The sequence below is a fragment of the Candidatus Pelagibacter sp. HIMB1493 genome (genome assembly GCF_052047995.1).
Taxonomy (GTDB): domain Bacteria; phylum Pseudomonadota; class Alphaproteobacteria; order Pelagibacterales; family Pelagibacteraceae; genus Pelagibacter.
This window is the reverse complement of record NZ_JBNAIP010000001.1, coordinates 1-57,671: the sequence shown is the minus strand read 5'-3', so window position 1 is coordinate 57,671 and position 57,671 is coordinate 1. Positions and strand designations below refer to the sequence as shown.

At 29.8% G+C, this 57,671-nt stretch carries 63 protein-coding genes, 2 tRNA genes, 1 rRNA gene and 1 other RNA gene (1 of these 67 running past the window's edge); 21 read left to right on the top strand and 46 right to left on the bottom strand.

All coding sequences use genetic code 11. The annotated features are described in order from the left end of the window. The 8 genes in view from ilvC to hflK are tightly spaced (at most 52 nt apart) and all read right to left on the bottom strand, a layout consistent with a single transcriptional unit that may run on beyond the window. Nucleotides 1-588, bottom strand: partial view of a ketol-acid reductoisomerase gene (gene ilvC / locus ACTTBK_RS00335; RefSeq protein ID WP_075506263.1) — the 5' portion only. The gene continues 435 nt to the left of window position 1, outside the view; 588 of the gene's 1,023 nt are visible here — the first part of the coding sequence; the start codon lies at nt 586-588; the stop codon falls past the left edge of the window. A 17-nt stretch (nt 589-605) separates the two neighbouring features. After that, nucleotides 606-1,154, bottom strand: coding sequence for an acetolactate synthase small subunit (gene ilvN, locus ACTTBK_RS00330; protein WP_440614023.1), 549 nt, complete (start codon nt 1,152-1,154; stop codon nt 606-608). A 5-nt stretch (nt 1,155-1,159) separates the two neighbouring features. Next, nucleotides 1,160-2,926: an acetolactate synthase 3 large subunit gene (locus ACTTBK_RS00325; RefSeq protein WP_440618091.1), complete on the bottom strand. Its 1,767-nt coding sequence runs from the start codon at nt 2,924-2,926 to the stop codon at nt 1,160-1,162. 52 nt (nt 2,927-2,978) lie between these two features. Further along, the gene (gene miaA / locus ACTTBK_RS00320) at nt 2,979-3,887 is read right to left on the bottom strand and encodes a tRNA (adenosine(37)-N6)-dimethylallyltransferase MiaA (RefSeq protein ID WP_440618090.1); all 909 of its coding nucleotides are present in this window, start codon (nt 3,885-3,887) and stop codon (nt 2,979-2,981) included. 2 nt (nt 3,888-3,889) lie between these two features. Further along, on the bottom strand, nt 3,890-5,305 hold the full coding sequence (locus ACTTBK_RS00315; RefSeq protein WP_440618089.1) for a Do family serine endopeptidase: 1,416 nt from the start codon (nt 5,303-5,305) through the stop codon (nt 3,890-3,892). A gap of 1 nt (nt 5,306) precedes the next feature. After that, a complete protein-coding gene (locus ACTTBK_RS00310; RefSeq protein WP_075506268.1) occupies nt 5,307-5,492 on the bottom strand; it encodes a DUF2065 domain-containing protein in 186 nt (61 codons plus the stop codon). Nucleotides 5,493-5,499: 7 nt separating this feature from the next. Next, the gene (hflC, locus tag ACTTBK_RS00305) at nt 5,500-6,372 is read right to left on the bottom strand and encodes a protease modulator HflC (protein WP_262590310.1); all 873 of its coding nucleotides are present in this window, start codon (nt 6,370-6,372) and stop codon (nt 5,500-5,502) included. Further along, the gene (gene hflK, locus ACTTBK_RS00300) at nt 6,373-7,479 is read right to left on the bottom strand and encodes an FtsH protease activity modulator HflK (RefSeq protein WP_440618088.1); all 1,107 of its coding nucleotides are present in this window, start codon (nt 7,477-7,479) and stop codon (nt 6,373-6,375) included. A 51-nt stretch (nt 7,480-7,530) separates the two neighbouring features. Here hflK and ACTTBK_RS00295 point away from each other — a divergent pair, with 51 nt between their 5' ends. Beyond that, entirely contained in the window at nt 7,531-8,355 is an 825-nt protein-coding gene (locus tag ACTTBK_RS00295; protein WP_440618087.1) for an Mrp/NBP35 family ATP-binding protein, read from the top strand. Here the strand turns inward: ACTTBK_RS00295 and thyX are convergent. Then, the gene (thyX, locus tag ACTTBK_RS00290; protein WP_440618086.1) at nt 8,336-9,283 is read right to left on the bottom strand and encodes an FAD-dependent thymidylate synthase; all 948 of its coding nucleotides are present in this window, start codon (nt 9,281-9,283) and stop codon (nt 8,336-8,338) included. The genes ACTTBK_RS00295 and thyX overlap by 20 nt on opposite strands. 4 nt (nt 9,284-9,287) lie before the next feature. Between thyX and ssrA the strand changes: the two genes are divergently transcribed. Beyond that, nucleotides 9,288-9,586, top strand: a transfer-messenger RNA (tmRNA) gene (gene ssrA, locus ACTTBK_RS00285). Here the strand turns inward: ssrA and ACTTBK_RS00280 are convergent. From ACTTBK_RS00280 to ACTTBK_RS00260, 5 genes are read right to left on the bottom strand one after another with little or no spacing between them, the layout of a single operon-like run. Continuing rightward, nucleotides 9,587-9,793, bottom strand: coding sequence for a DUF1737 domain-containing protein (locus ACTTBK_RS00280; RefSeq protein WP_075506272.1), 207 nt, complete (start codon nt 9,791-9,793; stop codon nt 9,587-9,589). Between the two features lie 13 nt (nt 9,794-9,806). After that, entirely contained in the window at nt 9,807-12,464 is a 2,658-nt protein-coding gene (gene ppdK, locus ACTTBK_RS00275; protein WP_440618085.1) for a pyruvate, phosphate dikinase, read from the bottom strand. After that, nucleotides 12,464-14,530, bottom strand: coding sequence for a glycine--tRNA ligase subunit beta (glyS, locus tag ACTTBK_RS00270; protein ID WP_440618084.1), 2,067 nt, complete (start codon nt 14,528-14,530; stop codon nt 12,464-12,466). Before glyS ends, ppdK begins: the two co-directional genes overlap by 1 nt. Further along, nucleotides 14,530-15,426, bottom strand: a complete 897-nt coding sequence (locus ACTTBK_RS00265) for a glycine--tRNA ligase subunit alpha (protein WP_440618083.1) — start codon at nt 15,424-15,426, stop codon at nt 14,530-14,532. The genes glyS and ACTTBK_RS00265 overlap by 1 nt, the downstream gene beginning before the upstream one ends. Beyond that, nucleotides 15,392-16,195: a S49 family peptidase gene (locus ACTTBK_RS00260; RefSeq protein WP_440618082.1), complete on the bottom strand. Its 804-nt coding sequence runs from the start codon at nt 16,193-16,195 to the stop codon at nt 15,392-15,394. The genes ACTTBK_RS00265 and ACTTBK_RS00260 overlap by 35 nt, the downstream gene beginning before the upstream one ends. 114 nt (nt 16,196-16,309) lie before the next feature. Here ACTTBK_RS00260 and ACTTBK_RS00255 point away from each other — a divergent pair, with 114 nt between their 5' ends. Beyond that, nucleotides 16,310-17,323 (top strand): polyprenyl synthetase family protein, encoded by a 1,014-nt coding sequence (locus ACTTBK_RS00255; RefSeq protein ID WP_262590301.1) that lies wholly within the window; start codon nt 16,310-16,312, stop codon nt 17,321-17,323. Here ACTTBK_RS00255 and pdxH read toward each other — a convergent pair. Further along, on the bottom strand, nt 17,320-17,946 hold the full coding sequence (gene pdxH, locus ACTTBK_RS00250) for a pyridoxamine 5'-phosphate oxidase (protein WP_440618081.1): 627 nt from the start codon (nt 17,944-17,946) through the stop codon (nt 17,320-17,322). The genes ACTTBK_RS00255 and pdxH overlap by 4 nt on opposite strands. 33 nt (nt 17,947-17,979) lie before the next feature. Here pdxH and aroC point away from each other — a divergent pair, with 33 nt between their 5' ends. Further along, entirely contained in the window at nt 17,980-19,062 is a 1,083-nt protein-coding gene (gene aroC, locus ACTTBK_RS00245; RefSeq protein ID WP_440618080.1) for a chorismate synthase, read from the top strand. 4 nt (nt 19,063-19,066) lie between these two features. On the opposite strand, the gene dxs is transcribed toward aroC, so the two are convergent. From dxs to ACTTBK_RS00230, 3 genes are read right to left on the bottom strand one after another with little or no spacing between them, the layout of a single operon-like run. Further along, nucleotides 19,067-20,983 (bottom strand): 1-deoxy-D-xylulose-5-phosphate synthase, encoded by a 1,917-nt coding sequence (dxs, locus tag ACTTBK_RS00240; RefSeq protein ID WP_440618079.1) that lies wholly within the window; start codon nt 20,981-20,983, stop codon nt 19,067-19,069. Further along, nucleotides 20,980-21,852: a polyprenyl synthetase family protein gene (locus ACTTBK_RS00235; protein WP_440618078.1), complete on the bottom strand. Its 873-nt coding sequence runs from the start codon at nt 21,850-21,852 to the stop codon at nt 20,980-20,982. The genes dxs and ACTTBK_RS00235 overlap by 4 nt, the downstream gene beginning before the upstream one ends. Beyond that, complete coding sequence (locus ACTTBK_RS00230; protein WP_262590296.1) at nt 21,849-22,085, bottom strand: exonuclease VII small subunit; 237 nt, start codon at nt 22,083-22,085, stop codon at nt 21,849-21,851. The genes ACTTBK_RS00235 and ACTTBK_RS00230 overlap by 4 nt, the downstream gene beginning before the upstream one ends. Before the next feature lie 20 nt (nt 22,086-22,105). On the opposite strand from ACTTBK_RS00230, the gene ACTTBK_RS00225 reads away from it, so the two are divergent. The 3 genes from ACTTBK_RS00225 to ACTTBK_RS00215 are packed head-to-tail and all read left to right on the top strand — an operon-like array spanning nt 22,106 to nt 24,554. Then, on the top strand, nt 22,106-23,041 hold the full coding sequence (locus ACTTBK_RS00225; RefSeq protein ID WP_440618077.1) for an L-threonylcarbamoyladenylate synthase: 936 nt from the start codon (nt 22,106-22,108) through the stop codon (nt 23,039-23,041). Beyond that, nucleotides 23,038-23,766, top strand: a complete 729-nt coding sequence (locus ACTTBK_RS00220; protein ID WP_440618076.1) for an ABC transporter ATP-binding protein — start codon at nt 23,038-23,040, stop codon at nt 23,764-23,766. Before ACTTBK_RS00225 ends, ACTTBK_RS00220 begins: the two co-directional genes overlap by 4 nt. Next, nucleotides 23,763-24,554 (top strand): ABC transporter permease, encoded by a 792-nt coding sequence (locus tag ACTTBK_RS00215; protein ID WP_262590293.1) that lies wholly within the window; start codon nt 23,763-23,765, stop codon nt 24,552-24,554. The genes ACTTBK_RS00220 and ACTTBK_RS00215 overlap by 4 nt, the downstream gene beginning before the upstream one ends. A gap of 1 nt (nt 24,555) precedes the next feature. Here ACTTBK_RS00215 and ACTTBK_RS00210 read toward each other — a convergent pair. Then, nucleotides 24,556-24,632: transfer RNA gene (locus ACTTBK_RS00210), tRNA-Arg, on the bottom strand. A gap of 23 nt (nt 24,633-24,655) precedes the next feature. On the opposite strand from ACTTBK_RS00210, the gene ACTTBK_RS00205 reads away from it, so the two are divergent. Beyond that, nucleotides 24,656-25,636 carry an RluA family pseudouridine synthase gene (locus ACTTBK_RS00205; protein ID WP_440618075.1) on the top strand — a complete coding sequence of 327 codons (981 nt, stop codon included), beginning with the start codon at nt 24,656-24,658 and terminating at the stop codon, nt 25,634-25,636. Nucleotides 25,637-25,677: 41 nt separating this feature from the next. After that, nucleotides 25,678-26,571, top strand: a complete 894-nt coding sequence (gene rpoH / locus ACTTBK_RS00200; RefSeq protein WP_440618074.1) for an RNA polymerase sigma factor RpoH — start codon at nt 25,678-25,680, stop codon at nt 26,569-26,571. Here rpoH and ACTTBK_RS00195 read toward each other — a convergent pair. The 18 genes from ACTTBK_RS00195 to ACTTBK_RS00110 form a co-directional block, all read right to left on the bottom strand. After that, entirely contained in the window at nt 26,568-27,860 is a 1,293-nt protein-coding gene (locus tag ACTTBK_RS00195; RefSeq protein ID WP_440618073.1) for an adenylosuccinate synthase, read from the bottom strand. The two genes, rpoH and ACTTBK_RS00195, sit on opposite strands and share 4 nt — an antisense overlap. Beyond that, a complete protein-coding gene (thiD, locus tag ACTTBK_RS00190; RefSeq protein ID WP_440618072.1) occupies nt 27,860-28,672 on the bottom strand; it encodes a bifunctional hydroxymethylpyrimidine kinase/phosphomethylpyrimidine kinase in 813 nt (270 codons plus the stop codon). The genes ACTTBK_RS00195 and thiD overlap by 1 nt, the downstream gene beginning before the upstream one ends. 1 nt (nt 28,673) lies before the next feature. Beyond that, nucleotides 28,674-30,005 carry a phosphoglucosamine mutase gene (gene glmM, locus ACTTBK_RS00185; RefSeq protein ID WP_440618071.1) on the bottom strand — a complete coding sequence of 444 codons (1,332 nt, stop codon included), beginning with the start codon at nt 30,003-30,005 and terminating at the stop codon, nt 28,674-28,676. After that, complete coding sequence (gene folP, locus ACTTBK_RS00180; protein ID WP_440613999.1) at nt 30,005-31,057, bottom strand: dihydropteroate synthase; 1,053 nt, start codon at nt 31,055-31,057, stop codon at nt 30,005-30,007. The genes glmM and folP overlap by 1 nt, the downstream gene beginning before the upstream one ends. Before the next feature lie 6 nt (nt 31,058-31,063). Next, nucleotides 31,064-32,971 (bottom strand): ATP-dependent zinc metalloprotease FtsH, encoded by a 1,908-nt coding sequence (gene ftsH / locus ACTTBK_RS00175; RefSeq protein ID WP_262590286.1) that lies wholly within the window; start codon nt 32,969-32,971, stop codon nt 31,064-31,066. Between the two features lie 63 nt (nt 32,972-33,034). Continuing rightward, nucleotides 33,035-34,057 (bottom strand): tRNA lysidine(34) synthetase TilS, encoded by a 1,023-nt coding sequence (tilS, locus tag ACTTBK_RS00170; RefSeq protein WP_440618070.1) that lies wholly within the window; start codon nt 34,055-34,057, stop codon nt 33,035-33,037. Further along, complete coding sequence (gene ybgF / locus ACTTBK_RS00165) at nt 34,017-35,021, bottom strand: tol-pal system protein YbgF (protein ID WP_440618069.1); 1,005 nt, start codon at nt 35,019-35,021, stop codon at nt 34,017-34,019. The genes tilS and ybgF overlap by 41 nt, the downstream gene beginning before the upstream one ends. A 79-nt stretch (nt 35,022-35,100) precedes the next feature. Beyond that, complete coding sequence (pal, locus tag ACTTBK_RS00160; protein WP_440614677.1) at nt 35,101-35,640, bottom strand: peptidoglycan-associated lipoprotein Pal; 540 nt, start codon at nt 35,638-35,640, stop codon at nt 35,101-35,103. Nucleotides 35,641-35,746: 106 nt separating this feature from the next. Continuing rightward, a complete protein-coding gene (tolB, locus tag ACTTBK_RS00155; RefSeq protein WP_075506060.1) occupies nt 35,747-37,087 on the bottom strand; it encodes a Tol-Pal system beta propeller repeat protein TolB in 1,341 nt (446 codons plus the stop codon). Between the two features lie 12 nt (nt 37,088-37,099). Beyond that, nucleotides 37,100-37,963: an energy transducer TonB gene (locus ACTTBK_RS00150; protein WP_075506059.1), complete on the bottom strand. Its 864-nt coding sequence runs from the start codon at nt 37,961-37,963 to the stop codon at nt 37,100-37,102. Between the two features lie 5 nt (nt 37,964-37,968). Continuing rightward, nucleotides 37,969-38,385, bottom strand: a complete 417-nt coding sequence (gene tolR, locus ACTTBK_RS00145; RefSeq protein WP_075506058.1) for a protein TolR — start codon at nt 38,383-38,385, stop codon at nt 37,969-37,971. Then, a complete protein-coding gene (gene tolQ, locus ACTTBK_RS00140; RefSeq protein WP_075506057.1) occupies nt 38,386-39,060 on the bottom strand; it encodes a protein TolQ in 675 nt (224 codons plus the stop codon). It abuts the gene before it with no gap. Nucleotides 39,061-39,113: 53 nt separating this feature from the next. Then, entirely contained in the window at nt 39,114-39,605 is a 492-nt protein-coding gene (locus ACTTBK_RS00135) for a crossover junction endodeoxyribonuclease (protein WP_440618068.1), read from the bottom strand. After that, the gene (locus ACTTBK_RS00130) at nt 39,605-40,330 is read right to left on the bottom strand and encodes a YebC/PmpR family DNA-binding transcriptional regulator (RefSeq protein ID WP_440618067.1); all 726 of its coding nucleotides are present in this window, start codon (nt 40,328-40,330) and stop codon (nt 39,605-39,607) included. The genes ACTTBK_RS00135 and ACTTBK_RS00130 overlap by 1 nt, the downstream gene beginning before the upstream one ends. A 7-nt stretch (nt 40,331-40,337) precedes the next feature. Further along, a complete protein-coding gene (locus ACTTBK_RS00125) occupies nt 40,338-41,141 on the bottom strand; it encodes a TIGR00282 family metallophosphoesterase (protein WP_440618066.1) in 804 nt (267 codons plus the stop codon). Next, nucleotides 41,138-41,683, bottom strand: coding sequence for a 5-formyltetrahydrofolate cyclo-ligase (locus tag ACTTBK_RS00120; RefSeq protein ID WP_440618065.1), 546 nt, complete (start codon nt 41,681-41,683; stop codon nt 41,138-41,140). The genes ACTTBK_RS00125 and ACTTBK_RS00120 overlap by 4 nt, the downstream gene beginning before the upstream one ends. 4 nt (nt 41,684-41,687) lie before the next feature. Beyond that, the gene (locus tag ACTTBK_RS00115; protein WP_440618064.1) at nt 41,688-42,134 is read right to left on the bottom strand and encodes a cell division protein ZapA; all 447 of its coding nucleotides are present in this window, start codon (nt 42,132-42,134) and stop codon (nt 41,688-41,690) included. Beyond that, the gene (locus ACTTBK_RS00110; RefSeq protein WP_440618063.1) at nt 42,122-42,445 is read right to left on the bottom strand and encodes a 5-formyltetrahydrofolate cyclo-ligase; all 324 of its coding nucleotides are present in this window, start codon (nt 42,443-42,445) and stop codon (nt 42,122-42,124) included. The genes ACTTBK_RS00115 and ACTTBK_RS00110 overlap by 13 nt, the downstream gene beginning before the upstream one ends. Nucleotides 42,446-42,498: 53 nt before the next feature. On the opposite strand from ACTTBK_RS00110, the gene tkt reads away from it, so the two are divergent. The 11 genes from tkt to ACTTBK_RS00055 all read left to right on the top strand — a co-directional run bounded on the left by tkt (nt 42,499) and on the right by ACTTBK_RS00055 (nt 50,743). Beyond that, nucleotides 42,499-44,457 (top strand): transketolase, encoded by a 1,959-nt coding sequence (gene tkt, locus ACTTBK_RS00105; RefSeq protein ID WP_440618062.1) that lies wholly within the window; start codon nt 42,499-42,501, stop codon nt 44,455-44,457. Between the two features lie 2 nt (nt 44,458-44,459). After that, entirely contained in the window at nt 44,460-45,467 is a 1,008-nt protein-coding gene (gap, locus tag ACTTBK_RS00100; RefSeq protein WP_440618061.1) for a type I glyceraldehyde-3-phosphate dehydrogenase, read from the top strand. After that, nucleotides 45,467-46,642: a phosphoglycerate kinase gene (locus ACTTBK_RS00095; RefSeq protein WP_440618060.1), complete on the top strand. Its 1,176-nt coding sequence runs from the start codon at nt 45,467-45,469 to the stop codon at nt 46,640-46,642. Before gap ends, ACTTBK_RS00095 begins: the two co-directional genes overlap by 1 nt. A 1-nt stretch (nt 46,643) precedes the next feature. After that, a complete protein-coding gene (locus tag ACTTBK_RS00090) occupies nt 46,644-47,654 on the top strand; it encodes a class I fructose-bisphosphate aldolase (protein WP_440618059.1) in 1,011 nt (336 codons plus the stop codon). Then, nucleotides 47,641-48,255 carry a thiamine phosphate synthase gene (gene thiE / locus ACTTBK_RS00085; RefSeq protein WP_440618058.1) on the top strand — a complete coding sequence of 205 codons (615 nt, stop codon included), beginning with the start codon at nt 47,641-47,643 and terminating at the stop codon, nt 48,253-48,255. The genes ACTTBK_RS00090 and thiE overlap by 14 nt, the downstream gene beginning before the upstream one ends. Then, nucleotides 48,252-48,812 carry an elongation factor P gene (gene efp, locus ACTTBK_RS00080; RefSeq protein ID WP_440618057.1) on the top strand — a complete coding sequence of 187 codons (561 nt, stop codon included), beginning with the start codon at nt 48,252-48,254 and terminating at the stop codon, nt 48,810-48,812. The genes thiE and efp overlap by 4 nt, the downstream gene beginning before the upstream one ends. Before the next feature lies 1 nt (nt 48,813). Beyond that, a complete protein-coding gene (locus ACTTBK_RS00075) occupies nt 48,814-49,554 on the top strand; it encodes an inositol monophosphatase family protein (protein WP_440618056.1) in 741 nt (246 codons plus the stop codon). Nucleotides 49,555-49,589: 35 nt separating this feature from the next. Further along, entirely contained in the window at nt 49,590-49,820 is a 231-nt protein-coding gene (gene rpmE, locus ACTTBK_RS00070) for a 50S ribosomal protein L31 (RefSeq protein WP_440618055.1), read from the top strand. After that, nucleotides 49,821-50,402: a cell cycle transcriptional regulator TrcR gene (locus ACTTBK_RS00065; RefSeq protein ID WP_440618054.1), complete on the top strand. Its 582-nt coding sequence runs from the start codon at nt 49,821-49,823 to the stop codon at nt 50,400-50,402. It abuts the gene before it with no gap. A 63-nt stretch (nt 50,403-50,465) separates the two neighbouring features. Further along, on the top strand, nt 50,466-50,660 hold the full coding sequence (rpsU, locus tag ACTTBK_RS00060; protein ID WP_075484443.1) for a 30S ribosomal protein S21: 195 nt from the start codon (nt 50,466-50,468) through the stop codon (nt 50,658-50,660). A gap of 6 nt (nt 50,661-50,666) precedes the next feature. Next, nucleotides 50,667-50,743: transfer RNA gene (locus tag ACTTBK_RS00055), tRNA-Met, on the top strand. 6 nt (nt 50,744-50,749) lie between these two features. Here the strand turns inward: ACTTBK_RS00055 and ACTTBK_RS00050 are convergent. The 9 genes from ACTTBK_RS00050 to rrf all read right to left on the bottom strand — a co-directional run bounded on the left by ACTTBK_RS00050 (nt 50,750) and on the right by rrf (nt 56,551). Continuing rightward, a complete protein-coding gene (locus ACTTBK_RS00050; RefSeq protein WP_440618053.1) occupies nt 50,750-51,448 on the bottom strand; it encodes a transaldolase family protein in 699 nt (232 codons plus the stop codon). 5 nt (nt 51,449-51,453) lie between these two features. Further along, nucleotides 51,454-52,848, bottom strand: a complete 1,395-nt coding sequence (locus tag ACTTBK_RS00045; RefSeq protein ID WP_440618052.1) for an NAD(P)(+) transhydrogenase (Re/Si-specific) subunit beta — start codon at nt 52,846-52,848, stop codon at nt 51,454-51,456. A 3-nt stretch (nt 52,849-52,851) separates the two neighbouring features. Next, on the bottom strand, nt 52,852-53,160 hold the full coding sequence (locus ACTTBK_RS00040) for a proton-translocating transhydrogenase family protein (protein WP_440618051.1): 309 nt from the start codon (nt 53,158-53,160) through the stop codon (nt 52,852-52,854). Nucleotides 53,161-53,164: 4 nt separating this feature from the next. After that, a complete protein-coding gene (locus ACTTBK_RS00035) occupies nt 53,165-54,253 on the bottom strand; it encodes a Re/Si-specific NAD(P)(+) transhydrogenase subunit alpha (RefSeq protein ID WP_440618050.1) in 1,089 nt (362 codons plus the stop codon). Nucleotides 54,254-54,269: 16 nt separating this feature from the next. Next, nucleotides 54,270-54,380, bottom strand: coding sequence for an aa3-type cytochrome c oxidase subunit IV (locus tag ACTTBK_RS00030; RefSeq protein WP_440618049.1), 111 nt, complete (start codon nt 54,378-54,380; stop codon nt 54,270-54,272). A gap of 4 nt (nt 54,381-54,384) precedes the next feature. After that, complete coding sequence (gene ykgO, locus ACTTBK_RS00025) at nt 54,385-54,510, bottom strand: type B 50S ribosomal protein L36 (protein WP_008545413.1); 126 nt, start codon at nt 54,508-54,510, stop codon at nt 54,385-54,387. Continuing rightward, nucleotides 54,507-55,418, bottom strand: a complete 912-nt coding sequence (locus ACTTBK_RS00020) for an NAD-dependent epimerase/dehydratase family protein (RefSeq protein ID WP_440618048.1) — start codon at nt 55,416-55,418, stop codon at nt 54,507-54,509. The genes ykgO and ACTTBK_RS00020 overlap by 4 nt, the downstream gene beginning before the upstream one ends. Continuing rightward, nucleotides 55,391-56,380 carry a UDP-glucose 4-epimerase GalE gene (gene galE, locus ACTTBK_RS00015; RefSeq protein WP_440618047.1) on the bottom strand — a complete coding sequence of 330 codons (990 nt, stop codon included), beginning with the start codon at nt 56,378-56,380 and terminating at the stop codon, nt 55,391-55,393. Before galE ends, ACTTBK_RS00020 begins: the two co-directional genes overlap by 28 nt. 56 nt (nt 56,381-56,436) lie before the next feature. Further along, nucleotides 56,437-56,551 (bottom strand): 5S ribosomal RNA (gene rrf / locus ACTTBK_RS00010). A gap of 644 nt (nt 56,552-57,195) precedes the next feature. Between rrf and ACTTBK_RS00005 the strand changes: the two genes are divergently transcribed. Then, nucleotides 57,196-57,671 (top strand): hypothetical protein (locus ACTTBK_RS00005; RefSeq protein ID WP_440618046.1); only part of this gene is annotated, 476 nt, incomplete at its 3' end.

Below are 57,671 nucleotides of genomic sequence, written 5' to 3'. Positions count from 1 at the left end.
TTGTTCACCAAATAAATCTGTTTCAACTTCGTCTTTGAAAGTAGTTTCGATAATACCTGATCTTCCTCCGCCTACTGCCGATGCATAGGAAAGAGCTAAATCTCTTGCTTTACCAGACCCATCCTGATGAACTGCAAACAAACATGGAACTCCACCACCTTTTTCATATTCGCTTCTTACCAAGTGACCAGGTCCTTTTGGAGCAACCATAAATACATCTAAATCTTTTCTTGCTTTAATTAAATCATAGTGAACATTTAAACCATGAGCAAAAGCAATACTTGTTCCTTCTCTTACTCTTTGTTCAATATGGTTTTTATAAATTTCAGCTTGTAATTCATCTGGAGTTAATATCATAACAACATCTGCCCAAGCAGCTGCATCAGATAAGTTCATCACTTTTAAACCTTTTGATTCAGCTTTAGCAACACTTGATGATCCCTCTCTTAACGCAACAACAATCTCTTTAACTCCACTATCCTTTAGGTTAAGTGCGTGAGCGTGGCCTTGGCTTCCATAACCAAAAATAGCAATTTTTTTATTTTTAATTAAATCTACATCTGCATCTTTTTCATAAAACATTTTCATAATTTATCTCCTATTAATTAGTTAAAAATTTTTGCACCTCTTGTCATTGCAACAGCCCCTGTTCTTGAAGTGCTTATAAGTCCCAAGGGTTTTAATTTTTTGTTCATTTTATCAATCTCTCTTCTAAGTGCTGTTATTTGAATAACAGCAGATGATTTTGTTTCATCCAATACTACTGGGTTAAATTTTTTACAAGCATTTAAACATTTTTCAATTTTATTTTTTTTACCTACAATTTTAAATAGAGCCATCTCTTTAAAAATCACGTCTTTATCGTCTCTTTTAAATTCAGCAACTTTGTGGACAGGAACCAATTTGGTTAATTGAAGTCTAATCTGTTCAATTACCTGTGGTGTTCCAGTTGTTACAATTGTTATTCTAGATATGTTTTTGATAGCATCAATTTCTGCTACCGCCAAAGATTCAATATTATAACCTCTTCCAGAAAACAAACCAACCACTCTTGCAAGAACACCCGCCTCGTTATCTACCCAAACAACAAAAATATAAGTATCTGATTTTTGTTTTATAGATGGAGAGCTATAAGCTGACTTTGATTTTGGCATTTTGATTAAACTAAGGCTTTGCCTTTTCCTTTTATTTTATTCTCTTTTTGATCGTTTGGTCCTAAGATCATTTGATTATGAGGTTTACCTGAAGGTATCATTGGGAAACAGTTTTCATTTGGATCCACATGACAATCAAAAATAACAGGACCATTATGGTCAACCATTTCTTGAATTTTTTCATCAAGCTCTGATGGATCATCAGCTTTAATTCCTTTACAACCGTAAGCATCGGCCATTTTCATAAAATCTGGTAGTGCTTCTGAATAACTCTCAGAATAATTTTTTTCATGAAGTAACTCTTGCCATTGTCTTACCATTCCCATGTACTGATTATTTAAAATAAATATCTTTATAGGTAAATTGTATTGAACAGCTGTAGACATTTCTTGCATTGTCATTAAAACTGAGGCTTCTCCAGCAATATCAATAACTAATTTTTCTGGATGAGCTACTTGAACTCCAACAGCTGCTGGTAATCCATAACCCATAGTTCCTAATCCACCTGAAGTCATCCATCTATTGGGTTTGTTAAATTTATAATGTTGAGCAGCCCACATTTGATGCTGACCTACTTCTGTTGTTACATAAGTATCTTTATTTTTTGTTAACTCATAAAGTCTTTGAACAGCATGCTGAGGTTTTATGCTATCTTCACTGTTAATAAAATTTAAAGAGTCTTTACTTCTCCATTTTTGAATTTGTTCCCACCATTTTGCAATATTTGGTTTATTTGATTTACCATTACCATTTTTCTTTTTAACAATTGTTTTGTTTACTTTATCAATTACTTTCGTTACATCACCTACGATTGCAAGATCTACTTTAATAATTTTATTAATTGATGATGGATCAATATCAATATGAACTTTTTTTGAATTAGGAGAGAACTCATCAATTTTTCCAGTAATACGGTCATCAAATCTTGCGCCAATGTTTATTAATAAATCACAGTCATGCATTGCATTGTTTGCTTCATACGTTCCGTGCATTCCTAGCATGCCTAAAAACTGATTATCGTCTCCAGGATAAGCACCTAGACCTTGCAAAGTTGAAGTAATTGGAAATCCTGTTAGCTCAACAAATTTTCTAAGAGCTTCACTTGCTTTTGGTCCTGAATTAATTACGCCTCCGCCACTATAAATTATTGGCTTCTTTGCTTTACTAATTAAATTAATTAATTGGTCAATTTCATCAGTTGAAAACTTATTGTGAGATTTGCCATTTAAACTTTTTTCTTTTTTTGGTTTTTTATATTTTGCTTTTGCAAATTGAATATCTTTTGGAATATCAATTAATACAGGACCTGGTCTTCCAGTTGTTGCAACTTTAAATGCTTCATGCATAACATCTGAAAGATCGTTGATATCTTTTACTAACCAGTTATGCTTTGTGCATGGTCTTGTAATTCCTGTTGTGTCACATTCTTGAAATGCATCCGTACCAATAAGGTGTGTTGGAACTTGACCCGAAATACAAACCATTGGAACTGAGTCCATGTATGCATCAGTTAAAGCTGTAACGACGTTAGTGGCACCAGGGCCTGAAGTAACTAAAACAACACCAGGTTTTCCAGATGATCTTGCATAACCTTCAGCTGCATGACCTGCTCCTTGCTCGTGTCTTACAAGAATATGTTTAATAGATGGATGATTTTTTAACTCATCATATATTGGCAGTACAGCACCACCAGGATAACCAAAGATATGATTTACCTTTTGGTCTTCAAGACACTTAAATACGATTTCAGCTCCGGTTAATAATTTTGGCATTTCGCAATCTAGCTGAAGTTGTGCTGATTGGTCAAGGTTAAGTATGGAAAAATTAAATTTTTTTTAAAAATTTATTAATCTCAGATGGCTTAAGCTTAACCCAATCACTCATGTTTCCTCGAGCCCATGTGCTTTGTCTTTTAGCGTATTGTCTAGTTTTTATTGATATTTTTTCTTTGATTTCATCAATTTTTTTTTCTTTTGCTAAATATTCATGAATTTCATTTATTCCAATTGCTTTACATGAAGTCATTTGTTCATTAATTTTTAGTTTTAAAAATCTTTTAACCTCATTCACGGCACCCATGTTAATCATTTTTCCGGTTCTTTGATGAATTCTTTCAACCAACTCATCACGTGGATAATCAATATAAATTTTTAAAAAATCTTCTTCTAAATAGTTTGATTTAGTATTTTTAAACCATTCATGAAGAGATTTCTTTGTAAACTTTTTAACTTCAAAAGCTCTTATTGATCTTTGGGTATCCTTTAAATTAATTTTATTTTTTGAAAGAGGATCCAGTTTTAATAATTGCTTGTAAAATTTATTTTGGCCAATTTTTTTATTTAGATTTCTAATTTTATTTCTAAACCTTACTGGAATGTTCGGAATTTGAACTAAACCATCAGTTAATGCTTTGAAGTAAAGCCCAGTTCCTCCTACAAGAATTGGAACTTTTTTTCTATTTTTAACTTCAATTATTTTTTTATTTGCAATTTTAAGCCAATCACCGGTTGAAAAACTTTTCTTTGCATCTTGGAAACCATATAAATGATGTTTTATTGACTGATAATTTTTTGGGCTAGGTCTTGCTGACAAAATTTTAAGTTGCTTATAAACTTGCATACTATCTGCATTAATAATTTCTCCATTAATTTTTTTTGCAAGTTTAATTGCAAAACTTGATTTTCCAGATGCTGTAGGTCCTGAAATTAAAATTATCTTGGATTTCAAATCCATTACTAATCTAATTTAACGCCAATATATCTTCGTTGATTTTGATTGTTATAAATTGCAATTAAAATAGTTTTTTGATTTGAGTTTATTGCTTTCTGAGTGATATCTCTTAAATCATCTGCTGATTTAATTTTTTTCTTCTGAGCTTCAATAATAATGCTATTGATCTCGATTGAGTTTACTAAAGGACTGTTATTAGCCATATTGGTAATTACTAATCCTGTAGTTTGGTTTGGTAATTTACGGTTTTTTATATCCTCTTTAGTTAAAGGTCTTACTGATATTCTTAAACTCTCTACAATTTCATCTAAATTATTTTCATCTTGTTTTGGATTTTCACTTACTTTGAAGTCATCAGAGGTTTCTAATCTTCCCAACAAAACTTTTTTAGTTATTTCTTGTTTATTTCTCCAAATTTTTACATCTACATTTTTTCCAACTTCTGTTCTTGCAACAATTGCAGGCAACTCTTTCATTTGTTTAATCTCAACTCCATTAAACTCCAAAATAATATCTCCAGCCTGAATTCCTGCTTTTTCAGAAGGACTATTTTCAGCAACACTTGCAACTAAAGCACCTCTTTGCTTGTCTAATTCTTCAACTTCAGCAATTTCTTTTGTTACATCTTGAATTCTTACACCTAACCAACCTCTTTTTGTTTCACCAAACTCAATTAGTTGTTTAATTACTTGTTGGGCGCTGTTTGATGGAATTGAAAATCCTATACCAATAGAACCATTTCTTCCTAAAATAGCTGTATTGATTCCAATTACATTTCCTTCCATATCAAATAAAGGTCCACCAGAATTTCCTGAATTTATTGATGCATCTGTTTGAATAAAATCTTCATATCTTGATAATCCAATTGATCTATTCCTTGCTGAAATAATTCCAGCAGTTACTGTTCCTCCAAGACCAAATGGATTTCCAATTGCTAAAACCCAATCACCAATTCTAGCTTTATCTGAGTCTCCAAAGCCAACTGGTTTAAATTTATCTTCTGTATCTAGTTGTAATACCGCAATATCCATTAAAGGATCAGCGCCAAGTACTTTTGCTTTATATTCTTGGTCTCCGTTTACTCTAACAATAATATCATCAGCATCTTGAATTACGTGATTATTTGTAACCACTACTCCCTTCTCATCAATAATAAATCCAGAACCCAAAGCTGCTGATTTTCTCTCCTGGGGAGTTCCAAACTCTTTAAACATGTCTTCAAATGGAGAACCTGGAGGGAATTGAAATGGAAAAGAGTTATTATTTGTAACTACAGTAGTTGATGTAGAAATATTTACCACAGAAGGCATCAATTTTTCTGCAAGATCTGCAAATGATGCTGGAACGGGCCTAGAGTTTGATTGTAATGAAAAACTTAAAGAAAATATAATTGTTAAAATAATAAATTTTAATTTTTTCATATTAACTTTTAATAAAATAAATAATCACAAAACCTATAACTGCAAAAATAAGTCCACCTGATCTTAATTGACTATCTTTAACAAGTTCAAGTTTTTTAAGCATACTTTTCATTTTTGCTGGAAATAAGGCATATAAAATTCCCTCTATAAATAAAAAAAGACCAAAAGCTATGACTAGCTCATTCATCTAAAAATTATTGTTTAATATCGGGAGTTGTATTTCCAAAAAATTTAAAAAATTCACTATCTGGAGACAAGATCATTGAGGTTTCACCTGCAGTAAACGCTTTACTATAAGATTGCATTGATCTGTAGAAAGAAAAGAATTCAGGATCTTGTCCGAAAGCATCTGCAAAGATTTTATTTCTTTCACCGTCACCTTCTCCCTTCATGATTTCTGATTGTTTTTGAGCATCAGCTAATATCACAGTTACTTCTTTGTCAGCAGTCGAAGTAATTGTTACTGCCATCTCAGCACCTTTTGCTCTAAATTCCTTCGCTTCTCTTTCCCTCTCAGTCTGCATTCTTCTGTAAATTGCATCACTATTTGCTGTAGGAAGATCAGCTCTTTTTATTCTTACATCTACAATATTTATTCCAAAATTTTGCGCTTCATTATTAACTCCATCTTTAATCAAAGACATTTGTTTTGATCTATCTTGTGATAGCAAAGTTTGTAATTCTTCTTGACCCAAAACATTTCTAATTCTTGAGTTTATAATCGTAGATAATCTTGATCTTGCAACCCTTTCGTCTCCAACAGAAATATAAAATTTCAAAGGATCAACTATTTGAAATCTCGCAAAAGCATCAACAATTAATCTTTTTTGGTCAGATGCAATTACTTCCTCTGGAGGGGTATCTAAATTTAAAATCCTTTTATCTAAATAAACAACGTTTTGAATAAATGGAATCTTAAAGTTTAAGCCTGGTTTCATTATAATTCTTTTTGGATCACCAAATTGAAGAATTATCGCTTGATTAACTTCTTTGACTATAATTACCGATAGGAACGCTACAACACCAATCAAAACCAATATTCCAGCTACTATTTTCCCAGCTTTCATTTAATTTGTCTCTTTCTTTTTAAGCTCTGGTAATGGTAAATATGGTACCACACCTGAACCAGATTCTTTGTCTATGATAATTTTATTTATATCTGCTAAAACAGTCTCCATTGTCTCTAAAAACATTCTTTCTTGAGTCACTTCTTTTGCTTTAGCATACTCATTGTAAATTGCTAAAAATCTACTGGCTTCACCTTCAGCTTTAGCAACAACCTCTTTTTTATAAGCTTCTGCAGCTTGTAAAATTTTCTGCGCTTCCCCTCTTGCTCTTGGGATCACATCGTTTGCATAAGCTTCAGCTTCGTTTTTAGATCTTTCCATATCTGCTCTTGCAGCCTGAACATCTCTAAATGCATCAATTACTTGGTCAGGTGGATCAGCTTTTTGCGTTTGTACTTGTGTAATTTGTACTCCACTTTCATAATCATCTAAAATACTTTGAATAATTTCTTGGGTTTCGATCTCAATACTTGATCTACCTTCTGTTAGAATAGGTTGAATATCACTTTTAGCAATTACTTCTCTCATTGCAGTCTCTGCAGCTGCTTTAACAGTTCCTACAGGATCCTGAATTTTAAATAAAAAATTTCCAGCATCTTTGATAACCCAAAACACCGAAAAATCGATATTTACAATGTTTTCATCACCGGTAAGCATTAAACTTTCTTGAGGAACATCTGCAACTCCTCCACCTGTAGAAAAACCACTATCTCTTTCAGACCTAAATCCGATATCGATTCTATTTACTTTAGTTACTTTTGGAGTTTGAACAGTCTCAACTGGAAAAGGAATATGATAGTTCAATCCAGGTTGAGTAGTTTTAACAAATTTTCCGAATCTAAGAACAACTCCTTGTTCATCAGGTAATACCCTATAAAGCCCACTTGCAAGCCATACAAAGGCTAAGACTAATAAAATTAATCCAATAGACTTTCCACCTGAGGATTTTCCGCCGGGTAAAAACTTTCTTATTTTATCTTGAAACTCTCTTATGATTTCATCTACGTTTGGTGGTGTTGGTCCTCTTCCTGAACCATTGCCTCCACTACCACCTCCTGGAGGTGTTCCCCATGGACTTCCGCCTCTGCCTTTGAAATCATCTGACATATGTCAAAGTATATAGTGTCTTTATTGCAAAAAACAAGTAAGGATAGTTTTATGTCAGATAAAAAGACAGAACTAAGTGACGCAATGAAAAAGAAGGTGGAGCCTAGAGTTTTTACAAAAAATCCAATTCTAGGAACTAAGTTTACTATTGCAATCTCAAGTGCAAAAGGTGGTGTTGGTAAATCTACATTTGCAACGAATCTTGCCCTAGCTTTAAAAAAAGTTGGATGCAAAGTTGGATTATTAGATGCTGATATTTATGGCCCTTCCATTCCAAAAATGTTTGGTATTAATGAAAAGCCAAAAAGTGACGGTCAAAAATTAGATCCCATAACAAAATATGACATTCAATGTATGTCAATTGGATTTTTAGCAGATCAGCAAACTCCGATGATTTGGCGTGGTCCAATGGTGACGAGTGCAATTAAAACTTTTACTCAGAAGGTTAATTGGAAAGATTTAGATTTTATAATTGTTGATATGCCTCCAGGAACAGGTGACACTCAGTTAACTTTTTCACAAGAAATTAAAATGGATGGTGCAATCATAGTATCAACTCCACAAGAAGTTGCTCTTTTGGATGTAAAAAGAGGTATTAAAATGTTTGATAAGCTTGGAGTTAAAATTTTAGGTTTAGTTGATAACATGAGTTTTTTTGTTGGAGATGATGGAAAGAGGTACAAAATTTTTGGAGAAGGCGGAGTAAAAAAAACAGCAGAAGAATTTCAAAAAGATTTTTTAGGTGAAATACCAATAAATCCTGATGTTGGAAATTCTGGTGACCAAGGAAAACCAATAGTCGAATTAAACCCAGACCATCAAATTTCAAAAATATATCTAGATTTTGCTGAGAAGATTAAATCAACTTATCTTTAAGATCAAAAGCAGCCATCAATTCATTCCATTCTCTTTTAGATAGACCTGAGTTTTCAACATCTACATTTTCACCTTTAATAAGTTTTTGAATTATAACTTTTCCCTTAGCAGAAACCTCTGTTCCTCCTACTCTGTAATCCATAAATGCATCATAAGTTATCGGTACCCATTTTTTAACTGTATCTAACATTATGTCTGCATAAACTCTAATTTCATACTGAGCGTGACTATCAGCTCTTAACCTTAAAAAGTTCATTAAATTTAATAAATCAGTTTTCCAATACCACTGAGTATAAGTATTCAATGTTAAGTTCATTCTTGCAAGCTCTCTTGCCAATCCTTTTTTATTTTCATCAATTGTTGAACCATCATATCTTTCATTAAGCATTGTTTCATAATTGTCATAAGTTCTCTCTGCATCACTTTTCAAAAGTTCTAAAACTTCTTCTGCTTGTTTTCCTTCAAGGACATCTCCTCTTCCTTGTCGGTTGCTGGTAGATTGCGCTGCTAAATTTTCTTTAGTTGGTAAATAAAATTCTTTATCTAGAATTGAATATCTTGCAGAATATTCATTTACGTTGGCAGTTCTATGTCTGATCCACTGCCTTGCAATAAATATTGGAAGTTTAATATGATATTTTATTTCACACATTTCAAATGGCGTACTGTGCCAATGTCTCATCAAGTATTTTATTAAACCTTTATCTGTTGAAACTTGCTTTGTCCCTTTTCCGTAAGATACTCTTGCTGACTGAACTATAGAGGTGTCATCACCCATATAATCAACCACTCTTACAAATCCATGATCTAGTGCCGGCAGCGCTTCATAGAGTATTTTTTCAAGCTCCGGAGCAGTAACTCTTTTAGTTTGATTGCTTTGGGATTGCTGGTTTTTTATTTCTTCTAATTGTTCTTTTGTTAATTTCATGATTGTTATTGAATCTGTTGTAATTACTTTTATATTATTAATGTTGGATTTCCAACTACGACGATAAACGAATTTCGTAATAACCATTGCGGACGTGGGGGCAGTACCCACCACCTCCACCATTACAACTTACGGGGGTGAAATAGAATCGACGGGTGACTAAAGGTTATTCTTTCGTTCGGTATTGTTCCACCGTAACGGGCTAAATTATAATTGCTAACGAAAGTTACGCACTTGCTGCATAATTAACTTAGTTAATTAAGCACGGGGTCCGGGGCACCTGGCAACAGAACGCCCCCTGCTTTAAATTGATGATAAATTAATTTTTTTTGAGTATTTTTTTTTAGGTGAATTTTTTATGACTGCTTGTCCGCAACGCATAACACCTCTCTTTTTATCAAATGTCATTTTTGGCTCTCCATATAAAGTCCAACCATTTGACAATGCTTCAGTAACACGGTGACAAAATTTTGATGTGTCATCATCTGTAATAAATCTATATCCCTTCATAAAATTCTCTCTATTAATCTTTTAATTCGGCTTGTGCAGCAGCCAATCTTGCTACAGGAACTCTGTACGGAGAACAAGAAACGTAATTTAATCCAGCTTTTGAGCAAAATAAAATACTGTTAGGATCACCACCGTGTTCTCCACAAATTCCAAGTTTAATATTTTTATTTTGACTTTTTCCGTTTTCAACAGCTATTTTGATTAAATCTCCAACTCCATCATCTATCGAAATAAACGGATCAATTGAAAAAATTTTATTATCTATATAATCATTTAAAAATTTTCCACTATCATCTCTGCTTATTCCAAATGTAGTTTGAGTTAAATCATTAGTTCCAAAGCTAAAAAATTCAGCATGTTTTGCAATATCTTTGGCTTTTATAGCTGCTCTTGGAAGCTCAATCATCGTACCTACCATAAACTCAATTTTTAATTTATGCTCTTTTTGAACTTCACTTGCAATTCTAATTACTAAATCTTTCATAATTTTTATTTCTGCTTCAGTAGATACTAATGGGATCATAATTTCCGGAAAAGGAGATTTAATTTTTTCTTTTTTGAGCTCTGCTAGAGCTTCAAATATTGCTCTACATTGCATTTCATATATTTCAGGAAAAGATATTCCAAGTCTACATCCCCTATGACCCAACATGGGATTTTGTTCATGCAATTCATCAATTCTAGATTCTACTTCTTTTACTGGAAGATTAACAATATTTGCAACTTCATTAATCTCTTTATCTGTTCGAGGCAAAAACTCATGAAGAGGTGGATCTAACAATCTTACTGTAACTGGCAATCCACTCATAATTTTAAATATTTCTATAAAATCCTTTTTTTGATGAGGTAAAAGTTTTTTTAATGCAATTGATCTATCTTCTTTAGTCTTTGATAAAATCATTTCTCTTACAGATAAAATTCTTTCTTCATCAAAAAACATGTGTTCTGTTCTGCAAAGACCAATTCCTTCAGCTCCAAAATCTTTTGCTGTTTTAGTATCCTTAGGTGTTTCAGAATTTGTTCTAATATTTAATTTTCTAAAACTATCTGCCCAAGTCATTATCTTGGAAAAATCTCCAGATATCTCTGGTTTAACTGTTGCCACACTTCCTGATATAATTCTACCGGTTGATCCATCTATAGTAATGACGTCCCCTTCTTTAATTTCCATTGAAGATGTTTTAAATGTCTTCATCTCATAATTTATATCAATTTCACTTGAACCAGATACGCATGGTCTTCCCATTCCCCTTGCAACTACTGCAGCATGACTAGTCATTCCTCCTCTAGCCGTCAAAATTCCTTTTGCAGCATGCATTCCTTGTATATCTTCGGGTGACGTTTCTACTCTTACTAAGATAGTGTCTTGCATCATCGAAGTTAATCTTTCGGCTTCCTCTGAAGTAAATACCACTTTCCCACTTGCTGCACCTGGTGAAGCAGGTAAACCATTTGCTATTACATTGATTGTACTCTTTTCATCAAGTGTAGGATGCAGAAGTGTATCTAAAGAATTTGGATCAATTCTTAATACTGCTTCTTTTTTTGATATTAATTTTTCCTTAACCATATCAACTGCAATCTTTACCGCAGATTTTGCAGTTCTTTTTCCCGATCTAGTTTGAAGCATCCACAGTTTATTGTTCTCAACCGTAAATTCTACATCTTGCATATCTTTGTAATGTTTTTCCAATTTTTTTAAAATTTTTTTTAATTCATTGAAAACTTTTGGCAAAGACTCTTCCATTGACAGTTCTTCAACTTTAGCATTTTTTCTTGCCTTCTTAGTTATATATTGAGGTGTTCTTGTACCAGCAACAACGTCCTCACCTTGTGCATTAATTAAGTACTCACCATATATTTCATTTGATCCATCTGATGGATTTCTTGTAAATACAACTCCAGTAGCACAATCATCACCCATATTACCAAAAACCATTGATTGAACGTTGACTGCTGTCCCCCATTCTGCTGGTATTTGATTTAATTTTCTATAGACTTTTGCTCTATTACTTTCCCATGATAAAAATACAGCACTAATTGCTCCAAATAATTGTTGAAATACATCTTGAGGAAATTTTTTTTTCGTTTTTTCTTTTACTGTTCTTTTAAAATCTTCAATTAAACCGTCCCAATCATTTTCATCTAAGTCCGTGTCTAACAAAACACCTTTTGTTAATTTATAATTTTCAATTAATTCTTCAAAATGATAGCTCTCTACACCCATCACAACGTTTCCATACATTTGAATAAATCTTCTGTAACTGTCTTTGGCAAATCGCCCATTAGAAGTTTTCAAAGCTAACGCCTTTACTGTTTTATCGTTTAAACCTAAATTGAGAATTGTATCCATCATTCCTGGCATAGATACTCTAGCACCCGATCTGACAGATAATAACAAAGGATTTTTTAGGTCTCCAAATTTTTTAGAAACATCTTTTTCAATAATTTTTAATTCTTTTTTAATTTGAGAAATTAAATTGTTATTTAATTTTTTCTTATCTTTATAAAAAATCTCACAGACTTTAGTAGATATTGTAAAACCAGGAGGAACTGGTAACCCCATCCTCCCCATTTCAGAAAGGTTAGCACCTTTACCGCCTAAAAAATTTTTTGGATTTTTAATACTTTTAGATTGTTTCGAATTAAAGTTTAATATGAGTTTCTTCATTAGCTAGACTCGATTAAAGAAAAATTAACATAATTGTCGAATGTTTTACACATCATTTGAATTAGTTCTAGCCTATTTTTCTTAATTACCAGATCATCCTCATTTACAATTACATTATCAAAAAAATCAAATACCTCTCTTTTAATACTTGCTAAATTGTCCAATGTTTGAACAAAATTTTCATCATTATTAAGACTTGAAAAATATTTCCTCAATTCATTAATTTTTTTAAATAGATTTTTTTCAAGTTCAGTTTTAAAAATACCAGGGTCAGTTGTATTAGATAATTCAATTTTCTCTTTTTTTAATTCACTTTCTAGAATATTTGATGCTCTTTTATAGCTTGAAATAATATCTATTCCGTTTTGTTTATTTATTATTTTATTTAAATTTTTTGCTTTATTAAAAATAATTACAGATTGATCTAAGTTAGAAGAGCTTATTGAAGCTTGTATTATATCGTTTCGAATATTTTCCTCCTTCATATAATATTTTAATCTCTCTAATAGAAAATCTTGTAATTCTTTTTGTAAAGATTTATTCTCAAATTTAAATCCTTGATCCTGATACAAACTTGAAGAATAATTTATTAAATCTCTAATTTTAAAATTTTTTTTATTTTCAATAATAATTCTAACAATCCCTAATGCTAATCTTCTTAAGGCAAAAGGATCCTTGGAACTTGTTGGTTTTTGGTTTACACCAAAAAATCCAACTAAAGTATCAATCTTGTCAGCTAAAGATAAAGCAATGCTATAAGGTTTTTTTGGAATTTTTGTCCCAGATCCAACGGGTAAATATTGCTCACTAACAGCAAATGATATTTCTTTATCAAAACCTTGCGCATTTGCAAAATAACCTCCCATAATTCCCTGAAGTTCTGGAAATTCACCAACCATTTCAGATAACAAGTCTACTTTGCTTATTGATGCTGATAATTCTACTTTTTCTTTGCTAATTAATAACTCATCAGAAATAATAGCACCAAGCTTTCTCATTCTTTGAGCTTTATCAAAATAATTTCCAAGACCTTTGAAATAATTCATTAATTTTAAATCAGAAATTTTTTTGACCATGTTTTGAGCTTTATCTTTCTGCCAGAAAAATTCTGCATCACTTAATCTTGCTTCAACTACTCTTTCATTTCCTAATTTAATTAATCCTTTTTTATCTTTATTGTTTGCTACTACCAAAAATTGATTTGTAATATTTCCTTTTTTATCAAAAGTAGGAAAATACTTTTGGTGGTGTTGCATGGTTAATATTAAAATCTCTTTAGGTATATTTAAAAATTTTTTATCAAATTCACAAACAATTACGTTTGGTTGGTCAGTTAAATCGACTACTTCCTGAAGAAGCTTTGGATTGCTGTCAATATTTATATTTCTTTTTTTTAAAATAATGTCGAATTTTTTTTCTATTAAGTCTTTTCTCTCAGTGTGATCGATAAGTATATCCATTTTTTTAAAAAAATTTTTATAAGATTTAAAGTCTGAAAATAGTTTTTTCTTTTCTTCAAATTCTTGATCTATAAATGTCGAATTAGATGAAATGAAATGTTGAAATTTAAAATTTAGTTTTTTTTTATCAAAGATAGATAAGACAGATTTTAATGGCCTACCCCATAATAGTTCATAATTTGACCATTTCATTGACTTTTTCCATTGAATTTTATTCAGTATTTGAGGTATGGCTCCTTCTAATAATGTATGAGTATCTAATTTTTTTGATCTAGTTTTATAAAAATAGAACTCACCTTTATCTGTTTTTTTTATAAACAATTCTTTTTTTGAAACACCATTTGATTTCGCAAATCCCTCCAACGCAGCATCTGGAGACTTTGTACTCGGACCTTTTATTTCCTCAGATTTTAAAACTATCTTCTTTTCAACTCCCTCAAACAAAATTAATAACCTATTGGGTGTTGAGTAAGACGAACTTTTTTTAAATTTAATTGATTTTTCTAAAAAAAATTCATTAAAACTTTTTAGTAAATTTTCTCTTAAGTTCTTTTGTAAATTTGAAGGTATTTCCTCACTAAACAATTCTAAGAAAAATTCAGACATTATTTTTGACTATCTAACCAAATACTAGCAGCTGATTTTGTAATATCTCTTATTCTTGCAATATATCCTGCTCTTTGAGCAACGCTAATTGCTCCACGTGCATCTAATATATTAAATACATGACTTGCTTTTAAACATTGATCATAAGCTGGTAGTGAAATTTTTTTTTCAACTAATGACTTTGCTTCCAACTCGTGCATATCAAACATTTTAAAAAGTGACTCTACATTTGCATGTTCAAAATTATATGCCGAAAATTCTCTCTCAGCTTGATGAAATACTTCTTTATATTTTACACCATCATCATTCCATAACAGATCGTAGACATTTTTTTGCTGCTGAATAAACATGCATATTCTTTCTAATCCATATGTAATTTCTACAGAAACAGGTTTGCACTCAAATCCTGCCATCTGTTGAAAATAAGTAAATTGAGTAATTTCCATGCCATCACACCATACTTCCCAACCAAGACCAGCAGCACCCAATGTTGGACTTTCCCAGTCGTCTTCTACAAATCTAATGTCATGATCCGAATGATCAATTCCTATAGATGATAAACTATTGAGGTAAAGTTTTTTAATATTTTCAGGCGAAGGTTTTATAAGAACTTGAAATTGATAATAATGCTGAAGTCTATTTGGATTATCTCCATACCTTCCGTCTGTGGGTCTTCTTGATGGCTGCACATATGCTGTCTTCCAAGGTTTAGCCCCTAATGACCTCAATGTCGTTGCTGGATGAAATGTGCCTGCTCCTACTTCCATGTCATAAGGTTGGAGAACTACACATCCTTTTTTACTCCAAAACTTTTGAAGATTTAAAATTGTATCTTGAAATGTAAGAATTTTCTCTTTTGATTTAGAAACCATATCTTTGCCAGATTGATCTTTCATCTAAAATATTTGCAAATTGGTCAATATGATTTGAAGATGAAAGTTTTTGACTTAACCACCCTTTTGTTTTTTCAAATTTTTTAATTACAACATCTTCACCATACTTTTCTTTTAAGATTTCATGTGCATCTCCTATGCCATCTATTAATCCTAATTTCTTAGCTCTTGAACCTGACCAAAATTCACCAGAAAATAATTCTACTTCTGTTTTATTTAATTTTGCTCCACGACTTTTTTCAACAACATTTATGAAATCTTGGTGTAAATCTAATTGAATATTTTTAAGTCTTTGAATATCTTCTTCCTTTTCTTCCATAAAAGGATCTAGTGTGCTCTTGTTCTTTCCGGCTGTATGAACCCTTCTCTCAACACCTATTTTCTTAATTAGTTCAGTAAAACCAAATGATGAATATATAACCCCTATAGACCCAATAATTGAACTTGAATTTGCATAAATTTCATCTCCAGCACATGAGATAAGATATCCTCCAGATGCAGCAACATCTTCCGCAAAAAAAATAACTTTCTTATTACTTTTTTTAGCTTGCTGACGAATAAAACTATAAATTAAATGTGACTGCACAGGTGAACCTCCTGGAGAATTGATTGATATTGCTACTGCAGTAGCTTTTTTTAGTGAAAAAGCTTTTTTAATAATTTCTTCCTGTCCTGCAAAATCAATACCTTGCTTAAATTTACCAGCATTACCAATGACGCCATTTAATTTAATATGTGAAACAATTTTTTTCTTTTTTAAAAAGGAGAACATATTTATCTCTTACAGAATATTTAGTTGATTATAAAGACTACTTATAATTGAAGAAATAGGTGCGTCAAATGATAAGTAATAAATATAGCTTATTTATATTAATTTAAAATTAATATGGGAACTGTAGTACAGCTTAAAAACCAGATAAATAATTCATATTTCCAATTGAAGGATTCTGTTGAAGAAAAACTAGCTTTGACTGAAGAAAGAATAAAATCCAAATTAACTAGTGATGTTCAATTAGTTCAAAAAATGACTAATTATCATATAGAGACTGGTGGCAAAAGACTAAGGGCTTTATTAACATTAGGAAGTGCTAAGTTATGTGGTTACTCAAAAGGTTCAAGAGACGTAAATTTAGCAGCTTGTGTAGAACTTATTCACAGTGCAACTTTGATGCATGATGATGTTATCGATGAAGGTGAGATTAGAAGAGGTAAAGAAACTTTAAATAAAATTTGGAGCAATCATTCCTCGGTTTTAATTGGAGATTATCTCTTAAGTAGATGTTTTGAGATGATGGTTGAAGATGGAAACTTAGAGGTATTAAAATTATTATCATCAACTTCATCTAAAATTGCCCAGGGAGAAGTATTACAACTACAACATAATAATGAAGTTGATATGCTTGAAGAAACATATCTAAAAATTATTTCTGCCAAAACTGCAGAACTATTTGCTGCTTCAACAAAAGTAGGTGCAATTTTAGCTGAAGTAGAAAATAAAGAAAAAGATGCGCTAGAATTTTATGGAAGGAATTTAGGGTTAACTTTTCAAATTGCAGATGACACATTAGATTATAATTCTGAATTAAAGTTATTTGGAAAAAAAATAGGAAAAGATTTTTTTGAAGGAAAAGTGACTTTACCAATAATCTTGCTTTACCAAAAATTAGAAAACAATGAAAAAAATAAGCTAAAAGAAGTATTTAATAAAAAAGAGAGAACAAAAGAGGATTTTAATAATATTATATCTTTGATTAATAAATATAAGATTATAAATGAGTGCTACCAAAAAGCTCAGCACTATATTAATTTAGCATCGAATTCTTTAAGTGTGTTCAGGGATACTAAAGAAAAAGAAATTCTTAAAAAACTTACATCTTTCAGTTTAGCAAGAAATTTTTAAGGACTTAATAAAGCTTTATTCCATAATCCATTCTGGCTTTTTGTATAGAGTAATCTTTCATGAATTCTATTTTCTCCATCTAGCCAAAACTCTATATTTTGTGGATTTAAATTCCACCCAGACCAGTGTTTTGGTCTAGGAACTTTTGTTTCATCAGAATATTTATTTATATATACCTTAATTGAATTTATTAATTCGTTTCTATATTTTAATTCTTGGCTCTGGTTTGATGCCCATGCACCAATTCTACTTTCATATGCTCTGGAAGAATAATATTCATCTGCAACATCATCAGAAACTAATGATACAGTCCCAGTAATTCTGACTTGTCTTAAAAGACTTTTCCAGTGAAAACACATTGAAGCGTTAGGATTTTCCTTTAGTTCATTACCTTTTCGACTATTTAAATTAGTGTAGAAAACAAATCCATCTTTATTAAAATCCTTAAGGAGCACCATTCTGACTGATGGAACATTATTTTTACTTGAAGTTGCTAGCGCAACTGCATTTGGATCATTTGGTTCAGTCTGTTTGGCTTTTTCCATCCATATTTCAAATAACTTAATTGGGTCATCTAAATTTAAAAAACAGCTGTTAATACCAAGTTGGTTTTTTTCATTCATAATTTAAACAAAATAATCTATATAATATAAATAATGTCATTTAACACTTTTGGAAAGCTATTTCGTTTCACAACTTGGGGTGAATCTCACGGCCCTGCTATTGGCTGTATAGTTGACGGTTGTCCTCCAAACATAAATCTAAATGAAAAAGATATTCAATTAGAATTAGATAAAAGAAAACCTGGACAATCAAAATTTACCACACAAAGAAAAGAGGACGATAAAGTCCAAATACTTTCAGGTGTATTTGAGGGAAAAACTACTGGCACACCAATTTCTTTAATTATTTATAATAAAGACATGAGATCTAAAGATTATGGAAATATAAAAGATAAATTCAGACCAGGGCATGCGGACTTTACCTATTTCAAAAAATACGGAATTAGAGATTACAGAGGTGGAGGAAGATCTTCAGCTAGAGAGACAGCTTCAAGAGTTGCGGCTGGTGCTATAGCTAAACTAGTACTTCAAAAAAAATTAGGAAAAAAATTTAAAGTTATAGGTGCTGTAACTCAATTAGGAATCTTAGGATGTGATACGTCACAGTGGAATGATAAAATTATTTCAAAAAATCCATTCTTTTGTCCAGATAAGTCTATGATTAAGTTATGGGAAAAATATTTACTTGGTGTAAGAAAATCAGGGTCATCATGTGGTGCTGTAATAGAGGTTAGGGCAAGAGGTATTCCTGCAGGTCTTGGTGCGCCTATTTATTCAAAATTAGATTCTGATATTGCATCAGCGTTTATGAGCATTAATGCAGTTAAAGGAGTAAATGTTGGTGCTGGAATGAATTCTGCACAACTAAGTGGCGAGCAAAACTCTGACGAAATATCATTAAAAAATAATAAATTAAAATTTAACTCTAATAATGCAGGCGGGATTTTGGGCGGAATTTCTTCTGGGCAAGAAATAATAGCATCATTTGCAGTTAAACCTACATCTTCAATTTTAACTACAAGAAAAACTATTAATAAATTCGGAAAAAATACCACAATATCAGTTAAAGGGAGACATGACCCTTGCGTAGGAATAAGAGCTGTTCCAGTTGGAGAAGCTATGATGAATTGTGTTTTATTAGACCACTACCTAATGAATCAGGCTCAGTGCGGATAAATAATTAGTTTTTTACTACTCTAATTGAATCCTTATTAAATAAAACTTCTAAAACTTTTTTTGTAATTTGTGGACTATTAAGTCCAGCAATATCATACATATTTTTTGGATTATCTTGCTCTATGAATTCATCTGGAAGAGTCATGGATCTAAATTTTAACCCTTTATCAAATATCCCTTTTTCGGCTAATAAATTTTTAACATGGGAACCAAATCCTCCTATAGAACCTTCCTCAATTGTAATCATTAATTCATGTTCTCTTGCAGATTTTAAAATTAAATCTTCATCTAAAGGTTTTGCAAATCTGGCATCTATAATTGTTGTTGAAATACCCTTTGCTTTCAATTCTTCTGCAGCTACTTTACATTCTTCAAGTCTAGTTCCTAAGCTCAACAAACAAACTTGAGTTCCTTGCTGAATAATTTTTCCTTTACCTATCTCTATTTTTTCCTCTATTGAAGGAAGTTCAACTCCAATACCTGTTCCTCTTGGATATCTTATTGCACAGGGTTTGTCATTAATATCAACCGAAGTATTAATCATTTTTACTAACTCAGCTTCATCACTAGCTGCCATCACGATAAAATTTGGTAAAGTTGACAAATAAGCAATATCAAAAGAACCTGCATGCGTTGATCCATCTGCGCCAACTAATCCAGCTCTATCAATTGCAAATCTTACAGGTAGACTTTGTATTGCTACATCATGCACTACTTGATCGTAAGCTCTTTGAAGAAAGGTAGAATAGATAGCGGCATAGGGTTTATACCCTTCTGTTGCAAGACCTGCAGCAAAAGTAACTGCATGCTGTTCAGCTATACCAACGTCAAACATTCTTTTTGGAAATTCCTTGCCAAAGATATCCATACCAGTTCCACCTGGCATTGCTGCAGTTATTCCAACAATCTTACTGTCTTTTTTTGCATGCTTAACAAGTGTATTTGCAAAAACTTTTGTATATGCAGGTAAATTAGAACCACTTTTTTGTTGCTCTCCAGTTTCAACATTAAATTTTGATACTCCATGATAGTGATCGCTAGCTTTTTCAGCATAAGAATATCCTTTTCCTTTTTGAGTTTTAATATGTATCATAATTGGACCCTCATGCTTTGAGTCTCTAGCATTTCTTAAAATAGGGACAAGTGAGGAAAGATCATGTCCATCTATTGGTCCTGCATAATAAAAACCAAGTGAGCTAAATAGTGTTCCACCGGTGACAGCAGAACGAAAAAAATCTTCTGCCTTACCAGCTTTAGCACTAAATCTTTTTGAAAAAGCTGAGGTGATTAATTTTAAAGTTTCTCTTAAGCTAAAATAGATTTTTCCAGTAAATAACTTTGCTAAATATGTTCTCATTGCACCTACTGGTTTTGCTATAGACATGTCATTATCATTTAATATAACGATCATTTTAGTTTTTGATGCGCCAGCATTATTCATAGCTTCATATGCCATACCAGCACTAATTGCGCCATCTCCAATAACAGCTATTACATTTGAAGATTTATTTTCTAATTTATTTGCTTCAGCCATGCCAAGTGCAGATGATATAGATGTGGAACTATGAGCTGCACCAAATGGGTCATACTCACTCTCAGATCTTTTAGTAAAACCTGATAAACCGTTGCCTTGTCTTAAAGTTGTAATTTTTTGTTTTCTTCCTGTTAAAATTTTATGTGGGTATGCTTGGTGTCCTACATCCCAAATTAATCTATCATTAGGTGTATCAAAAACATAGTGCAGAGCTACAGTCAGCTCAACAACCCCTAGACCTGCACCTAAATGTCCACCAGTTTTAGATACTGCACTGATCATCTCTTCTCTAACTTCATCAGCTACTTGTTGTAAATCATTTTCAGAAACTTTTCTTAAATCGGATGGAAAGTTAATATTATCTAAAAACTTGTAATTATTTTTCATTTATTTCTATTCAATATAAATTCTAATGTATCGTTTAAATTTTCTGATTTTGAACCATAAATTTTTAAATTTCTATTAATATCTGAAATAATCTTACCACAATATTTGATTGAAGCGTCATAACCTAGCAAACTTATAAGCGTAGCTTTGCCTTTTTTTTGATCTTTTTTTGTTCTCTTCCCAGCAATTTTAGAATTACCTTTAAAATCTATTAAATCATCTGCTATTTGAAAAAGAAGACCAATATCAGAACCAAGACTTTCAAAAAATTTTATTTCCTTTAGACTTTTCTCCTTAATGATTGCTGGTACTGCACAACAAAAACTAAAAAGTTTTCCTGTTTTTTTAATTTCCATTTCTATAATTTGTTTTTTTGAAACTTTCTTTTTTTCAAAATCTAAATCTAAATATTGACCTCCCGCTATACCCAAATGTCCTGAACACATAGAAAGTTTATCTACTAATTTAACTTTGATTTTGTCCCTCAACTTTATCTTAGAACTAGTTAAAATTTCAAAAGCCATTGTTAATAATGAATTTCCGGCGAGGACAGCTGTCGACTCACCAAATTTAATATGAGTTGATGGTTTACCTCTTCTCATATTATCATTATCCATGCATGGTAAATCATCATGAATAAGAGAATAAGCATGAATACATTCTACAGCAGCACCTATAGCAATTAATGTGTGATAGTTAATTGAGAATAACGATCCAATATCAATTAATATTTTAGATCTAATTTTTTTTCCTCCAGGAAATAATCCATACTTCATTGCATAAATTAATTTGGAATTTTCTTGTTCCTGAATATATTTTTTCAAGAATAAATTGGTATCTTTTGCAATTTTATTAAGTTGATTTTTCACTTTCTCTTAATGATATCCTTAATTTTTTTATTTGTATTTTCACTAATAGATCTTAAATTTTTTTGAAATTTTTTTTCAATTAAATTATTTAATTTTAGTAACTCTTGATAGCTTTCTACAGAATTGTCTAGGTCATCTTTTTCTTCTAAAGACTTTATCATTTGATTTGCTTCATCTGTTAACTCTTCAAGCGTTCTATTATCATAATCGAGTGGTAAATTTTTATCTTTCATATATTAATCATTACTATTACATGAAAAATATTCAATCAAACATCAAAAAAGCGAAAAATTACTTAGATAAAAGTCATTGTGTAGCTGTTCCAACAGAGACTGTTTACGGACTCGCAGGTAACGCATACTCGGACACTGCTGTTAAAAAAATTTTTAACCTAAAAAGAAGACCTACTAACAATCCACTAATTGTTCACTACTATAATTTAAAAAAAATTTCAGAAGACTGTGAAATAAATGATAATTTTATTAAACTTTATAAAAAATTTTCTCCAGGACCAATAACATATATATTGAAGCTCAAAAAAAATTCTAAAATATCAAAGTTTGTAACTAATAATAAAAAAACAGTTGCTATACGATTTCCAAAACATCCTCTATTTAGAAAATTACTCAAAAATTTAAAATATCCAGTTGCAGCACCAAGCGCTAATATTTCTTCAAGATTAAGTGCTGTAAAAGCAGCAGACGTCAAAGATGAATTTGGCAACAAAATAAAATTTATTTTGAATGGTGGTGTATGTAAAATTGGTGTCGAGTCTACAATATTAAATATAACAAATAAACCTAGATTACTAAGATATGGAGGATTGAGTGTTTCAAAGATTAAAAAAACTTTGAATCAAAAAATAACAATTAATATAAATTCAAAAGATAAAATTTCTCCTGGTCTTTTTCCTTTACACTATTCTCCAGGATTACCTTTAAGAATGAATGCAAAAAAAAACAAAGAAAATGAAGCTTTTGTAGTATTAAAAAAAAGAGAAAATATATCTAAAGATATTTATTATTTAAGCAAAACAAATAACTTAAATGAAGCTGCCAGAAACCTGTACAGTGTTTTGAGGAAAATAAAAAAAGATAAATATAAATCAATAGCTGTAGAAAAAATACCAAATGAAGGAATTGGGAAAACGATAAATGACAGACTCAAGAGAGCATCAAACTTCAAATGAAAAACTCAATAGAAGTCATAAATCTATCAAAATCATATAAGACTAAAAAAGCAGTTAATAATATAAATTTTAAAATTAATGAAAATGAAATAGTAGGACTGTTAGGTCCAAATGGTTGTGGAAAAACAACAACAATCGGAATGATACTAGGATTATTAAAACCCACAAGTGGCCAAGTCTTAATTAACGGTAAAAATATTGAAAATAATAAAATTTCAATTCTACACAAAATGAATTTTATTTCTCCCTACATTGAATTGCCTAAAAAATTAACAGTAAACCAAAATTTAATTGTGTATGGGAAACTATACAATATTCAAAATTTGAATGAGAGAATTAATTTCCTCTCAGAAAAATTAAGATTGGAAGATCTTTTGGATAAAATTACAGGAGAACTGTCATCAGGACAAAAAAATAGGGTCAGTCTTGCTAAAGCATTAATTAATGATCCTACTGTGCTCTTGTTAGATGAGCCAACTGCTGCTCTAGACCCCGAAACAGCAGATTTTATTAGAACCTTTTTAGAAAAGTACAAAGAAGAAAAAAAAATATCTGTTTTGTTAGCTTCGCATAACATGGATGAAGTAAAGAGATTATGTAATTCTGTTATGATGATGAAAGATGGTAATATCGTAGACAGTGGTACTCCAGAAGATTTAATAAAAAAATATGGACAAAAAAACTTGGAAGAAGTTTTTTTAGAAATTGTTAGGAAAGATAAATGAATATTACAAGAATATATGGATTATTTTTAAGACATTTTTATTTAATTACTAGGTCATTCCCAAGAATACTTGATTTAATATATTGGCCTTCTATCCAGATAACTCTTTGGGGTTTCATTTCCAATTTTTTTGCAGCGCACAGTTCATACTATAGTGGAGCTGTTGGAGTTATATTGTCTTGTGCAATTCTTTATGATTTTCTTTTTAGAACAAGCATTGGTTTTAATATGTTATTTTTAGAAGAAATTTGGAGTAGGAATTTTACTAATTTATTTATTGCTCCAATGAAAATTAGTGAAATAATTACTGCACTTGTAATCACCGCTTTAATAAGAGCTTTAATCGGATTAATTCCAGCGATACTTTTAACCTCACCATTATTTGGTATATCTATATTAAACTTGGGATTACCATTAGCTTTTCTTTTTTTAAGTTTGTATATTTTTGGAATTACTTTGGGGCTTTTTGTTTCAGCTGGATTGTTAAGATTTGGGCCGTCTTTTGAGAATATTGCATGGTCTACAATGTTTTTATTGGCACCTTTTGGCTGTATTTATTATCCAGTTGAAATTTTACCTGAAATATTTCAATCAATAGCATACGCATTGCCATTAGTTTATATATTTGAAGAAACCAGAAATATCTTGGTCAATGGAATTGTTAGCTATGAAAATATTCGTATTGCACTTTCACTAAATGCATTTTATTTCACAGTTGCTATTGCAACTTTTTATTTTTCGTTTGATAAAGCTAGAGAAAAAGGGACATTAATTAATATTGGAGAGTAAATGGTGCGCCTGCAAGGAGTCGAACCCTGAACCTCCAGAGCCGAAATCTGGCGCTCTATCCAGTTGAGCTACAAGCGCATTTAGTATTAATATTATATTTTATGGAAAAAAGCATTAATTTTATAGTTGAAGAAGAAGAAAAGAATTTAAGAGTAGATGTATTAATTAACAAAAGAGACGAAATTATTAGTAGAACCAGAGTTAAAAATTTAATTTTAAAAGAAAAATTAAAACTAAATAATGAAATAATTAAAAGTCCATCTAAAAAAGTTTCGATTGGTGATGTTGTAAATCTTACTATTCCAGAGCCAGAGATTGCATCTCTAAAGCCTTATGATTTTAAATTAAATATTGTTTATGAAGATTCTGATTTATTAGTAATTGATAAACCCTCAGGAATTATAATGCATCCTGGAGCAGGCAATTATGACAAAACAATTGTAAATGCATTAATGCATTATAATAAAGAATCTTTATCAACTATTGGAGATGAATTAAGACCTGGAATTGTGCACAGAATTGATAAAAATACCTCAGGTTTAGTTGTTGTAGCAAAAAATAATGAGACCCATGAAAATTTATCAAAACAATTTAGTAAGCACACAATTATTAGAGAATACCAACTTTTAATATGGGGAAAGCTAAGACCATCTTTTGGTAGGATAGAAACATTTATTACTCGTAGTTCTAAAAATAGACAACTTATGGAAGTAAGCAGTTCAAAGGGTAAGAAAGCTGTAACAAACTATAAAACAATTGAAATTTTCGAAAATAAAAAAATACCGACGTTAAGTTTAGTCGAATGCAAATTGGAAACTGGTAGAACTCATCAAATCAGAGTGCACATGAATTATAAAGGAAATAGTTTAGTTGGTGATGATAAATATAAAAAAAAATATAAAAAATTAAAAAATGTTAATTTTGACATTCAAAATTCAATTACAAATTTAGACAGACAATTTCTACACGCAAAGACTTTAGGCTTTGTTCATCCTAGAACTCAGAAGGAGCTGATTTTTACCTCAATTTTGCCTCAAGAACTAAATAATATTTTAAAAATGCTTAGAAACACTGAAGAATAAATTATTGAAAATTAAGTATAATTAACTAAATAAACTCATCTATGAGCACAACTATGAGCAACAATCTTCCTACACTATCCAATGAGGGTGGTCTTTCTGTATATTTAGAACAGATTAAAAAGTTCCCAATGTTGGCCGCAGAAGAAGAATATATGTTAGCCAAAAATTGGAAAACAACTGGAAATATTAAAGCTGCTGAAAAATTAGTAACTAGTCACTTAAGATTAGTTGCAAAAATTGCCATGGGATACAAAGGCTATGGTTTGCCAATTAATGAAATGATTTCCGAAGGAAATGTTGGTTTGATGCAGGCTGTTAAAAAATTTGAACCTGAAAAAGGTTTTAGATTAGCAACTTATGCTATGTGGTGGATTAAAGCATCCATCCAAGAATATATTTTAAGATCTTGGAGTCTTGTAAAAATTGGAACAACAACTGCTCAAAAAAAATTGTTTTTCAATTTAAAAAAAATTAAAAACCAAATATCTCCCGAAACTGAAGGTGATTTAAGGGATGAACACGTAAACCATATTGCTAACAAACTTGATGTGAGTAAAGAAGAAGTTGTTTCAATGAACAGAAGACTTTCTGGAAAAGAGTTTTCATTGAATGCTCAAGTTGGAGAGGATGGTGATGAATGGCAAGACTGGTTAGTAGATAAAGAGCTCGATCATGATTTAAAATTTGCTCAACACGAAGAAATGGAGCAAAGAAAAGATTTGTTAAAAGATTCTATTACTGTGCTCAATGATAGAGAAAGAGAGATATTGTATTCAAGAAGACTGAATGATGATCCAACAACTCTGGAAGATTTAAGTAAAAAATATAAAATAAGTAGAGAAAGAGTTAGACAAATAGAAAATAAAGCATTTGAAAAACTTCAAAAACAAATGCTACTTCTTGCTAAATCTAAAAATTTATTACCAGCGAATTAAGCCTCAAAAGGATTTTCGATTAAAATAGTATCATCTCTTTCAGGACTAGTAGAAACGCTAGATATTTTTGCACCAATGAAATCTTCTACAGCAAAAATATATTTTTTTGCATTATCAGGTAAAGAGTTCATATTTTTAATTCCACTGGTAGATACCTTCCATCCTGGAAAAGATTTGTAAATTGGTTTTATTTTAATTTGATCTTCTACAGCAGCAGGTAAATAATCTAATTTTTCTCCATCCAGCTCATAAGCAACGCACATTTTAATTTCATCTAATTCATCAAGAACGTCCAATTTTGTTAAAGCTATACCATCTATACCTGAAACTTTAATTGTTTGTCTTACTAGAACACCATCAAACCACCCACATCTTCTTTTTCTACTTGTGACAGTTCCAAATTCTTTTCCACGTGTGCCCAAAAGTTCACCTACTTCATCAGTTAGTTCTGTTGGAAAAGGTCCTTCTCCTACTCTTGTTGTATAAGCTTTTGTAATTCCTAAAACATAGTTTATTGAATTAGGACCACAGCCTGTTCCGGTAGCAGCGCTCGAAGCAACTGTATTAGATGAAGTTACAAAAGGATAAGTTCCATGATCTACATCAAGTAAAATACCTTGGGCACCTTCAAATAAAATTTTCTTTTTTTGCTTTTTAAATTGATCAATTTTAAGCCATACAGGCTGTGAAAATTTTAATATTTTAGGAGCAATTTTAAGTAAATCAGATTTAAGTTGATCTTTTTCAAAAATTTTTTTACCAAGTCCTTTTCTGATTGCATTATGATGTATCAATACAGAATCTAATCTTTGATCTAAATTTTTTTCTGATCTTAAATCCATAACCCTTATTGATCTTCTTCCTACTTTATCCTCATAAGCAGGTCCAATTCCTCTTCTGGTAGTTCCTATTTTACTTTTTCCTGCTGTATCTTCTCTAATTTCATCCATTTCTCTATGAAAAGGCAAAATCAGATTTGCAGATTCTGATATTATGAAGTTATCTACATCTACTTCTACACCTTTAGATTTTATCTCTTCAATTTCTTCCAATAAAGCCCAAGGATCTACAACAACACCATTACCAATTATTGATATTTTACCTTTTCTAACAATGCCAGATGGAAGTAATCTTAGCTTGTAAGTAACGCCATCAATAACAAGAGTGTGGCCCGCATTATGACCACCTTGAAATCTAATAACTACATCTGCCTGTTCAGATAACCAATCAACAATCTTACCTTTTCCTTCATCACCCCATTGAGATCCAACAACAACTATGTTTTTCATTAATTAAATTTTTTATTTACTTTTATAGAAGTGAGATGGTTAATTGGGCCATGACCTCTTCCATAATTTGGGTTTGTTTTAATAGCTGAATTTACATACTTAATTCCAAGCTCACAAGATTTCTTTGCTGGTTTTCCACACGATACAAATGTAGTGACTGCACTTGATAAGGTACAACCTGTACCATGAGTATTATTTGTTTTGTAACGCGTACTATTAAAGATCTTAATATCTTTTTTATTAACAAAAACATCCTTAACTATTTTATTTTTTGAATGTCCACCTTTAATAAGTACATTTTTAGCTCCAAATTCCATAAGCTTATTTGCAGCGTAAATCATATCTTCAACAGATATGATTTTTGTTTCAGTCAAAATTTCAGCTTCAGGAATATTAGGAGTAACTAGTGAAACTTTTTTTATTAATTCCGATTTTAATAACTTAATTGCTTTATTATCTATTAATTTGGCACCACCTTTTGCAACCATGACGGGGTCTAAAATAATACTTTTAACTTTAATTAAATTTAAAGCTTTAATTACCATCTTGATAACATTAGATGAGTGTAACATTCCTATTTTGATTGCATCAGGCTTAATATCTTTGGAAGTAAAAACAATTTGATTGAAAATTTCTTTCGGATTGATACCTACTATTGATTGCACACCTGTAGTATTTTGAATTGTAACTGCAGTTATAGCTGTCATCGCATAAGAACCTAGAGCTGTAACAGTCTTAATATCAGCTTGTATACCGGCTCCACCAGATGAATCTGATCCTGCAATAATTAAAATTTTTGAATTTGGTTTCAATTTATTTTATTTTTTTGGATATCATGTTTACACATCTGAATAAAAGTATTTTATTATCACTTTCTGCCATCACTCTAATTTTAGATTCTGTTCCTGATTTTCTAACTAAAACTCTTCCTTTTCCATTAATTAATTTTTCTGCGAGTTTTATAACTTTTTTTATTTCAGGTTTGTTGATAATATTTTTATCTTTAACAGTTATATTTTCTAATAATTGAGGGGTTTTTTTAAAACTCTGAAAAAATTCACTCGTTTTTTTACCTTTTCTCAGAGCAAAAAGAACTTCTAAAGCTACAAGCAACCCGTCTCCAGTTGTTGCAAATTTACCTAAAATAATATGTCCTGATTGTTCACCACCTAAATTAAATTTATATTTTTGCATTTTTTCTTTAACATATCTATCGCCTACATTAGCTCTTAAAAATTTTATTCTCTTAAATTTTAAATATTTTTCTAGTCCATAATTCGACATTAGCGTTCCAACAACACCACCTTTTAGCATTTTTTTATTTTTCCATCGTGTTGCTAAAGCAGCTATTATTTGATCACCATCTACAATATTACCTTTTTCATCGCACATTATAATTCTATCGGCATCTCCATCTAAAGAAATGCCAATATGAGCTTTATATTTTTTTACAGCTGTTCTAATTTTTCTTGGAAAGGTTGAGCCACAATCTTTATTAATATTCAATCCATTTGGGTTTACGCCTATTGCTATAACTTTAGCACCTAATGATTTTAATAATTCAGGCCCTGCTTTGTAACCAGCGCCATTGGCACAATCTATAACAATTCTTAATCCTCTTAAATTGAACTCTTTTATAAAATTTTTTTTTAATATTTTAATATATTGTTTAGTTCCTGTTTCTAATCTTTTAACTCTTCCTAATTTTTCAGGACTGGAGAGGTTATTTGATATTTTTTTATCTATAAGAGCTTCTATTTTTTTTTCTATTTTGTCTGATAATTTCATTCCATCAGGACCAAATAATTTTAATCCATTGTCGTAATGAGGATTATGAGAAGCTGTAATCATAATACCCATATTGGCCTTCATTTCTTTTGTAAGCATAGCCAATCCATTGGTTGGTAAAGGGCCCAAAGTGTAAACATGCATGCCAGCAGAAGCCAAACCAGAAACAAGCGCAGGTTCAAGTGTATATCCTGACAATCTTGTATCTTTTGCTATTATTGCTGTTTGTTTTTTTTTCTTTTGAGATTTAAAATATGTACCACTAGCTAGTCCAAACTTAAAAAACATATCTCCATTAATATTTTTACTATTAATAGCTCCTCTTATTCCATCTGTTCCAAAATATTTTTTTGCCATTATTTATTTGTTATCTCTTTAAAAACTTTAATTGCTTGCATAACTTCATTAACATCATGAATTCTTAAAATCTGAACTCCTTGTGTCATCAAATATAATGATGACGATATTGTTCCTCCAATTCTAGTAAAGCTATCATTTTTTTTGGAAATATCTCTAATAAATCTTTTTCTAGAATTTCCTACAAGTATAGGAAATCCTAATGAATGAAAAATAGAAACACTTCTGATTAAATTCATATTATGTTTCAGTTTTTTTCCAAACCCGATTCCAGGGTCTAAAATTATATTGTTATGTTTAATACCTTTAGACCTTAGAAGTTTTATTTTCTCCTCAAAAAAATCATAAATATCTAGTAATTCATTATTATATTTTGGATTTTTTTGCATATTTTCTGGTGTTCCAAGCGTGTGCTGAATGACAAAAGGAACTTTATTTTTTTTTAATACGTTTATTGTTTCTGTATCAAAACTTAAGCCTGAAACATCATTAATTAGTTTTACACCTAATTTAATTCCATTTTTCATTATATCAGATTTTCTAGTATCCAAAGAAATCGGAATTTTTTTTACAATAGATTTTAAGATTTCATTAATTCTTTTCCATTCATCTTCTTTATTTACTGTCTTTGAACCTGGTCTTGTTGACTCTCCTCCAACATCGATTAAATCAGCGCCATCGTTATATAGTTTAAAAGCATGACTTATTCCTCTTTGTTTTGTATTAAATTTTCCTCCATCAGAAAAACTATCTGGGGTAAGATTTAAGACACCTAGTATATTTGGAACTTTTTTAAATTCTAAGTTAGAAAAATTTTTTTTTTTAGTTTTAATTTTTTTTAAATCTAAATTAACTTTTTTCTTTAAATCATTTGGTAAATATTTTATTTGATTAATTGAAATTTTTTTCTTTGATTTTCTAGTTATTATTTCAATATGATCAAACGATATTTCCTTAATTTGATGTAATGGTATGGCTTTTTTTTTACTTACTAAAATTTTTGATTGATTACCATAATAGAAATTACACGCTCTTGTGTAATATCTTTGCATTATAAATTAATGAACAATTTTTGGTTTTAGACCCATGGCTCCTAAAGCCGAGTCATGATCATCTTTTGAGTCTTGATTTTCTAAAATTTTATCTTTTGGATATAAGTTTTTGTTAATTATGTTCTCAATCTCTTCACCTGTTAAGGTTTCGTAAGTAATTAATGCTTTAGCAATTTTATGTAGATCGTCAATTTTCTCAGTCAAAATTTTCTTTGCTTGATTGTATCCTTCGTCGACTAGTTTCCTAATTTCCTTATCAATTTTTTGAGCAACTTCTTCAGAAACTGATTGTGTTTGAGTAACAGATCTACCTAAGAAAACTTCCTCTTGATTTTCTCCATACTCAACTGGACCCATTTCCTCACTCATACCATATTTAGTTACCATCGCTCTTGCAAGTTGAGTAGCTTGATTAATATCTGAACCACTTCCTCCACCTGCTCCTGTAGAAATGTTATCTTTTCCAAAAATTAATTCTTCTGCAACTCTTCCTCCAAAACAAACTGCTAGTCTAGCTTTTAAATATTTGATTGAATATCCATGTTTATCTCTTTCTGGTAAATTCATAACCATTCCCAAAGCTCTTCCTCTTGGAATGATAGTGGCTTTGTGAATTGGATCATAACTAGGCATATTAAACGAGACTAAAGCATGGCCACCTTCGTGATATGCGGTAAGTTTTTTTTCATCCTCAGTCATTACCATTGATCTTCTTTCAGCACCCATTAATACTTTATCTTTTGCCTCTTCAAATTCTAATAAAGTTACAATTCTTTTATTTTTTCTAGCTGCTAATAAAGCAGCTTCATTGACTAAGTTAGCTAAATCTGCTCCTGAAAAACCGGGGGTCCCTCTTGCAATAGTTCTTAAATTTACATCGGGTGCCATCTTAATTTTTTTCACATGGACTTTTAAAATTTTTTCTCTTCCAATAATATCTGGGTTCGAAACAACTACTTGTCTGTCAAATCTTCCAGGTCTTAATAGTGCTGGATCAAGAACATCAGGTCTATTTGTTGCTGCAATTATGATAACTCCCTCATTAGTATCAAACCCATCCATCTCTACTAATAATTGGTTTAAAGTTTGCTCTCTTTCATCATTACCTCCACCTAAACCTGCACCTCTACTTCTTCCAACTGCATCTATTTCATCAATGAATATTATGCACGGAGAATTTTTTTTACCTTGTTCAAACATATCTCTTACTCTTGATGCTCCAACACCAACAAACATTTCAACAAAATCTGAACCAGAGATAGTAAAGAAAGGAACTCCTGCTTCACCTGCAATAGCTCTTGCTAACAAAGTTTTTCCCGTTCCTGGAGGTCCAACCAATAAAGCACCTCTAGGTATCTTTCCACCGAGTCTACTAAATTTTTTAGGGTCTTTTAAAAATTCTACAATTTCTTCTACTTCTTCTTTTGCCTCTTCTACTCCAGCAACATCATTAAATGTTACTTTGCCTTTAAGTTCATTCATCATCTTAGCTTTTGACTTGCCAAATCCCATTGCTCCACCTTTTCCACCTTGCATCTGTCGCATAAAAAATATCCAAACAGCAATTAATAAAAGCATTGGGAACCAAGAAAGTAGTACGCCAAATAAAGATGGCATTTTTTCTTCTAACGGAGCTGCTGAAATACTTACTCCTTTGTCTGATAATTTTTCAATTAAATTTGGATCGTTTGGAGCATAAGTTGAAAATGAATTTCCATTTGAGTAAACACCCTTGATGTTGTTTCCCTGTATCTCAACTTTTAAAACTTCTCCATTTTCAACTGAAGTTAAAAAATCTGAAAAAATTATTTGATTTCCTCCTCTAATATTTGATTGAGGATTTTTAAACATGTTATAAAGGCCAATAGTTAAAAAAACTATTATTCCCCACATAGCCAGATTTTTAAAATTCATGGTGTAAAGATAAGAATTATTGCAAATTAAACAAGTGACAAAATAACTATAAATTTAGTGATATTAACGCTCTTTATATACAATTACAGTTTTCTTGATTTTTTTAATTACACAATTCCCAAGTGTAGACTTAAAAGTAATTTTACTCTGTAGATTTTCTAAAATATTGTTAATTTTTTTACCTCTGGGTGGAAAATACTTTTTCCCAACTAACTGTAAGATCTTTGAAAATGACCTGAACAAAACTTCTTGAGGAAAATTAAAAAATTCTTCTTTTAATACAACTTTATTTTGAGAAATAATCGAATTTTCTTTTAAATTTTTTTCACAAAAAAACTGGATTGATTGGTCTACACTTTTTAAATTACTAATTGATAATTTAAATTTACTTTTATCCAAACCTTCACTTTCAAGATTTTTAATTAAATTTCTTACTCTCACTCTCGTAAAAATTTCATCTTGATTTGAAGGGTCTTCTACATATTTATTAAACACCTTTTTTGAGATGTAGATTAAATCTTTTTTTTCAACGTTTATTAAAGGTCTTAAGATATTTGCATTATTAATTAAAGTCGTTTTGTCTAAAGATACGATACCCTTTAAACCACTACCTCTTAAAAGCCTAATTAAAAAATTTTCATGAACATCATCTTCATGATGACCAAATAAAATATGATTAATTTTAAATTTTTTTGATTGGTTAATTAAGAGATTATATCTTTTTTTTCTTGCAAGAGATTGGATATTATTTTTGGGTTTTTTCCCATTCCATTTTAAAATATCTAAATCTATAGAAAAATCCTTCAAAAGATTTTTTACAAATAAAGCTTCTACAGATGAATTATTTCTCAATTTATGGTCAACTAGAAAGTATTTAATTTTTAAAGATTTTTTAATTGAATAAATTTTTGAAAAAAAAGCTAAAGCAAGACTATCAGGGCCACCTGACACAGCAACTGTAAAATCGTTATTTAAATTTAAATTATTTTCAAATTTATTATAGATTTTATAAATTCTTTTATCTCTTAGCTTATTAAGAAGTTGTTTATGAATCTTGCTTGACGCATTCAAATTTTTTAGACTCATATTTTGCTTTTTGTATTACAGACTGATTTGCGTTTGGATACTGCAACTCTACACCATTAATCATCTTACAGCCTTGATCTTTTTCACCAATTTGAACCATTGAAACTCCAAGTTTTAATAAATTTATTGGAGCTTTCTTTCCTTTTGGATATTTTTGATATCCTTCGAGATAAGCTGAAGCAGCATCAGTATAAAGTTGTCTTATTCTGAAAGTTTCTGCATACCAATATTGAGCACTACCTGCTAATTCATCTTCAGGATTTGATAACACAAATTCTCTAAAAGCTCTTTCTGCTGTACTGTAATCTCCAACTTTTAAGAAACTTGTTGCAAATTCATATTGTTCTTTTGGAGTTAAATCTATTGGTAAAATTTTATCTTCAGCTTGAAAAGTTTCTTCTACAATAGAAGCTGTGGTATCAACCGATTGAATCTGTTGGTTCTCCTCTGAAGTTTCCATATCTTTATAAGAAATTGTACCTAAGTCCTGAGGCTGCGAGCTTCCAGGAAGAATTTGCTTCTCAATTTTAGGCGCAGAACTGAGTTGTTGACTGCTATCAATTACATTAACAGAACTTAAATCATTTTCTATATCTTGAAACCTTATCTGATTATCAGACTGTAGCTTGGATACTCTGTTCGAAAGTTTATCAAGCTTAAAATTAATTTCCTCAAATTTATTAGTAAGTTCTCTAAACTGCTCCTCTACCTCTGATAACTTTAACAAATGTCTAGTTAAGACATCCTCAGAATTATTATCAAGACTTGATACTGATTGATTATTTGTTGTACTTTCTATTTCTATTGATCCTGAGTAAACGGCTCTTTCAAGAGTTTTTAAATCTTTTTTAATTAAATCTAAAATTTCATAAATATTATGGTTATCTGAGTAAGCAATTCCCGAAAAAAAGAAATTTAATATTATTATTAAATTAAATAATATTGATCTAAAAAGTGATCTCATTAAATTTTTATATGATTATAAAAAGGCAAAAAAAAGACCCTAAAAGTTTTTAATTTTAGGGTCTTTTTTAAAAAATTCTTTAGTTTGCTTTAACAGTAACTGATCTTCTGTTTTTAGACCATGCTAAAGGATTTGATCCTGAGTCAACAGGTCTTTCTTTACCATAACTGATTACAGTAATTCTGTCTGATGAAACACCATAAGTCATTAGATAATCTTTTGCAGCGTTAGCTCTTCTTTCTCCAAGTGCTAAGTTATATTCTCTTGTTCCTCTTTCATCTGCATGACCTTCTAAAACTACAGTGATGTTAGAATTTTCTCTTAACCAAGCAGCTTGAGCTCTTAAAGTTTCTCTTGAAGCTGTAGTTAATATAGATTCGTTAGTTGCAAAGAACACTCTATCAGCAACACCATCTGCTAAATATTTTACGCTATCTGTTCCAACGTAAACGTCTCCTTGCATTTGACCTGCAATTTTTTCAATTTTAGTTACTTCTTCTTTTTTAGTTTCTTCTTTTGGCGCCTCTACAGCTACCTCTTTTTTTGTTGCACACGCTGTTAAGATTATTCCAGCTGAAATAACTAATAACGTGTTTTTGAAAATTTTGTTCAATCTCATTAATTTGCTCCTTGCTGCTTTTTCAAATACTATTTTTTTCACAACTAATTAGATGTTTCAACCCAAAAAATCAAGAAATTTCATCGTATTTAAAGATAAAATGATATTAATTACTTAATAAAGACGACCAAGATGGGTCAGAAGCGTCCGTCTCAGTTGTTATCAATCTTTCATTATAACCAGTTAAATCAATAGACCATAATTTAGCAGAAAAACCTTCGCCTTTAGAATTAGTTTTTGTTTCTCTATAAAATATCAAAACTCTTCCATTGGGTGACCAAGATGGGGCCTCTTGATAATAGTTTTCTGTTAACAATCTTTCACCAGTTCCATCCGTTCTCATCACTCCAATATAAAATTTTCCTTTATGTAATTTTGTAAATGCAATTAAATCACCTCTAGGAGACCAAACTGGTGTTCCGTACAAACCATTACCAAAAGAAATTCTTTTCACGTCACTTCCATCATTTTTCATGACATAAATTTGTTGGTAACCACTTCTGTCAGAGTTAAAAGTTATATATTTTCCATCTGGAGAATAAGAAGGTGATGTATCAATTGAAGGATGATTTGTTATTCTCTCTACTAATCGAGTTTCTAAATTCATTGTATAAATATCTGATTTTCCATCTTTTGCGAAACTCATGATTATTTTTTTACCATCAGGTGAAAATCTAGGAGCAAATGTCATTCCAGGAAAATCTCCAACTACTTCCTGTGTTCCGGTTTCAATATCTAAAAGATAAACACGTGGCATATTTTTAAAATAAGATAGATAAGTAACCATTTGGCTAGCAGGGTTAAATCGTGGAGTAAGTACAAGCTCATTTCCTAAAGTTAGAAATTTGTTATTTGCACCATCTTGATCCATGATAGCTAATTTTTTTATTCTTTGTGTTTTTGGTCCTTCTTCAGCTACATAAATTATTCTTGTATCAAAATACCCTTTTTCTCCTGTTAACCTCTCATATACTTTATCTGATATTATATGGCCAACTCTTCTCCAATTTGTTGGTACAGTTGTAAATGCTAAAGCCATCATCTCTTTTGCAGCAAGCACATCCCAAAGTCTAAACTCAACTCTTAATTTATCATTAATAAAATTTACTTTACCGGTGATAAGAGCTTGAGCTTTAATTAAATTCCAATCCTCAAATCTTGGTTTTAAATTTGCTATATCTGGAGCTTGTAAAAATGCTTTTTTATCCAAAGGATTAAATAAACCTGAAGTTCTTAAATTATTTTCAACAATTAATGATATTTCAGATCCAATGTTCTCTTTATCTAAAATTTGCTCAAAATTTTTTCTAGACGTTTCATCTATTGATAATGGTGAGACTGCAAGTGGAAGAGGGTTTAAATTTCCCCTTGTAATATCAACTTCAATTAACGCTAAAGCTTTTAATGGAAAAAAAACAAAAATGAAAATTATAAATTTTTTAATCATAAATTCTTTATACTAACCTCCTAACATCTCTCTTGCATCAAAATTTAATTGTAATTCTTTCCATCTCTCATAACCAGAAGCTGGAACTCTCAAAGGTTGACATAATCTTACTGCTCTTAAGGCACTTTCTGCTAAGACTTTATAAAAACCTTGTCCAGGTTTATTCATTCTAGCATGATCTAAAATCTCAGTTTTGGTGACTGAACCATCTGGTTTAAGCTTTAACTTTATTCTAACTAGTAAATTTTCATCATAAGGCAAACCTAAAGGTATGCTCCAACAACCAAATATTTGGGCCTTTAAAGCATCTTCCTCACTTAAAGTTAGTTTAGAGTTTTCAATGTTTCTCACTTGATCTTGAGTAACATCATTATTGGTTTTCACTTTTTCTGCTGTTTCTTCTTTTGATTTATCTATTAATGCTGCAATATTGTTTGGATCAAATAAATCTTTTTTTTCAAACTCAGATACTTGCTTTACTTCATTATCCACTTTTTCTGGATTTTGTTTTTTTTCCTCTTTGGTCTTTAATTTTTTTACCTCTTTATCTGGCAAAGGGACAGCTTCAGGATTTTGTTTTTCTATCGTTTTGTTTTTTTTCTCTGAGACAACAGTCTTAGTTTTGGTTTTTTTTACTTTTTTCGGTGGAGCTTGTTCTGAAACCAGTTTTTTTTCTTTTTCTTTTACTTTTTCAATAATTTTTTTTGCTTTAGGCGCAAAAGGAATATTTGTTTCTTCTGTTATTTGAATTAATTCAACAGAGACTATGGGTGGAATATCAATGGGTTTTTTTGAGAGAAAAGGCAAGCTTAAAGCTGTAAGAACAACTAATGATATATGTAAAGCTGAAGATATAGCGATACTACTACTCTTCACTGTAACTACCTTTGTTTAAGGGGCTCAGAGATTAGCGCAACCTTTGTAAAACCAGATCCAGATAATAAACCCATTATCTCTAAAACTCTTCCATAGTTTATTGTTTTATCACCTCTTACATAAATTCTTGTGTCAGTTCTATTTTTTGAAACAGCTAAAACTTTAGCAATTATATTGTCATACTCTACTTTTGATTCTTGAATAAAAATTTCACCTTTCGCATTAATAGAAAGTGTTAAAGGTTCTGTTTCCTCAGGCAAAGAATCTGCTGAACTCTCAGGTAGATCAACCTGAACACCTACTGTTAAAAGCGGTGCAGTGACCATGAATATAATTAATAGAACCAACATCACATCAACAAAAGGTGTTACGTTAATCTCACTCATTGGTTCTTTTGATGAGCGATTTAATTTAAAAGCCATTTAAATTATTGTTAAAAATCTTTTTGAAAAATTCTCTAATTTTTCTGAATATTTTTTTGCGTCTGTATTAAATTTATTGTAAGCAACTACAGCAGGTATCGCAGCTAACAGTCCTAATGCAGTTGCGAATAATGCTTCTGCAATACCAGGTGCAACTATTGCAAGACTAGTATTTCTTGAAATTGCAATTGATTGAAAAGAATTCATAATACCCCAAACAGTCCCAAATAATCCAATAAATGGAGCAGTTGAACCTACGGTTGCTAAAAATGTAAATCCCTTTTCAATTTTTGACATTTCCTTTTCTATTCCTCCCTCAAGGAACGCAGTCATTCTTTCACTTATATTTGTTTTTGATTTTTTCTTAAGTAAGTTTTCCATAGCATTTTGGAATACCAAAGACATTGGGTCTTCTAAATTATTTGGTAAACTGTTATAAAAATTTTCAGCAGATTTAGAGTTCCAAAATTTTTCTTCAAATTCTTCTGAAGATTTATTTATTTTTTTAAAAAGTCTATATTTTTCTATAATCACCGCCCATGAATATACTGAGCAAAGTATTAAGCTAATCATTACTGCTTTAACAATTATGTCTGCTTTTAAAAATAAACTTAGAAGTGAAAAATCTGTATTTGTTCCTAAGTCTAATGCATTTGCGGCTATGTCTGCTTCCATAATCACTCATCACACTTAATTGTGTCATGAATTTGACTATATAATTTTAAAGATTAGTCATTTTTGTATGTTTCATGAAAATAACTAGCTATCAGAATTGCATCAGCTTTATTGGAGTCTTTTTTTTTAGATAAATTTGACGAAAAATAAGGAAATATTTCAATAGCTCTTGTCCTGCTAGCATCCTTTTCTGAATTAATTAAATTAAAATATTTTTTCCATTTTGCAGGTCTTACAAAATAAATTGGTAATTGCATTGCACTGCAAATACCTTTTAAAATTCCAAAAGATTGACCAAAATTAAACATACTAGTTACACCTTGACCTGGCATAGCTGAAACTTGTTCTATAACAACTTTAATATTTTTTTTTTCATATGTTTTTATTCTAAAAGAAATTTCATTATATATTTGAGATCCATTAACTTGCTTTTTATTTTTTTTCCCTTCAGTCATTGTTGGCATCTCAAGCACATCTTTAATTATTCCATCCTCTAAAAAACATATAGATCCTGATATTCCTGGATCAATTCCTATTATTAACATTAAATATTTCCCAAATTTACGTTTGAAAAAACGTTCTGGACATCATCGTCATCTTCTAGATTTTCTAAAAACTCAATCACACTCTCTTTTTCATCATTTTGAATATCAACACTATTGATTGGCACCCACTCAATCTCTGTGGAAATAAAATTTGCAATTGTATTTTCTAAATTTTTTTTAACATTATAAATTTCATTTGAAACACATTGAACTTCATGAAATTCATTGTGAGAAATACATTCCTCTGCACCAGCTTCTATAGCCAATTCAAAAATTTTGTCTTCTGATATTTCATTTTTATCAATCTTTATTATCCCAAGTTGTTTAAAGTTATGAGATGCTGATCCTTGCGTACCTAAACTTCCACCAGATTTTTGAAAAATGGTTCTCACATTGGAAGCTGTTCTATTTTTATTGTCAGTTAAAGTTTCAACAATTACAGCAATTTTGTTTGGTCCAAATCCTTCATATCTCAAATTTTCAAAATTTGCACCAGATGCAGCAGAAGATTTATCAATTGCTCTTTCTATATTATCTTTTGGCATATTTGCTGATCTTGCAGCTTGTACTGCTGATCTTAATCTTGCGTTCATTGCAGGATCTTTGTCTCCGAGCTTTGCAGCAACAGTAATTTCTTTAGACAACTTTGAAAAAATTTTTGAACGTTGCTTATCAGCTTTTCCTTTTTTATGTTTAATACCTGCCCAATGAGAATGACCTGCCATATATAAATTAAATATTTTTTAGTTTATCTCCAAATATATAACTATTAATGTTTTTAGCTAAACCAGTATTTATATCACAATCAACAATAACACCAGACAAAGTCCCTTCCCCAACTGCTGGAAAATGTTTGACCGAGTCTTTTTTTAGAAATCTGTTTAAGGAATTTTCCTTGTCCATCCCAATTACAGAGTCATAATCCCCACACATACCAGCGTCTGTCTGGTATCCAGTACCATTGTTTAGTATTCTTGCATCATTAGTTGGAATATGAGTATGAGTTCCAACAACTAACGTTGCATGACCATCAAAAAAATGACCTATAGCATTTTTCTCACTAGTAATTTCACCATGAAAATCAACTACTAATAAATCGTAGTCATCTTTTAAATTGAATTCACTTAAAAATTTTTTTGAAGTTTCAAAAACATCTTCACACTTTTTCATAAAAACATTGCCCATAAGGTTAAGTACACCGATTCTAATATTTTTATCAGTTTTGAAAATTTGAAATCCTTGGCCCGGTGCAGGTTCAAAAAGGTTTTTAGGACGTAACAATCTCTCTTCTTTTTCTATGTACTTCATGATTTCTTTTTGATCCCATACATGATTACCAGTTGTTATTACGTTAACACCACAGTTATAAAAATCTTTGCAAATTTCCTCAGTCAAACCAACCCCTTGAGCTGCAGCATTTTCACCATTAGCAATAACAAAATCAATTTTTTTTGTTTTAATTTCACTAAGTAAGCTGCTTGTAAGTTTAGAGCACCCCGAAATACCAACAACATCGCCTAAAAATAAAATTCTCAAAATATTAAACCTCTTTCAGTAATTATTAAATCAAGCTTCTTATCATAATTATTAACTGGTACTTCTTTTAATTCTTGAAAAGAAAAGGCAAATCCTACTTTAAATACCTTTTTTTTAATTTCAATTTTTTCAATATAACGATCATAAAAACCACCTCCATAACCTAAACGGTTAAAATGTTTATCAAAAGCTAATAGTGGAACTAGTAATATATCTGGATAAACTTTCTTTTGAGATAATGGTTCAATAATCCCGTATTTGTTTATCTTTAATGGATTATCTTTGGACCATTCATAAAAGTCTATTTGGTTATTTTTCTTGATGATCGGTAATGAGGTAATTTTTTTATTTTTACTAAATAAATTTAAAACTTCTAAATCATCTATTTCATGATTGCATGGATAATATCCTCCAACAATTTTTGTTTTAAGCTTATTATCGCTTAGAAATTTAATTAATTTTAAAGAATTAATTTTCAAATTTTCTTGAAAATTTTTTTTTCTAAGTGATGTTATCTTTCTTCTTAATTTAGATTTATTCACAAATTTATTGAGATAAATTTTCTTGTTTTGCTTTTTCGACAAAACTTGAAATTTTCTCTGCAGCAGTATCAATTAAATCTTCATATTTTTTTTGATTAGTTTCAATCTCGATTTTTAATTTTTCATGATTTAAATTTAACTCTTTTATTTCATCTTCTTTTTTATCTTTATATTCATAAATTAGAGTTTTTAATTCTTTAAATTTATTTGATAAATCTTTTAATTCTTGTTTCTTTTGTTCAACTTTCTTCTTTGTTTCGTAGTATTCATCCATTATTTTAACCGCTGTAATTAATAAAAGTTTATTCTCTCCTAAATTGCCAAGATCATTTTTTAAATGATTAAATTTTTGATTTATTTGAATTAACAATTCCTCTAGATGTTCCTCTTGTCCATCATCACAAGATAGTAGAAACTCTTTATTATTGAATTTAATACTTACATTTGCCATTTATCAATCTCTTCCAACAAAGTATCTGTTTCTTGATTTAATTCATCAATTTTCTCTGAAAACTCTATTTGTTTTCTTTCTTCCGCCTTTTCTTTACTTCTGAACTCATCTAATCTTTTAGACAAAATTTCGTTCTGATCTATTAGCTCTTTATATTTTTTTTCTAACTCATTTTTTTCAATCTCTAATTGATTTTTTTGCAAGTTAAGATTTTCAATATTATTTTCCAAAACCGGATTAGTTAGATCTAAATTTTTTAATTCCTCTAAAGCTAAATTAAGTTTTTTTTCTTTTTCGTTTATAGAATTCATATATATATACTTATAATATTAAATAGAATCTTCTTAGTCTAGTCAGGATAATTTTGAGTAAAATACATAACGATTTAGCAAATTGTATCAGATTTTTATCTATTGATGCAGTTCAAAAAGCTAATTCTGGTCACCCTGGGATGCCAATGGGCATGGCGGACGTTGCAACGGTACTTTTTAGGCATTTTTTAAAATTCAATCCGCAAAATCCAAATTGGATAAATAGAGATAGATTTGTTTTATCAGCCGGGCATGGTTCAATGCTTCTTTATTCCTTGTTATATTTAACTGGTTATAAAAGTATTTCGTTAAATTCGATAAAAAAGTTTAGACAACTAAACTCTATTTGTGCAGGTCATCCAGAATATCATCCAAAAACTGGAATTGAAACAACCACTGGTCCGCTTGGGCAGGGAATAGCAAATGCAGTTGGATTCGCAATAGCTGAAGAAGTACTCAAAAAAAAGTTAGGTAAAAATCTAATTAATCACAAAACTTATGTTCTAGCTGGTGATGGTTGTTTGATGGAAGGTATTAGTCACGAAGCAATGAGTTTAGCTGGTCACTTAAAATTAAAAAATTTGGTGATGCTTTTCGATAATAATAACATTTCAATAGATGGTCCAACAAGTCTTGCTGTATCAGACAATTTTAAAAAAAGATTTGAAAGCTATGGATGGGATTACATATTAATTGATGGTCATAATGAAAATCAAATTTACAGCGCTTTAAAAAGAGTTCAAAATGCAAAAAAACCAACAGTAATTTCTTGTAAAACAAAAATTGGATATGGTTCTCCAAATAAATCTGGTAAATCGTCTTCACATGGTAGCCCTTTAGGATTAGATGAAATTAAATTAGTAAGAAAAGTACTTGAATGGAAATATAAACCTTTTGAAATTCCAAATAAATTATTGAACAAATGGAGAGCTATAGGAAGCAAGAGTCAGTTAAATGAAAAAAAATGGAACAAATTAATTAAAAAACAAAGTAAAAAATTAAATCTAATCAAAAATAATAACTTTAAAAATGTTTTAAATTCAGAAAAGAAACTTGCAATTAAAGAATCTAAAAGCCTAGCAACAAGAAAATGTTCTGAGTTAACTTTAAGTGCATTAACCAATTCAAATAATAATCTAATTGGTGGTTCTGCAGATTTGGCTGGATCTAACAATACAAAAACAAAAAAACATAAAATTATTACACCAGGAAATTTTGATGGAAATTATATTCACTATGGTGTCAGGGAACATGCAATGAGTGGGGTCATGAATGGAATAGCACTCCACAGCAATTTTATTCCTTATGGTGGAACTTTTTTAATTTTTTCTGATTACTGCAAACCATCGATAAGATTGTCAGCTCTAATGCAACAAAGAGTTATTTATGTGATGACACATGATTCAATTGGCTTAGGTGAAGATGGGCCAACACATCAACCAATTGAGCAATTATCTGGTTTAAGATCAATTCCAAACCTAAATGTCTTTAGACCTGCAGATAGAATTGAAACAATTGAATGCTGGGAGCATGCATTAAAAACTGCAAATACTCCAAGTGTGCTGTCTCTTACAAGACAAAATTTAGATCCAATCAGAAAAAAATATTCCTCAAATAATAAATGTTCACTTGGTGCTTATGAGGTGCTTAGAACAAATAAGAAAATTAAATTAACAATTTTAGCAAGTGGTTCAGAAGTAAATCTTGCAATCGAGGCTAGTCATAAACTTGCTAAAGAAAAAATTTATTCTAAAGTTATTTCAGTACCTTGTATGGAGCTTTTTGATAAACAAAGTGAAACTTATAGAAATAAAATACTAAATGAAACCAAAAATAAAATCTCTATAGAAGCTGGTTCAAGTGATTGTTGGAAAAAGTATGTTGGTGAAAATGGAAAAAATTTTGGAATTAATGAATTTGGTAAAAGTGCACCTTTTAAAGAAATATATAAATATTTTGGACTAACAAAAGAAAATATAACTAACAAATCAAAAAATTTAATTAAAAATTAATTATGACAATTAAAGTTGGAATTAATGGAATGGGTAGAATTGGTCGAATGGTAGTTCGATCAATTATAGAAAGCCAAGATAAAAAAATAAAGATACAACACATAAACAATAGATCAAATTCTGAGACTACTTGTACATTAATAAAATATGACTCAATTCATGGTAGATTTTATGCTGATTTAGATTTTGATGAAAATCACTTAATAATAAATAATGAAAAAATTACATTTTCACAGGAGTCTAATATTGAAAAAATAGACTGGAAAAAATTTGATGTTGATTATGTTTTTGAGTGTACAGGAAAATTTAATTCTAAAGAAAAACTTTTAGCTCATATTAAAAATGGAGCAAAAAAAGTAATAGTATCTGCGCCATGTAAAAACGCAGATAAAACAATTGTATTTGGTGTAAATGAAAAAGATATAACCAGTAAGGACCAAATAATCTCAGCCGCATCATGCACCACAAACTGTTTGGCTCCAGTTGTACACACACTAAATGAAAATTTTGAAATTGAAAAAGGGTTTATGACTACCATTCACGCATTTACTAGTGATCAAAGAATTTTAGATAATTCTCATAAAGACCCAAGAAGAGCAAGATCAGCGAGTCAATCAATTGTCCCAACATCTACTGGTGCATCAAAAGCAATTGGCGAAATAATTCCTAGCTTGAAAGGTAAATTAGAGGGAGTTGCAATGAGAGTACCTACCCCAAATGTTTCACTTGTAGAATTAGTTTTCTGTACAAAAAAAAATATCAACAAAGAAAATATAAATCAATCATTTGAATTAGCATCAAAAAATAATCTTAAAAATGTATTAGAAATCACTCATGAAAAATTAGTATCAATAGATTTTAATCATAACCCTGCATCTGCGATTGTTGATGGATCTCTTACCAATGTTGTTGGAGACAATATGGGTAAAATTTCAGCCTGGTATGATAATGAATGGGGTTTTTCAAATCGTATGTGTGATATTGCAGAATTTATTCATCAAAATTCTTAATGCAAAGTGTTTCCAAACTAACCAACCTACAAGGAAAAAAGGTTATTTTAAGATTGGATTTAAATGTCCCTCTTAACAATGGTGAGATAACTGATACAACGAGAATAGACAAAGTTCTTCCAACAATCGAATTTTTATTAGAGCAAAATTCAAAAATAATAATCTTATCTCATGTTGGTCGACCTAAAGGAAAAGTAATTAAAGATCTTTCGTTAAAACCAATTCAAAAAGATATAGAAAAAAAATTAAATGAAAAAATAAAACTTATTGAACAAAATATTTATGAGATAAAAAAAGATATGCTTGATAATTTTAATGAAAAAATTTTATTAATTGAAAATATTAGATTTTATCTAGATGAGGAAAAAAATGATACTAATTTTGCAAAACATTTAGCAAGCTTAGGTGATATTTATGTAAATGATGCTTTTTCATGTTCACATAGAGCACACGCATCTGTTTGTGAAATTTCAAAATTTTTACAATCTTTTTCAGGGTTACAATTAGATTTAGAGATTAGTGCATTAAAAAAAATTACATCTAGCATAACTAAACCAGTTACTTGCATAATAGGAGGATCTAAAATTTCTACTAAAATTAATATTATAAAAAACTTAATTTCAAAATTTGACAATATAATAATTGTAGGCGCAATGGCGAATAACTTAATTGAACACAATGGATACAATATTGGAAAATCTCTTAAAGAAGAAAATGTTAATTCTATAGTTAATGACATACTCTCATATTCAAAAGAAAAAAATTGTAATATAATTTTTCCAGAAGATGTAATAGTGGCAAATAATTTAAATGGTCAGCCTAAAATTAAAGAATTGAATCAAATTAAATTAGATGAAATGATTTTGGATATAGGTCCAAAAACTATTGAAAGTATATGTAATATTATTGATAATACAAACACCATATTATGGAATGGTCCTGCTGGATATTTTGAAAATCCTAATTTTGCTAATGGAAGTACCGCAATTGCAAAAAAAATAGTTGAAAAAAATAAAGAAGATAAAATTTACTCTGTTGTAGGTGGTGGAGATACCGTTTCATTAATTAATTCTTTAAATGCTGTTAAAGAATTTAATTTTGTTTCAACCGCAGGTGGAGCATTTTTGGAATATCTTGAAGGAAAAGATCTTCCTGGTATAAGCGCTTTAAATTGATATGTCAGAACTAAATAAAATAGCTCTTAAAATACTTCTAAATGGCAAAGGAATACTTGCTGCTGACGAAAGTAATGGAACTATGACAAAAAGACTTGAGGCTGTTAATGTTGAATCTACGCCAAAAAACAGACTCGCTTTTAGAGAAACCCTTTTTAGTTCAGAAAGTATGAAAGATTGTATCGGCGGTGTGATATTATACGATGAAACGATAAACCAAATTTCAAATTTAGGTAAATCAATTCCTGAATTAATCTATGCTAGTGGAGCATTACCAGGAATTAAAGTAGATACAGGTGCAAAAAATTTAGCAAACTCTCCAGATGAAAAAATTACAGAAGGGCTAGACGGGCTAAGAGAAAGATTAAAAAAATACTATGAGCTTGGTGCAAGATTTACAAAATGGAGAGGTGTTTATTCAATCAGCAATAACTATCCAAGCAGGATTGCAATTCATTCTAATGCACATGCTCTTGCAAGATATGCCGCATTAGTTCAAGAATGTGAAATGGTTCCTATAATAGAGCCAGAAGTTTTAATGGATGGTGATCATTCAGCAGATGAGTGTTTGGAAAAAACTTCAGAAGTTATAGAAAAGTGCTTCGAAGAATTAATTTTACATAAAATTGATTTAACAGGGATCATATTAAAACCAAATATGATTTTAGCTGGAAGTAATTCAAAAAATAAGATCTCTAATGAAGAAGTTTCAGACAAAACACTTGAATGTCTTAAAAAGACAGTACCAACAGAAGTACCGGGAATTGCTTTCTTGTCAGGGGGTCAATCTGAAGTTGAGGCAACAGAAAATCTAAATTTAATAAGCAAAAACAATAATACAAATTTTATAATGACCTATTCATATGGTCGAGCTTTACAACAAAGTGCACTTAAATTTTGGTCTAAAGACATCACTAAAACCAACGAAACACAGGATGTATTCAATCATAGAGCCAGAATGTGTACTTTAGCTGCTCAAGGAAAATGGAAAAACGATCTTGAGAATAAATAAAAAAAAATTTATTTATCTTATCTCTCCAAATAAAATAACAAAGAATTTTTACCAGATGCTTAATGAGGTATTAAAATCAGGTAAAATAAGTTTTTTTCAAATGAGATTTAAAAAATACTCTTTTAAAAAAAAATTTTTGATAGGAAAAAAAATTAAGCAATTATGTAAAAATAATAATGTAAAATTTATTGTTAACGATGATCCAATTCTTGCAAAAAAATTAAATGCTGATGGATGTCATTTGGGGCAAAAAGATATAAATATTCAAGAGGCCAAAAAAATAATTGGAAACAAAATTATTGGAATAACATGCCACAACTCAATTAAACTTGCAAAAGAGGCAATTAAAAATAAAGCTAGTTACATTGCATTTGGCGCTTTTTTTCCAACAAAAACAAAGAAGGCTAAATATAGATCAAATATAATTACTTTAAATAAAGTAAAGAAATTAACAAATATGCCCATTGTGGCCATTGGTGGAATAACAAATGTGAACTATAAAAAACTTTTATTGAACAATGCAAATTTTTTGGCTATCTCAGGCTACATTTGGAATAATAAAAAATACAAACCTACTGAAGCTATAGAAAGTTTAATATGAAAATAAATGCAAGTGAAATTAGAGTTGGAATGCTCTTAGAATATAAAAATGATCTTTGGCAAGTTCTAAAAACACAACATGTAAAACCTGGAAAAGGTGGTGCATTTGCACAAGTAGAAATGAAAAGTGTTGGTAAAAATACTAAACTAAATGAAAGATTTAGATCTAGCGAAACTGTAGAAAAAGCATCACTAGATGAGAACAAATATAATTATATGTATGAAGATGATGCTAATTATTTTTTTATGGAACCAAAAACTTTTGAACAAATTGAAATTAAAAAAGAAATTATTGGAGAACAAGGTAAATTATTAACTGAAAATCTTGAAGTATCCGTAAGTTTTTATAATGAAAATCCAATTTCAGTTGAATTACCAAATCAGGTACAGTGTAAAATAGAAACTACTGATGCGGCATTAAAAGGTCAAACTGTATCTTCATCTTATAAACCAGCAACTCTAGATAATGGTTTAAATATTCAAGTTCCGCCGTTTATAGAGGCAGGAGACGAAGTAATTGTTGATACTCGAAATTTAGAGTACGTAAAAAAGATTTGAAATGATATCAATATCCTCAAATCTTAACTTGATGATTAAGGCTGCTGAAAAAGCTTCTAAATCTGTGATCAGAGATTTCGGCGAAGTGGAAAAATTACAAGTTTCTAAAAAAGGACCTTACGATTTTGTTACAAAAACAGATAAAAATGTAGAAAAAATTTTAATAGAAGAATTGTCTAGATCAAAAAAAAATTACTCTTTTATAACAGAAGAAACTGGCAAGATAAACAATAAGGACAAGGAAAATTTTTGGATTATAGACCCAATAGATGGGACAACTAATTTTCTTCACGGTATTCCACACTTTGCTATTTGTATTGCTCACATTTCTAACAATGAAATTATTAGTGGATTAATTTTTGACCCAATAAAAGATGAAATGTTTTTTTCTGAAAAAAACAAGGGAGCATATCTTAATAATCAAAGACTAAGAGTTTCAAAAAAAAATTCTACCGAAGATTGTTTATTTTCAAGTAATCATGAAGGTACAAAATTTACTGACCTAAATATGAGATGCAGTGGATGTGCAGCGCTTGATCTCGCATATGTAGCCTCTGGAAGACTTGATGGTTTTTTTCATAATAAAATTAATATTTGGGATGTTGCAGCTGGTGCTTTGATGGTTGAAGAGGCTGGTGGAATAGTTAACGAAATTAACAAATTTGATATAAAAAATATTGATATAAGAGCTTCAAGTAGTGCAATTAATGATAAAATGCTTGAAAAATTAGTTAACTTTTAATTGTTTTAAAAATTTCTTTTGCTATAAGTCTCGGCATGAAAAAAAATATTCATCCAAACTATCATACTATTAAAGTAGAAATGACTGACGGTACACAATTTGAAACAAGATCAACTTGGGGTGCTGAGGGTGATTTGCTTAAACTAGAAATTGATCCAAAATCACACGCTGCTTGGACGGGTGGAAAACAGAAATTAATGGATAAAGGTCGTATAAGTAAATTTAATAAAAAATTTCAAAACTTTAAATCAGAAAAGAAAAATTAAATGTCAAATGCACCTCTAATGCCAATGGCTACTGCCGTTTGGTTAGTAGAAAATACAACTCTAACATTTAAACAGATTGCTGATTTCTGCAAACTACACGAAGTAGAGATACAAGGCATAGCAGATGGGGAAGTTGCGAAAGGGATTAAAGCTTACAATCCAATTATTTCAGGACAACTTTCAAGAGAGGAAATAGAATTATCTTCTAAAGATGAGCATAGACCACTACAAATCAAAAGTAGTGATATTGAGATTTCAAATGATGAAAAGAAAATAAAAAAATATATCCCTCTTTCAAAAAGACAAGATAAGCCAGATTCTGCTTTGTGGCTTATTAGACAACATAATATTTTAAAAGATTCACAAATAGCTAAATTGGTTGGAATTACAAAAAATTCTGTAACTTCTATAAGAAATAAAAGTTACTGGAATTACAATAATCTAAACCCAAAAGATCCTGTAGCATTAAATTTATTTTCTCAAAAAGATCTAATAGAAGCAATAGAAAAAGCTGAAAGAAGAATTAAAAGAGAAAAAAAAGAAAAAGAAAAACAAAATAAAGTTAGTCAAACAGGTATATAATGAACAAATCTAATAGACATAAATTAATAAAAGTGATAACAAACCACTTTTTTGGAGGTAGTTATTAAAATAGAAGTTAAAGATAATAATGTTGAACAAGCATTAAGAGTATTGAAAAGAAAACTGCAAAGAGACGGTTTCTTTAAAGTTATTAAATTAAAAAATACTTACGAAAAACCCTCAGAAAAGAAAAAAAGAATTCTTCAAGAAAATATTAAAAGAGTTAAAAAATTAAATAAACTCAAGAATAGAATTTAAATATATCGCGGGGTGGAGCAGTCTGGTAGCTCGTCAGGCTCATAACCTGAAGGTCGGCGGTTCAAATCCGTCCCCCGCAACCAATTTAATTATAATTTAAAATTAGATTTTTTGCTATCTACTAAAAATGCTTTAACTGTTTCAACAGTTAGCTGATTAAAAGATTTGCCAAACTTTTCAATTTTTTCAATTAAAGTCGGTGGGATAGTAATTATATGACATCCCAATTGTTTAGCTTGCAAAAAATTATATGGTTCTCTCACACTAGCCCATAAGATTTCTACATTTTTAAATTTCTTTGCTAATTTTATACTTTTAACAAATTCTGGAATTGGATCTTTTCCAGTATCTCCTGCTCTTCCAGCAAAAATAGATATAATTACATTTGTTTTTTTATTTATTACTTTAAGTATTTTTGAAGTTTGTTTGGCTGTGTATACTGCTGTTATATTCAACTTAATATTTTTACTATTTAGCTCTTTAATAACTTTACCTGAAAATTTATTTTTTGAATTAACTACTGGAACTTTGACGTATACATTTTTCCCCCAAGTATTTATTTCTTTACCTTGTTCAATCATAGATTTTTGATCATCAGCAAACACTTCAAATGAAATTGGTTTATTTTTACACACTTTAAGTATTTGTTTGGAGTATGATTTGTAATCTTTTGCTCCAGCTTTTCTCATTAAGCTTGGATTTGTTGTAAATCCTTTTACAATTTGTTTCTTGTTAAATTTTTTAATTGAAAATAAATCTGCAATATCACAAAAAATTTTTGTATTCATCGAATCTATAAATTCTTTGTAATGTCTTCAGTCATTTTTTTTGCATCTGCAAATAACATCAATGTATTTTCTTTATAAAATAAATCATTATCAATTCCTGCATATCCAGGAGATAAACTTCTTTTAACAAACAATACTGACTTACATTTTTCCACATCTAAAACTGGCATTCCATAAATTGGGCTTTGTGGATCTGTTTTTGCGACTGGATTAGTTACGTCATTTGCACCGATGACAAATGCAACATCTGCATTTGCAAAATCGTTATTAATCTCCTCTAATTCGAATACTTCATCATATGGCACATTTGCTTCTGCCAATAATACATTCATGTGTCCAGGCATTCGTCCTGCAACTGGATGAATAGCGTATGAAACCTTAATATCATTTTTTTTTAGCGTATCTACCATTTCTCTAAGAGCATGTTGAGCTTGCGCAACTGCCATTCCATATCCTGGAACAATTATAACGGAAGAAGCATTTTTCATTAAAAAAGCTGCATCGTCTGCATTACCACTTTTTACTGGTCTTTGCTCTTTAGTTTGAGCTCCAGCTGTTAGGTCTGTAGCACCAAAACCACCCAATATTACATTAAAAAATGATCTATTCATCCCTTTACACATGATATAAGAAAGTATTGCACCAGATGATCCAACCAATGCACCTGTAATAATCAAAGCTGTATTTTCTAAAGTAAATCCTATTCCAGCCGCAGCCCAACCTGAGTAAGAATTCAACATTGAGATCACAACTGGCATATCTGCGCCACCAATAGGAATTATAATTAAAAATCCTATTAAAAAAGAAATTGCAATTAATATCCAAAATAGATTAGATGATTGTGTCGAACAAAGATAAATTGTTAATATTACAATAAATATTAACAACAAAGCATTTAATAAGTGCTGACCTTTAAAAGTTATAGGTGCACCTGACATTATTCCTTGTAGTTTTAAAAAAGCTATAACTGAACCAGAAAAAGTAATCGCACCAACAGCTGCTCCTATCGCCATTTCAATTAAGCTTGCAAGCTTAATATTTCCAGGGGTTCCGAGATTAAAGGCTGCAGGATTTATAAATGCTGAGATTGCAACAAATACTGCAGCTAAACCAACTAAACTATGAAAACCCGCAACTAATTCTGGCATTGCAGTCATAGGTATACGATATGCTATGAATGCTCCAATGCTGCCGCCAATAGCTAAAAAAATTAAAACATATATAAATCCAGAGCTAAAATTACCAACAGACAGGAATGTGACTGTTACAGCAATAACCATTCCAATTATTCCATATAAATTTCCTTGTCTTGAAGTTTCTGGGGACGATAAACCTCTTAAAGCTAAAATAAATAACACTCCTGATACTAAATATAAAATTGCAGATAAATTTGCAGACATTAATTATTTATCCTTTTTCTTTTTTTTATACATAGCCAACATTCTTTGGGTGACTAAAAAACCACCAAAAATATTAACTGCTGCTAAAATAATTGCCAAAAATCCGTAAATACTAGATGATGAAAAAACAACACTATCACCTCCTGACATGGCTGCAATTATTGCACCAACAATGATTACTGATGAAATTGCATTAGTTACTGACATCAATGGTGTATGTAATGACGGGGTTACACTCCACACAACATAATATCCAACAAATATTGATAATATGAATATACTTAATCTGAATATAAAAGGATCTATTTCCATACTACTACTTAATAAGTGTTTTCTCTATTATTTCATCCTCTAAATTAATATTTATTTTCTTATTTTCTTTATCATATAAATTAGAGATAAAATTAAATACATTTTTCGCATACAAATTAGAAGCTGATACAGGTAATTTATTTAATATATTTGCCTCCCCTAAAATTTTAACCCCATTTTTTTCAACAATTTTATCAACTTCAGTAAAAACTGTATTTCCTCCTTGAATAGCTGCCAAATCATAAACAACTGAGCCCGATTGAAGGTTTTTGAACATTTCTTCTTTTATAATTTTAGGTGCTTCTCTGCCTGGAATTAAGGCTGTGCAAATGATGATATCAATTTTTTTTAAAGTCTCAGTCAATAATTCTTCCTGTTTCTTTTTAAATTCATCTGAAGCTTCCTTTGCGTAGCCACCCTCTGTTTCTAAATTCTCAGAACCTTCAACAGTTAAAAATTTACCACCTAAACTTTCAACTTGTTCTTTAGATGCCATTCTTACATCTGTTGCAAATACTACTGCCCCCATTCTTTTAGCAGTTGCGATTGCCTGCAATCCTGCAACACCTGCTCCAACAACTAATACTTTTGCCGCAGGAATAGTTCCAGCTGCAGTCATCATCATCGGAATTGCTCTTTCATAAACTTGGAAAGCTTCTACGACAGCTTTATAGCCTGCAAGATTAGCTTGTGAAGATAGAATGTCCATTGATTGGGCTCTTGTTATTCGTGGTAACAATTCTAGTGAAAAACAGTTTATTTTTTTTGATTTTAAATTATCTAATTTTTCTTTGTTTAAAATAGCATTTAATGAACCAATCAAAGTTTGGTTTTCTTTAAATAATGACAACTTTTCTTCATCTGGTAATCCTAATTGAATAACAATATCAGAATTTTTAATTATTTCATTTTCACTATCTAAAATATTAACTCCTAAATTCTTATAATCTTCATCACTAAAACCTAAATGATTTCCATAATTATTTTTTAAAGTTAAATTAAATCCTAAACTAATATATTTTTTTGCAATTTCTGGAGTAATCGCAATTCTCTTCTCAGTATTTTGGTTTTCTAAAAGCGAAGCTAAATTCATCAAAAAATTAAAAATTTTATAGAAGAAATACTGCCATCAAAACTAGAATAGTAATTACAGCAATTGTTCCCCATAAAACAAATTTAGTAAAGTTATTCCAGGTATTTTTATGGTTTTCATTGTCCATAAAATTATTTTTGTCTTGCTTTAAATTTCGGGTTCGTTTTATTAATTACATAAACTCTTCCTCTTCTTCTAACAAGCTTGGAGTTTAAATCTCTTTTTTTAATCGATTTTAATGAGCTTTTTATTTTCATAATTTTGTACCTTCTATAAACGAAGTTACATAATCTTTCAAATTTATTCTTCCAAATCTTTGTATTATATTTTTACCCTGTGAAATCTTTGTTAGAGCTGAGGCGTACCTTTCACCAGGCCTAGATTTTAAAAATTTAATTCTAGAATTAAACATTTTAGCAACCTCTATAATAGAGTAGTATTTCTTGTGAGAAATACTGTAATGACAACATTTTTTATTTTTCCAAGCTTCATAACAAATATTAACTGTATCATTAATATGAGTAAATCTTCTGGTTTGTGATCCAGGTTTTACAACTGGTAATGGTTTTTTTTTTTTATAATTATTTTCGAATATACCAATTACAGTAGCCATATCCCCTTTTTGAATATGTCTAGGCCCATAAACATTATAAAAATAAATAATTTCAAATTTTAAATTAAACCATTTTCGTAAATTTTCCAATAATTCTAGATTTTTTGATTTAGAAAATGCATAAGGAGATAAATTTTTATCATTACCATTATTACCTAGGCTGGCAGAAGTAGCTGAATAAATTATTTTTATTCTATTATCTAAACAGAACTTAAAAACAGCTTGAGTACCAATTGTATTTGATTTGTAGCACTCATCAAACTTCAGAAAACTTTGATATATTCTAGAAAATTCTCCAAAATGAAAAACGGTAACAATTTTTTTTTTAAATTTATTTAAATATAAACTTATATTTTTTGTATTACCTGTAATGTATTTAACCCTATTTGATTCAAAATGATTTTGCTTACTACCACTAGAATAATTATCTATTGAAATTATATCATATTTAGTTTTTTTAAGTAATAATTCGATTAAGTTTGATCCAACAAAACCTGCACCACCAGTTACAACTAAAATTTTTTTTATTTTTTTTTTAATATCTTTTCCCATGCTAGAGCTGTATTAATTATTTTTTTTAATGAATTATTTTTTGGATGCCAAGAAAAAAATTTATTAAACTTTTTTGTATCAGCAATGATTTGTTCAACATCTCCATCTCTTCTTGGTCCAATTTCGTAAGGTATTTTTCTTTTTAAAATTTTATTCATTGCATTAATAACTTCAATAACTGAGTACCCTTTTCCATAACCACAATTAAAAATTTGAGATGATCCATCTTTTAATAAATATTTCGCGCATATATAATGTATGTCAGCTAGATCTGATACATGAATATAATCTCTAATTGGAGTTCCATCTGGTGTATTGTAATTTGAGCCATTCACTATTAAAGTCTTTCTTTTTCCTGTTGCAACTTCGCACGCAATTTTAATTAAGTGAGTAGAATACTTCGATATTAACCCAGATCTTAATTTTTTATCAGCTCCAGCAACATTAAAATATCTTAATATTATAAATTTTAAGTTATGGGATTTACTTTTTTTAACTAAATAATTTTCAAATTTAAGCTTACTTTCTGCGTATGGATTTATTGGTTTAATCTCATCTTTTTCTGAAATTATTTTTTTTTTTGTGTTTCCATATAATGAAGCGGTTGATGAAAATATTATTTTTTTTATATTGTGATTGATGCAATTTTCAAAAAAAATTTTTGATTTTTCAAAATTGAAGAGAAAATATTTTTTAGGTTTTTTTATTGATTCATCAACTCTTATTAATCCTGCAAAATGAAGTACAATATTAAATTTTTTTTTCTTTAAAATTTTCGAAACTTTTTTATTATTACTCACATCACATTTAAAAAAATCAGCTCTTTTATTAACTAATTTTTTTGATCCTGTTATCAGACTATCTATAACAGTTATATTATAACCTTTTTCAATCAACAAATTGACAACATGACTTCCAATATATCCTGCTCCACCAGTAACTAGTATATTTTTTTTTAACATTAATTCTGACTATATAATAATGTATTTGAAAGTGTGGATAAACATTGAAGGATCATGCCTGGCAATGTCCTACTCTTCCATATCTTAAGACAAAGTACCATCGGCGCTGAAAGGCTTGACTTCCGAGTTCGAAATGGGATCGGGTATTACACTTTCGCAATAATCACCAGGCATACATCCTTTACACATAAATATTAAGATTGTAAACCATAATTTAAATGCTTTCCAAAAAGAATTTAGTAAATATTTTACTTATCCTGGTTATTTTATCATTATTTCAATATTTTGAAATTTGGAAATTCTATCCAGTATATGGTGGAGAATTATTTCAAGATTGGAAATATATTAGCAATTATAATAATTGTTTGAAGAATGAACTTGCAAAAGTTTCCATCAATATTTGTAAAAATTTATTTGAAGTACCATTTATTTATCCAAAAATATGGCTTTATATTTCAGATATTTTAAAAAACAATTTCTATTTTTTGATCTATATACCTATTATTATTTCTTTATTTATTTTTCAATTATTAATGAAAAATAAAAATTTACTTTATTATTTGTTTGTTTTTTCACCAACTACGATTTTACTTTTTCAGAGGGGCAATAATGAGATTATAATTTTTGTAATTCTATTTATATTTGCACATTTATGTTTCTCAAAATTTAAAAATTTTTCAGTTATTCCTTTGTTAATTTCCACATGTCTAAAAATTTATCCATTTGTATTAATTTTCAAATATTTGTTTTTTTTAAAATTAAATAAAATTGTTAAATTGGTAAGCTCTTTGTCATTATTATTCTTAATTTTTACTATGACAGACGAGATAAATCTTATAAGTAAGAATTTACAACCAAATATTAAATTAGCCTATTCGTCTAATTCAATATTTCATTTAATTAATTTTAATTTCAATGAAAACATTAAAATTTTTTATTATTTTAAATATATTTTCTTAATTGCAATATTTTTTCTTCAAACAAAATTAAAAAAAAATATTCAAATTGAAAACTACAATATTGAAACAAATTTTTTCATTATTGGAAGTACAATTTTAACTACTAGTTTTTTTTTAAGTGATTCTTTTGACTATAGATTTATTTATTGCGCATATTTATTGCCATTAATTTTTACTAATTTAAAGAAAAACATATATAAAAAAATTAGTTATGCTATTTTAATTCTAATATTTTTCAGTTTGTGGTTTGAATTTCCAATTTTAATTTATTCTGAATTAATAGACTTAGATAAAATAATTCAACAAGAGGGATATATTTTAAATACAAAAAC

Coding starts and splice junctions, on each gene's coding strand:
- ykgO (WP_008545413.1), bottom strand. CDS start 54,510: ATGAAAATAAAAAGCTCATTAAAATCGATTAAAAAAAGAGATTTAAAC.
- ACTTBK_RS00220 (WP_440618076.1), top strand. CDS start 23,038: ATGAAAAACTCAATAGAAGTCATAAATCTATCAAAATCATATAAGACT.
- ACTTBK_RS00205 (WP_440618075.1), top strand. CDS start 24,656: ATGGAAAAAAGCATTAATTTTATAGTTGAAGAAGAAGAAAAGAATTTA.
- gap (WP_440618061.1), top strand. CDS start 44,460: ATGACAATTAAAGTTGGAATTAATGGAATGGGTAGAATTGGTCGAATG.
- pdxH (WP_440618081.1), bottom strand. CDS start 17,946: ATGAATGAAAAAAACCAACTTGGTATTAACAGCTGTTTTTTAAATTTA.
- ACTTBK_RS00095 (WP_440618060.1), top strand. CDS start 45,467: ATGCAAAGTGTTTCCAAACTAACCAACCTACAAGGAAAAAAGGTTATT.
- thyX (WP_440618086.1), bottom strand. CDS start 9,283: ATGAAATTAACAAAAGAACAATTAGAAGAAATAAAAAACCAGCAATCC.
- ilvN (WP_440614023.1), bottom strand. CDS start 1,154: ATGCCAAAATCAAAGTCAGCTTATAGCTCTCCATCTATAAAACAAAAA.
- ACTTBK_RS00260 (WP_440618082.1), bottom strand. CDS start 16,195: ATGTTCTCCTTTTTAAAAAAGAAAAAAATTGTTTCACATATTAAATTA.
- dxs (WP_440618079.1), bottom strand. CDS start 20,983: ATGAAAAATAATTACAAGTTTTTAGATAATATTAACTTTCCATCCGAT.
- ACTTBK_RS00255 (WP_262590301.1), top strand. CDS start 16,310: ATGGGAACTGTAGTACAGCTTAAAAACCAGATAAATAATTCATATTTC.
- ppdK (WP_440618085.1), bottom strand. CDS start 12,464: ATGAAGAAACTCATATTAAACTTTAATTCGAAACAATCTAAAAGTATT.
- ACTTBK_RS00035 (WP_440618050.1), bottom strand. CDS start 54,253: ATGAATTTAGCTTCGCTTTTAGAAAACCAAAATACTGAGAAGAGAATT.
- ACTTBK_RS00075 (WP_440618056.1), top strand. CDS start 48,814: ATGATATCAATATCCTCAAATCTTAACTTGATGATTAAGGCTGCTGAA.
- ACTTBK_RS00315 (WP_440618089.1), bottom strand. CDS start 5,305: ATGAAAAAATTAAAATTTATTATTTTAACAATTATATTTTCTTTAAGT.
- ACTTBK_RS00280 (WP_075506272.1), bottom strand. CDS start 9,793: ATGAAGGGATATAGATTTATTACAGATGATGACACATCAAAATTTTGT.
- ACTTBK_RS00065 (WP_440618054.1), top strand. CDS start 49,821: ATGTCAAATGCACCTCTAATGCCAATGGCTACTGCCGTTTGGTTAGTA.
- ACTTBK_RS00115 (WP_440618064.1), bottom strand. CDS start 42,134: ATGGCAAATGTAAGTATTAAATTCAATAATAAAGAGTTTCTACTATCT.
- ftsH (WP_262590286.1), bottom strand. CDS start 32,971: ATGAATTTTAAAAATCTGGCTATGTGGGGAATAATAGTTTTTTTAACT.
- ACTTBK_RS00020 (WP_440618048.1), bottom strand. CDS start 55,418: ATGGGAAAAGATATTAAAAAAAAAATAAAAAAAATTTTAGTTGTAACT.
- ACTTBK_RS00230 (WP_262590296.1), bottom strand. CDS start 22,085: ATGAAAGATAAAAATTTACCACTCGATTATGATAATAGAACGCTTGAA.
- galE (WP_440618047.1), bottom strand. CDS start 56,380: ATGTTAAAAAAAAATATACTAGTTACTGGTGGAGCAGGATATATTGGA.
- hflK (WP_440618088.1), bottom strand. CDS start 7,479: ATGTCAGATGATTTCAAAGGCAGAGGCGGAAGTCCATGGGGAACACCT.
- efp (WP_440618057.1), top strand. CDS start 48,252: ATGAAAATAAATGCAAGTGAAATTAGAGTTGGAATGCTCTTAGAATAT.
- ACTTBK_RS00040 (WP_440618051.1), bottom strand. CDS start 53,160: ATGGAAATAGATCCTTTTATATTCAGATTAAGTATATTCATATTATCA.
- ACTTBK_RS00030 (WP_440618049.1), bottom strand. CDS start 54,380: ATGGACAATGAAAACCATAAAAATACCTGGAATAACTTTACTAAATTT.
- tolB (WP_075506060.1), bottom strand. CDS start 37,087: ATGATTAAAAAATTTATAATTTTCATTTTTGTTTTTTTTCCATTAAAA.
- tolR (WP_075506058.1), bottom strand. CDS start 38,385: ATGGCTTTTAAATTAAATCGCTCATCAAAAGAACCAATGAGTGAGATT.
- ACTTBK_RS00215 (WP_262590293.1), top strand. CDS start 23,763: ATGAATATTACAAGAATATATGGATTATTTTTAAGACATTTTTATTTA.
- ACTTBK_RS00050 (WP_440618053.1), bottom strand. CDS start 51,448: ATGAATACAAAAATTTTTTGTGATATTGCAGATTTATTTTCAATTAAA.
- glyS (WP_440618084.1), bottom strand. CDS start 14,530: ATGTCTGAATTTTTCTTAGAATTGTTTAGTGAGGAAATACCTTCAAAT.
- ACTTBK_RS00195 (WP_440618073.1), bottom strand. CDS start 27,860: ATGAAAAACATAGTTGTTGTTGGATCTCAATGGGGTGATGAAGGAAAA.
- ACTTBK_RS00130 (WP_440618067.1), bottom strand. CDS start 40,330: ATGGCAGGTCATTCTCATTGGGCAGGTATTAAACATAAAAAAGGAAAA.
- rpoH (WP_440618074.1), top strand. CDS start 25,678: ATGAGCACAACTATGAGCAACAATCTTCCTACACTATCCAATGAGGGT.
- glmM (WP_440618071.1), bottom strand. CDS start 30,005: ATGGCAAAAAAATATTTTGGAACAGATGGAATAAGAGGAGCTATTAAT.
- ACTTBK_RS00090 (WP_440618059.1), top strand. CDS start 46,644: ATGTCAGAACTAAATAAAATAGCTCTTAAAATACTTCTAAATGGCAAA.
- tilS (WP_440618070.1), bottom strand. CDS start 34,057: ATGAGTCTAAAAAATTTGAATGCGTCAAGCAAGATTCATAAACAACTT.
- ybgF (WP_440618069.1), bottom strand. CDS start 35,021: ATGAGATCACTTTTTAGATCAATATTATTTAATTTAATAATAATATTA.
- ACTTBK_RS00325 (WP_440618091.1), bottom strand. CDS start 2,926: ATGCCAAAATTATTAACCGGAGCTGAAATCGTATTTAAGTGTCTTGAA.
- aroC (WP_440618080.1), top strand. CDS start 17,980: ATGTCATTTAACACTTTTGGAAAGCTATTTCGTTTCACAACTTGGGGT.
- ACTTBK_RS00110 (WP_440618063.1), bottom strand. CDS start 42,445: ATGAATTCTATAAACGAAAAAGAAAAAAAACTTAATTTAGCTTTAGAG.
- rpmE (WP_440618055.1), top strand. CDS start 49,590: ATGAAAAAAAATATTCATCCAAACTATCATACTATTAAAGTAGAAATG.
- pal (WP_440614677.1), bottom strand. CDS start 35,640: ATGAGATTGAACAAAATTTTCAAAAACACGTTATTAGTTATTTCAGCT.
- miaA (WP_440618090.1), bottom strand. CDS start 3,887: ATGGATTTGAAATCCAAGATAATTTTAATTTCAGGACCTACAGCATCT.
- ACTTBK_RS00265 (WP_440618083.1), bottom strand. CDS start 15,426: ATGAAAGATCAATCTGGCAAAGATATGGTTTCTAAATCAAAAGAGAAA.
- hflC (WP_262590310.1), bottom strand. CDS start 6,372: ATGAAAGCTGGGAAAATAGTAGCTGGAATATTGGTTTTGATTGGTGTT.
- folP (WP_440613999.1), bottom strand. CDS start 31,057: ATGCAAAGATATTACACAAGAGCGTGTAATTTCTATTATGGTAATCAA.
- tolQ (WP_075506057.1), bottom strand. CDS start 39,060: ATGGAAGCAGACATAGCCGCAAATGCATTAGACTTAGGAACAAATACA.
- ACTTBK_RS00135 (WP_440618068.1), bottom strand. CDS start 39,605: ATGTTAATAATAGGAATTGATCCAGGAATATCAGGATCTATATGTTTT.
- ACTTBK_RS00225 (WP_440618077.1), top strand. CDS start 22,106: ATGAAAAATATTCAATCAAACATCAAAAAAGCGAAAAATTACTTAGAT.
- ACTTBK_RS00045 (WP_440618052.1), bottom strand. CDS start 52,848: ATGTCTGCAAATTTATCTGCAATTTTATATTTAGTATCAGGAGTGTTA.
- ACTTBK_RS00310 (WP_075506268.1), bottom strand. CDS start 5,492: ATGAATGAGCTAGTCATAGCTTTTGGTCTTTTTTTATTTATAGAGGGA.
- ACTTBK_RS00295 (WP_440618087.1), top strand. CDS start 7,531: ATGTCAGATAAAAAGACAGAACTAAGTGACGCAATGAAAAAGAAGGTG.